The organism is Stenotrophomonas sp. HMSC10F06 (assembly GCF_001807865.1).
GTDB lineage: Bacteria > Pseudomonadota > Gammaproteobacteria > Xanthomonadales > Xanthomonadaceae > Stenotrophomonas > Stenotrophomonas bentonitica_A.
In genome coordinates this window covers 1-55539 of record NZ_KV791299.1, presented here as the reverse complement: position 1 = coordinate 55539, position 55539 = coordinate 1, and the positions used below count along the sequence as shown (strand labels likewise).

52 protein-coding genes, 1 other RNA gene, 1 pseudogene and 1 riboswitch (1 of these 55 only partly in view) are annotated in these 55539 nt (G+C 67.1%); of the genes and pseudogenes, 29 read left to right on the top strand and 25 right to left on the bottom strand.

Features of this window, described 5'->3' with window-relative positions:
* The 5 genes from HMPREF3113_RS14525 to ilvC all read right to left on the bottom strand — a co-directional run.
* Positions 1 to 766, bottom strand: partial view of a 2-isopropylmalate synthase gene (locus HMPREF3113_RS14525; RefSeq protein ID WP_037553334.1) — the 5' end (the start) only. 782 nt of this gene lie to the left of the window's left edge; the window shows 766 of its 1548 coding nt (coding positions 1–766); its start codon is at positions 764 to 766; the stop codon falls past the left edge of the window.
* Between the two features lie 2 nt (positions 767 to 768).
* The gene (locus tag HMPREF3113_RS14520; protein WP_026069874.1) at positions 769 to 1866 is read right to left on the bottom strand and encodes a threonine dehydratase; all 1098 of its coding nucleotides are present in this window, start codon (positions 1864 to 1866) and stop codon (positions 769 to 771) included.
* Between the two features lie 114 nt (positions 1867 to 1980).
* Complete coding sequence (locus tag HMPREF3113_RS14515; RefSeq protein WP_070473596.1) at positions 1981 to 2241, bottom strand: ACT domain-containing protein; 261 nt, start codon at positions 2239 to 2241, stop codon at positions 1981 to 1983.
* A complete protein-coding gene (gene ilvG / locus HMPREF3113_RS14510) occupies positions 2225 to 3958 on the bottom strand; it encodes an acetolactate synthase 2 catalytic subunit (RefSeq protein WP_070473594.1) in 1734 nt (577 codons plus the stop codon). Before ilvG ends, HMPREF3113_RS14515 begins: the two co-directional genes overlap by 17 nt.
* Before the next feature lie 40 nt (positions 3959 to 3998).
* A complete protein-coding gene (ilvC, locus tag HMPREF3113_RS14505) occupies positions 3999 to 4973 on the bottom strand; it encodes a ketol-acid reductoisomerase (protein ID WP_070473592.1) in 975 nt (324 codons plus the stop codon).
* Positions 4974 to 5631: 658 nt separating this feature from the next.
* Here ilvC and ggt point away from each other — a divergent pair.
* Positions 5632 to 7350 carry a gamma-glutamyltransferase gene (gene ggt / locus HMPREF3113_RS14500; RefSeq protein ID WP_070473591.1) on the top strand — a complete coding sequence of 573 codons (1719 nt, stop codon included), beginning with the start codon at positions 5632 to 5634 and terminating at the stop codon, positions 7348 to 7350.
* Between the two features lie 252 nt (positions 7351 to 7602).
* Here the strand turns inward: ggt and HMPREF3113_RS14495 are convergent, their stop codons facing one another.
* The gene (locus HMPREF3113_RS14495) at positions 7603 to 9171 is read right to left on the bottom strand and encodes a BCCT family transporter (protein ID WP_019183813.1); all 1569 of its coding nucleotides are present in this window, start codon (positions 9169 to 9171) and stop codon (positions 7603 to 7605) included.
* Positions 9172 to 9458: 287 nt separating this feature from the next.
* Positions 9459 to 9560: riboswitch (TPP riboswitch) on the top strand.
* Between the two features lie 113 nt (positions 9561 to 9673).
* On the opposite strand from HMPREF3113_RS14495, the gene thiC reads away from it, so the two are divergent.
* The 6 genes from thiC (at position 9674) to HMPREF3113_RS14465 (ending at position 19219) form a co-directional block, all read left to right on the top strand.
* On the top strand, positions 9674 to 11551 hold the full coding sequence (thiC, locus tag HMPREF3113_RS14490) for a phosphomethylpyrimidine synthase ThiC (protein ID WP_070473587.1): 1878 nt from the start codon (positions 9674 to 9676) through the stop codon (positions 11549 to 11551).
* Positions 11552 to 11648: 97 nt separating this feature from the next.
* Positions 11649 to 12326: an ion channel gene (locus tag HMPREF3113_RS14485; protein WP_019183815.1), complete on the top strand. Its 678-nt coding sequence runs from the start codon at positions 11649 to 11651 to the stop codon at positions 12324 to 12326.
* Positions 12327 to 12577: 251 nt separating this feature from the next.
* Positions 12578 to 14917, top strand: a complete 2340-nt coding sequence (locus HMPREF3113_RS14480; RefSeq protein ID WP_070473686.1) for a winged helix-turn-helix domain-containing protein — start codon at positions 12578 to 12580, stop codon at positions 14915 to 14917.
* A gap of 113 nt (positions 14918 to 15030) precedes the next feature.
* Positions 15031 to 15912: a helix-turn-helix transcriptional regulator gene (locus HMPREF3113_RS14475; protein WP_019183817.1), complete on the top strand. Its 882-nt coding sequence runs from the start codon at positions 15031 to 15033 to the stop codon at positions 15910 to 15912.
* Positions 15913 to 15981: 69 nt separating this feature from the next.
* Complete coding sequence (locus tag HMPREF3113_RS14470; protein WP_026069877.1) at positions 15982 to 18840, top strand: TonB-dependent receptor plug domain-containing protein; 2859 nt, start codon at positions 15982 to 15984, stop codon at positions 18838 to 18840.
* A gap of 172 nt (positions 18841 to 19012) precedes the next feature.
* Complete coding sequence (locus HMPREF3113_RS14465) at positions 19013 to 19219, top strand: hypothetical protein (protein ID WP_070473585.1); 207 nt, start codon at positions 19013 to 19015, stop codon at positions 19217 to 19219.
* 56 nt (positions 19220 to 19275) lie between these two features.
* Here HMPREF3113_RS14465 and HMPREF3113_RS14460 read toward each other — a convergent pair whose 3' ends face one another.
* Together HMPREF3113_RS14460 and ppa are read right to left on the bottom strand one after the other, a co-directional pair.
* A complete protein-coding gene (locus HMPREF3113_RS14460; protein ID WP_019183820.1) occupies positions 19276 to 20394 on the bottom strand; it encodes an HDOD domain-containing protein in 1119 nt (372 codons plus the stop codon).
* A 153-nt stretch (positions 20395 to 20547) separates the two neighbouring features.
* Positions 20548 to 21084 (bottom strand): inorganic diphosphatase, encoded by a 537-nt coding sequence (gene ppa / locus HMPREF3113_RS14455; RefSeq protein ID WP_019183821.1) that lies wholly within the window; start codon positions 21082 to 21084, stop codon positions 20548 to 20550.
* A 226-nt stretch (positions 21085 to 21310) separates the two neighbouring features.
* On the opposite strand from ppa, the gene HMPREF3113_RS14450 reads away from it, so the two are divergent.
* The 5 genes from HMPREF3113_RS14450 to HMPREF3113_RS14430 all read left to right on the top strand — a co-directional run bounded on the left by HMPREF3113_RS14450 (position 21311) and on the right by HMPREF3113_RS14430 (position 27109).
* Positions 21311 to 21844, top strand: coding sequence for a hypothetical protein (locus tag HMPREF3113_RS14450; protein WP_237740305.1), 534 nt, complete (start codon positions 21311 to 21313; stop codon positions 21842 to 21844).
* Positions 21841 to 22317, top strand: a complete 477-nt coding sequence (locus HMPREF3113_RS14445; RefSeq protein WP_070473583.1) for a hypothetical protein — start codon at positions 21841 to 21843, stop codon at positions 22315 to 22317. The genes HMPREF3113_RS14450 and HMPREF3113_RS14445 overlap by 4 nt, the downstream gene beginning before the upstream one ends.
* Before the next feature lie 104 nt (positions 22318 to 22421).
* Positions 22422 to 22922 carry an RNA polymerase sigma factor gene (locus tag HMPREF3113_RS14440; RefSeq protein ID WP_070473580.1) on the top strand — a complete coding sequence of 167 codons (501 nt, stop codon included), beginning with the start codon at positions 22422 to 22424 and terminating at the stop codon, positions 22920 to 22922.
* 134 nt (positions 22923 to 23056) lie between these two features.
* Complete coding sequence (locus tag HMPREF3113_RS14435; protein WP_070473578.1) at positions 23057 to 24001, top strand: FecR family protein; 945 nt, start codon at positions 23057 to 23059, stop codon at positions 23999 to 24001.
* 192 nt (positions 24002 to 24193) lie between these two features.
* Positions 24194 to 27109: a TonB-dependent receptor gene (locus HMPREF3113_RS14430; protein ID WP_070473576.1), complete on the top strand. Its 2916-nt coding sequence runs from the start codon at positions 24194 to 24196 to the stop codon at positions 27107 to 27109.
* 93 nt (positions 27110 to 27202) lie between these two features.
* Here the strand turns inward: HMPREF3113_RS14430 and HMPREF3113_RS14425 are convergent, their stop codons facing one another.
* A complete protein-coding gene (locus HMPREF3113_RS14425; protein WP_019183827.1) occupies positions 27203 to 27460 on the bottom strand; it encodes a DUF2789 domain-containing protein in 258 nt (85 codons plus the stop codon).
* A gap of 165 nt (positions 27461 to 27625) precedes the next feature.
* On the opposite strand from HMPREF3113_RS14425, the gene HMPREF3113_RS14420 reads away from it, so the two are divergent.
* From HMPREF3113_RS14420 to HMPREF3113_RS14400, 5 genes are all read left to right on the top strand, one after another.
* A complete protein-coding gene (locus HMPREF3113_RS14420; protein ID WP_070473574.1) occupies positions 27626 to 28213 on the top strand; it encodes a biliverdin-producing heme oxygenase in 588 nt (195 codons plus the stop codon).
* Positions 28214 to 28262: 49 nt separating this feature from the next.
* Complete coding sequence (locus HMPREF3113_RS14415) at positions 28263 to 28655, top strand: YbaN family protein (protein WP_046274323.1); 393 nt, start codon at positions 28263 to 28265, stop codon at positions 28653 to 28655.
* A gap of 114 nt (positions 28656 to 28769) precedes the next feature.
* Entirely contained in the window at positions 28770 to 29501 is a 732-nt protein-coding gene (gene exbB, locus HMPREF3113_RS14410) for a tonB-system energizer ExbB (RefSeq protein WP_083298821.1), read from the top strand.
* Positions 29502 to 29510: 9 nt separating this feature from the next.
* Complete coding sequence (gene exbD / locus HMPREF3113_RS14405) at positions 29511 to 29936, top strand: TonB system transport protein ExbD (protein WP_070473572.1); 426 nt, start codon at positions 29511 to 29513, stop codon at positions 29934 to 29936.
* A complete protein-coding gene (locus HMPREF3113_RS14400) occupies positions 29933 to 30661 on the top strand; it encodes an energy transducer TonB (protein WP_070473570.1) in 729 nt (242 codons plus the stop codon). The genes exbD and HMPREF3113_RS14400 overlap by 4 nt, the downstream gene beginning before the upstream one ends.
* Before the next feature lie 62 nt (positions 30662 to 30723).
* On the opposite strand, the gene HMPREF3113_RS14395 is transcribed toward HMPREF3113_RS14400, so the two are convergent.
* Positions 30724 to 32751, bottom strand: coding sequence for a sodium-translocating pyrophosphatase (locus HMPREF3113_RS14395; protein ID WP_070473568.1), 2028 nt, complete (start codon positions 32749 to 32751; stop codon positions 30724 to 30726).
* A gap of 362 nt (positions 32752 to 33113) precedes the next feature.
* Between HMPREF3113_RS14395 and HMPREF3113_RS14390 the strand changes: the two genes are divergently transcribed.
* The gene (locus tag HMPREF3113_RS14390) at positions 33114 to 33617 is read left to right on the top strand and encodes a hypothetical protein (RefSeq protein ID WP_070473566.1); all 504 of its coding nucleotides are present in this window, start codon (positions 33114 to 33116) and stop codon (positions 33615 to 33617) included.
* A 188-nt stretch (positions 33618 to 33805) separates the two neighbouring features.
* Here HMPREF3113_RS14390 and HMPREF3113_RS14385 read toward each other — a convergent pair whose 3' ends face one another.
* Positions 33806 to 35062, bottom strand: a complete 1257-nt coding sequence (locus HMPREF3113_RS14385) for a 6-phosphofructokinase (RefSeq protein ID WP_019183835.1) — start codon at positions 35060 to 35062, stop codon at positions 33806 to 33808.
* A 141-nt stretch (positions 35063 to 35203) separates the two neighbouring features.
* Between HMPREF3113_RS14385 and HMPREF3113_RS14380 the strand changes: the two genes are divergently transcribed.
* The 3 genes from HMPREF3113_RS14380 (at position 35204) to HMPREF3113_RS14370 (ending at position 38056) form a co-directional block, all read left to right on the top strand.
* Positions 35204 to 35767, top strand: coding sequence for an adenylate kinase (locus HMPREF3113_RS14380; protein WP_019183836.1), 564 nt, complete (start codon positions 35204 to 35206; stop codon positions 35765 to 35767).
* Between the two features lie 333 nt (positions 35768 to 36100).
* A complete protein-coding gene (gene mpl, locus HMPREF3113_RS14375; RefSeq protein ID WP_070473564.1) occupies positions 36101 to 37465 on the top strand; it encodes a UDP-N-acetylmuramate:L-alanyl-gamma-D-glutamyl-meso-diaminopimelate ligase in 1365 nt (454 codons plus the stop codon).
* 12 nt (positions 37466 to 37477) lie between these two features.
* Positions 37478 to 38056 carry an LON peptidase substrate-binding domain-containing protein gene (locus HMPREF3113_RS14370; protein WP_070473562.1) on the top strand — a complete coding sequence of 193 codons (579 nt, stop codon included), beginning with the start codon at positions 37478 to 37480 and terminating at the stop codon, positions 38054 to 38056.
* A gap of 55 nt (positions 38057 to 38111) precedes the next feature.
* Here the strand turns inward: HMPREF3113_RS14370 and HMPREF3113_RS14365 are convergent, their stop codons facing one another.
* On the bottom strand, positions 38112 to 40115 hold the full coding sequence (locus HMPREF3113_RS14365) for a bifunctional DedA family/phosphatase PAP2 family protein (RefSeq protein ID WP_070473560.1): 2004 nt from the start codon (positions 40113 to 40115) through the stop codon (positions 38112 to 38114).
* A 102-nt stretch (positions 40116 to 40217) separates the two neighbouring features.
* Between HMPREF3113_RS14365 and HMPREF3113_RS14360 the strand changes: the two genes are divergently transcribed.
* A complete protein-coding gene (locus tag HMPREF3113_RS14360; RefSeq protein WP_019183840.1) occupies positions 40218 to 40880 on the top strand; it encodes a phosphotransferase in 663 nt (220 codons plus the stop codon).
* 20 nt (positions 40881 to 40900) lie between these two features.
* Here the strand turns inward: HMPREF3113_RS14360 and HMPREF3113_RS14355 are convergent, their stop codons facing one another.
* Positions 40901 to 41572, bottom strand: coding sequence for a hypothetical protein (locus HMPREF3113_RS14355; RefSeq protein ID WP_070473558.1), 672 nt, complete (start codon positions 41570 to 41572; stop codon positions 40901 to 40903).
* 116 nt (positions 41573 to 41688) lie between these two features.
* Between HMPREF3113_RS14355 and HMPREF3113_RS14350 the strand changes: the two genes are divergently transcribed.
* Positions 41689 to 42507: an SDR family oxidoreductase gene (locus HMPREF3113_RS14350; RefSeq protein WP_070425847.1), complete on the top strand. Its 819-nt coding sequence runs from the start codon at positions 41689 to 41691 to the stop codon at positions 42505 to 42507.
* A 90-nt stretch (positions 42508 to 42597) separates the two neighbouring features.
* Positions 42598 to 43563 (top strand): YiiG family protein, encoded by a 966-nt coding sequence (locus tag HMPREF3113_RS14345; RefSeq protein ID WP_019183843.1) that lies wholly within the window; start codon positions 42598 to 42600, stop codon positions 43561 to 43563.
* Between the two features lie 40 nt (positions 43564 to 43603).
* Here HMPREF3113_RS14345 and HMPREF3113_RS14340 read toward each other — a convergent pair.
* Positions 43604 to 44475: pseudogene (locus tag HMPREF3113_RS14340) on the bottom strand (ion transporter).
* 65 nt (positions 44476 to 44540) lie between these two features.
* Here HMPREF3113_RS14340 and HMPREF3113_RS14335 point away from each other — a divergent pair.
* A complete protein-coding gene (locus HMPREF3113_RS14335) occupies positions 44541 to 45770 on the top strand; it encodes an acetylornithine transaminase (protein WP_070473555.1) in 1230 nt (409 codons plus the stop codon).
* 32 nt (positions 45771 to 45802) lie between these two features.
* On the opposite strand, the gene HMPREF3113_RS14330 is transcribed toward HMPREF3113_RS14335, so the two are convergent.
* A complete protein-coding gene (locus HMPREF3113_RS14330) occupies positions 45803 to 46414 on the bottom strand; it encodes an HAD-IA family hydrolase (protein ID WP_070425843.1) in 612 nt (203 codons plus the stop codon).
* Between the two features lie 113 nt (positions 46415 to 46527).
* Between HMPREF3113_RS14330 and azu the strand changes: the two genes are divergently transcribed.
* A complete protein-coding gene (azu, locus tag HMPREF3113_RS14325) occupies positions 46528 to 46986 on the top strand; it encodes an azurin (protein ID WP_070473554.1) in 459 nt (152 codons plus the stop codon).
* A gap of 107 nt (positions 46987 to 47093) precedes the next feature.
* Here azu and hemL read toward each other — a convergent pair whose 3' ends face one another.
* Both hemL and thiE read right to left on the bottom strand, forming a co-directional pair.
* Positions 47094 to 48383, bottom strand: a complete 1290-nt coding sequence (gene hemL / locus HMPREF3113_RS14320) for a glutamate-1-semialdehyde 2,1-aminomutase (RefSeq protein WP_070473552.1) — start codon at positions 48381 to 48383, stop codon at positions 47094 to 47096.
* Between the two features lie 15 nt (positions 48384 to 48398).
* Positions 48399 to 49031, bottom strand: coding sequence for a thiamine phosphate synthase (thiE, locus tag HMPREF3113_RS14315; protein ID WP_070473550.1), 633 nt, complete (start codon positions 49029 to 49031; stop codon positions 48399 to 48401).
* 72 nt (positions 49032 to 49103) lie between these two features.
* Here thiE and HMPREF3113_RS14310 point away from each other — a divergent pair, with 72 nt between their 5' ends.
* On the top strand, positions 49104 to 49295 hold the full coding sequence (locus HMPREF3113_RS14310) for a rubredoxin (RefSeq protein WP_037553342.1): 192 nt from the start codon (positions 49104 to 49106) through the stop codon (positions 49293 to 49295).
* A gap of 30 nt (positions 49296 to 49325) precedes the next feature.
* Here the strand turns inward: HMPREF3113_RS14310 and HMPREF3113_RS14305 are convergent, their stop codons facing one another.
* The 8 genes from HMPREF3113_RS14305 to HMPREF3113_RS14270 all read right to left on the bottom strand — a co-directional run bounded on the left by HMPREF3113_RS14305 (position 49326) and on the right by HMPREF3113_RS14270 (position 53410).
* Positions 49326 to 50171 carry a SirB1 family protein gene (locus tag HMPREF3113_RS14305; RefSeq protein WP_019183851.1) on the bottom strand — a complete coding sequence of 282 codons (846 nt, stop codon included), beginning with the start codon at positions 50169 to 50171 and terminating at the stop codon, positions 49326 to 49328.
* A gap of 62 nt (positions 50172 to 50233) precedes the next feature.
* Complete coding sequence (locus HMPREF3113_RS14300) at positions 50234 to 50686, bottom strand: DUF192 domain-containing protein (protein WP_019183852.1); 453 nt, start codon at positions 50684 to 50686, stop codon at positions 50234 to 50236.
* A 47-nt stretch (positions 50687 to 50733) separates the two neighbouring features.
* Positions 50734 to 51381, bottom strand: coding sequence for a ribose-5-phosphate isomerase RpiA (gene rpiA, locus HMPREF3113_RS14295; protein ID WP_070425838.1), 648 nt, complete (start codon positions 51379 to 51381; stop codon positions 50734 to 50736).
* Between the two features lie 27 nt (positions 51382 to 51408).
* Complete coding sequence (locus tag HMPREF3113_RS14290) at positions 51409 to 51885, bottom strand: EVE domain-containing protein (protein ID WP_070425837.1); 477 nt, start codon at positions 51883 to 51885, stop codon at positions 51409 to 51411.
* 13 nt (positions 51886 to 51898) lie between these two features.
* The gene (locus tag HMPREF3113_RS14285) at positions 51899 to 52498 is read right to left on the bottom strand and encodes a 5-formyltetrahydrofolate cyclo-ligase (RefSeq protein WP_070473548.1); all 600 of its coding nucleotides are present in this window, start codon (positions 52496 to 52498) and stop codon (positions 51899 to 51901) included.
* Positions 52499 to 52577: 79 nt separating this feature from the next.
* Positions 52578 to 52762, bottom strand: a non-coding RNA gene (gene ssrS, locus HMPREF3113_RS14280) — 6S RNA.
* A 130-nt stretch (positions 52763 to 52892) separates the two neighbouring features.
* Positions 52893 to 53192 (bottom strand): cell division protein ZapA, encoded by a 300-nt coding sequence (locus HMPREF3113_RS14275; protein ID WP_019183856.1) that lies wholly within the window; start codon positions 53190 to 53192, stop codon positions 52893 to 52895.
* Positions 53189 to 53410, bottom strand: coding sequence for a TIGR02449 family protein (locus HMPREF3113_RS14270; RefSeq protein ID WP_019183857.1), 222 nt, complete (start codon positions 53408 to 53410; stop codon positions 53189 to 53191). The genes HMPREF3113_RS14275 and HMPREF3113_RS14270 overlap by 4 nt, the downstream gene beginning before the upstream one ends.
* 165 nt (positions 53411 to 53575) lie before the next feature.
* Here HMPREF3113_RS14270 and HMPREF3113_RS14265 point away from each other — a divergent pair, with 165 nt between their 5' ends.
* The gene (locus HMPREF3113_RS14265) at positions 53576 to 54124 is read left to right on the top strand and encodes a UPF0149 family protein (RefSeq protein WP_019183858.1); all 549 of its coding nucleotides are present in this window, start codon (positions 53576 to 53578) and stop codon (positions 54122 to 54124) included.
* A gap of 7 nt (positions 54125 to 54131) precedes the next feature.
* On the top strand, positions 54132 to 55457 hold the full coding sequence (locus HMPREF3113_RS14260; RefSeq protein ID WP_070473681.1) for an aminopeptidase P N-terminal domain-containing protein: 1326 nt from the start codon (positions 54132 to 54134) through the stop codon (positions 55455 to 55457).
* Positions 55458 to 55539 lie beyond the last annotated feature (82 nt).

Below are 55539 nucleotides of genomic sequence, written 5' to 3'. Positions count from 1 at the left end.
AGGCGTTGCGTACCTTCAGCACCATCGCGATCTCTTCCAGCGAGCAGTTGCCCGCGCGCTCACCGATGCCGTTGATGGTGCACTCGACCTGGCGTGCACCACCTTCGATGGCGGCCAGTGAATTGGCCACGGCCAGGCCCAGATCGTTGTGGCAGTGCGCGCTGAAGATGATCCGGTCGCTGTCGGGCACGCCGGCGATCACCCGCTGGAACATGCCGCGGATCTCTTCGGGCGTGGTGAACCCCACGGTGTCGGGCAGGTTGATGGTGGTGGCGCCGGCGGCCACGGCCACGCGGGCAACCTCGATCAGGAAATCTTCCTCGGTGCGCGTGGCATCTTCAGCGGAGAACTCCACATCGCCCACGTAGCTGCGGGCCAGGCTGACGTGCTTGTGCACCGACTCCAGCACCTGCTCGCGGCTCATGCGCAGCTTGTGCTCGCGATGCAGCGGGCTGGTCGACAGGAATACATGCAGGCGCGGGTTCGCGGCGGCTTCCAGCGCCTTGGCCGAGGTTTCGATATCGGCGGCCAGGCAGCGCGACAGCACGGCCAGGGTCGGGCGACGGACCTCACGGGCGATCATCGCCATCGCTTCGCGGTCGGACTGGGAACTGGCCGGGAAGCCGGTTTCCATGACATCCACGCCCAGCTCGTCCAGCGCGCGGGCCATCACCAGCTTCTGCTGCGGGCTCATGCTGCAGCCGGGCGATTGCTCGCCGTCGCGCAGGGTGGTGTCGAAAATTCTGATTCGGGGGGAGTTGGGCATGGTCACCAGGAGGTCTCCTCGACGGCAATGTCGGATGGGATGGCAGAGGTAGGAATCGAAACGGAAATCGGGGGTGTCGCGAGCACGGTTGGTAGGGGCGGGCGTGTTCGCTCGCTGGCGCGGCGGCGCGGTTTGCGCGGGGGGCGGGGGCGGATGTCGGCCAGCAGCTGGGCCAGGACCAGCGCATCGATGTTGCCGCCGGAGACCACCGCGCACTTGCGCTTGCCGGCCACGCGGCGGCCGGCGGCCAGCGCCAGCGCGCCGGCGCCTTCGGCGATGACGTGTTCTTCCAGCGCCAACCGCACCAGGGTTTCGCGCAGCTCGGCTTCACGCACGATGACGACATCGTCCAGCAACGCGCTGCACAGCCTGCGGGTCAGGAAACCGGGGATCTTCACCTTGACGCCGTCGGCCAGGGTGGCGACCGGGGCGATCTCACGCACGTCGCCGCGGATCGCACGGGCCATCGAATCGACGCCCTCGACCTGCGCGCCGACGATGCGTACACCCTGCGATTTCAGCGCCAGCGCGACGCCCGAAGCCAGGCCACCGCCGCCGATCGGCACGATCACCACGTCGGGCGCATGCGGGGCCAGTTCGATGCCCAGGGTGCCCTGGCCGGCGATCACATCGGGATCGTCGAAGGCGGACAGGAAACGGTAGCCGTGCTGGTCGGCCAGGGCGCGGGCGAAGGCATAGGCCTCGTCGTAGCTCTCGCCGTGCTGGCGGACCGTGGCGCCCCAGTGGGCTACGCCGGCAATCTTGGTGGCGGGCGCACCGTGGGGCATCACGGTGATCGCGGGGATGTTCAGACGGTAGGCGGCCCAGGCCACGCCCTGGGCGTGGTTGCCGGCGGAGGCGCAGATGACCGGGCGGTCATCGCCGCGCTCACGCCCGGCCAGCAGTGCGTTCAGGGCGCCGCGCACCTTGTACGACCCGGTGCGCTGCAGGTTCTCCAGCTTCAGCCACACGCCGAAACGTTCGGCGTAATGCAGCGGCGTGGGCGGCAGGAAGCGGCGCAGCCGCGCCTGCGCGGCCAGCACATCGGCGACGCTTACGTCGCCTACGTCCGGTTCCTGCGGGGTACGGCTAGCCGGCATCACGCACCCGGCGATGGTGATCGTTCCGGAGCGACGCGCGCTGCCACGGCGCACGGTGCGACGTACGACCGAGAAGACACCTCCGTACCGGCACCGATGCAACGGTGCGGGCGTTCATGCGGATACTCCAGTACCGGGCTCCAGTGCGCTGATGCGCACCGACACACAGTCGTAGATCTTCTCGATCTGGCGGCGCAGGGTTTCCGGCGGGCGGGTGGAATCGACCACCAGCTGCAGGTGCCAGCGACCATCGTCGGCGGCATTGGGCGCACCGGCGATCGCGCGCGGTGCGAAGCCGCGGCGTTCGGCCATGCCGATCACGCGCAGCAGCGCGCCTTCGGCCGGGGTCAGCACCAGGTCAAGCCGGTATTGCATTGGGGAACTCCTGGGACTGATGAGCGGGGTTGCTTTCCAGCATCGTGCTGTTGGCATTGTTGGGCGGCACCAGCGGCCACACGTTGGCACGCGCATCGATGGCCACATGCAGCAGAGCCGGGCCAGGCTGGGCCAGCATCGCGGCCAGGCCACCTTCGACATCGTCACGTGCTTCGATGCGCGTGGCCGGAATGCCGAACACCTGCGCCAGCGCCGCGAAGTCCGGGTTGTCGGACAGATCGATCTCGCTGTAGCGCTCGGCGAAGAACAGCTCCTGCCACTGGCGGACCATGCCCAGCGAGCTGTTGTCCAGCAGCACGATCTTCACCGGCAGGCGGCAGCGGGCGATGGTGACCAGCTCCTGCACGTTCATCATGAAACTGCCATCACCGGAGACCAGCACCACAGTGCGATCGGGGCAGGCGAACTGCGCCCCCATCGCTGCGGGCAGGCCGAAGCCCATGGTGCCCAGCGCGCCGCTGGTCAGGTGGTTGCGCGGGTGGGTGAAGCGGCAATGCTGGGCGACCCACATCTGATGCTGGCCGACATCGCAGGCGATGATCGCATCGCTCGGCGCGAGCTCGCTCAGGCGCTTCAGCAGTGCCGGGGCGTAGATGTGCTTGCCCGGTGCGTCGTAGCGCGGGGCGAAGCGTTCACGGTGGCCCTGACAGCGCTTGGCCCAGGCCTCCTGCGTGGCTGGCGCGGTGGCCGCGGCGGTCAGGGCGCGCAGCGCCGTACCGACGTTGCCCGGCACCGCGATGTCGGCGGTGCGCAGCTTGGAGATTTCGTACGCATCGGCATCGATATGCACGACACGCGCGAATGGGGCGAACTCGTTCAACTTGCCGGTGGCCCGGTCATCGAAACGTGCGCCGACCACGATCAGCAGATCGCTTTCCTGCACGGCCATGTTGGCTGCGCGGGTGCCGTGCATGCCCAGCATGCCCAGGTAGTGCGGGTGCTGCGGCGGCAGTGCGCCCAGCCCGCGCAGGGTCAGCACGGTTGGAATACGGGTCGCCTCGACGAAGGCACGGAAGTCCTCCACCGCATCGCCCAGCGCCACGCCACCCCCGGCATAGATCACCGGCTTCTCGGCCCCGGCGATGGCGGCGATGGTCTGCGCGATGGCGTCGTCATTCGGCGCCGGCGGTGCGACCACCGTGGACGGCACGTGGTCGGGCAGGTGCGACGCATCGGCCACCTGCACGTCCTTGGGCAGATCGATCAGCACCGGCCCCGGGCGACCCTCGCGGGCGATACGGAACGCATCGGCGACCACCTGCGGCAGGTCATCGACCGAGCGCACCAGCCAGCTGTGCTTGACGATCGGCAGGGTCAGCCCGAACACGTCCAGTTCCTGGAACGCGTCGGTGCCCAGCAGCGGGGTGGCGACCTGACCGGTGATGCAGACCATCGGCACCGAATCCAGCATCGCATCGGCGATGCCGGTGACCAGGTTGGACGCGCCCGGGCCGGAGGTGGCGACGCAGACGCCGACCCGGCCGCTGGCACGGGCGAAGCCGTTGGCGGCCAGGGCCGCGCCCTGCTCATGGCGGACCAGGATGTGCTTCAGCCCGGAATCCACCAGGGCGTCATAGAACGGCATGATGGTGCCGCCCGGATAGCCGAACAGCGTATGCACGCCCTCGGCTTCCAGGGCCTGCGTCAACCAGCGTGCGCCGTTGCGGGGCGCGGTGCTGTGTGCGGAGGTATTCATGCGGTGACCTTTACGAAAGCGGGTGGGGGAGCCGCGCGTTTTACGCGGCTTGACTTTGCAACCAGACCATCTTGGCGCGCAGTTCTTTGCCTACCTTCTCGATCGGGTGCTCCAGGTCGGCCTGCTTGAACTTGTTGTAGTTCGGCAGGCCCGCTTCGTACTCGGCCACCCAGTTCTTGGTGAAGGTGCCGTTCTGGATATCGGTCAACACGTCCTTCATGCGCGCCTTGGTGCCAGCATCGATCACACGCGGGCCGCTGACGTAGTCGCCGTACTGCGCGGTTTCGGAGATGAATTCCAGCATGCGGGTGATGCCACCTTCGTAGAACAGGTCCACGATCAGCTTCAGTTCGTGCAGTACTTCGTAGTAGGCGATTTCCGGCTGGTAGCCGGCTTCGACCAGGGTTTCGAAACCGGCCTGCACCAGTGCCGAAGCGCCACCGCACAGCACGGCCTGCTCGCCGAACAGATCGGTTTCGGTTTCTTCCTTGAAGGTGGTCTGGATCAGGTTGGCGCGCGCGCCGCCCAGGCCACCGGCGTAGGCCAGGGCGAACTCGGCGGCCTTGCCGCTCTTGTCCTGGTAGACCGCCCAGATGCACGGCACGCCGCGGCCGATCTCATACTCGCGACGGACCAGTGCACCCGGGCCCTTCGGCGCGACCAGCACCACGTCCAGATCCTCGCGCGGTTTGATCATGTCGAAATGCACGTTCAGACCGTGCGCGAACAGCAGCACCGCGCCCTGTTTCATGTTCGGCGCGAGCACGTCTTCGTAGAGCTTCTTCTGCACCATGTCCGGGGTCAGCACGGCGACCAGATCGGCATCCTTCACCGCCTCGGCCGGGGCTTTGACGGTGAAGCCGTCGGCCTGGGCCTTGACCTCGGTGGGACCGCCCGGGCGCAGCCCGACGACGACATCGAAACCGGATTCACGCAGATTCAGCGCGTGTGCGCGGCCCTGGCTGCCGTAGCCGACAACAGCGATCTTGATCTGGGGCAGGTCGTTGGTGCTCATGGGGGAGGTCCTTTGGAGGCAAGAAAAAAGAGGGCCGACGGTCAGCGACGCGTCGGCCCATCAGGGGAAGGGGTGGCACCGGCCTGGCCGCGACCACACGCGAACGCACCCGCCGTGGGGGCGGTGGGCATTGGCTGGCTCGAGGTGGGCTGGCGGGTCATGGTGGAAGGCAACTCGGAGGGGAGGATGGAAAACAAAGGGTTCTGAAACGAAAAAACCCGCACCTGGTCGGGTGCGGGTTTTGATGGATACCTGGCAGTCTTGCTTACACGCCGGTCCGTCCCGCACCTGTTGGTTGGGTAATAAGTACGAGTACGAGAAGCGAACGGATGGAGGCCGCGCCGTGGTCGGCGTGCTCGATGGATTCGCGGGTGGCTGTGCGCTGCAACATGAGATCGAGAAAACCACACGGGTTTTGGCGGTGTCAACCCTGGCAGGACAATTTCCATCGGTTTCGTCTGCATCCACCGCAATGCCCCGCCAGACAAGGATGGTTGCGGCTGAAAGCGTTCCGGTGAACCGGAATTCAGTATTTTGGCGCTGCCGATTGCGCGGATCCGGGGCCGATTTCCACCCCGGTACATGACCATTGTGGGATGTCATCACAGGCCATCTGCCGCCACCATCGATGTCGCTACCACCCTTCAGGAATTCCCCCGTGTCCCCACGCCTCGCCTGCGGCCTGCTCGCCGCCGCCCTGCTGTCCACGCTGCCCGCCGCGGCGATCGCCGCAGACCGGATCACCGGCCATACCTTTGCCACCCGCTCGGAGGTGATCGCCCCGCACGCGATGGCCGCCACCTCCCAGCCCCTGGCCACGCAGATCGCCCTGGACGTGATGAAGGCCGGTGGCTCGGCCGTGGATGCCGCGATCGCCGCCAACGCTGCCCTCGGCCTGATGGAGCCGACCGGCAATGGCGTGGGTGGCGACCTGTTCGCGATCGTCTGGGACCCCAAAACCGAGAAGCTGTATGGCTACAACGGCTCGGGGCGCTCGCCCAAGTCGCTGACCCTGGCCGAGTTCCAGCGGCGCGGCCTGAAGGAAATCCCCGCCACCGGCCCGCTGCCGGTCTCGGTGCCCGGCGCGGTGGACGGCTGGTTCGCCCTGCATGACCGTTTCGGCCGCAAGCCGATGGCCGACAACCTGGCCCCGGCGATCCACTACGCCCGCGAAGGCCACCCGGTCGCCGAGGTCATCGCCTACTACTGGGACCGCTCGGTGCCGCGACTGTCCAAGTACCCTGGCTTCACCGAGCAGTTCACGATCAACGGCCATGCCCCGCGCAAGGGCGAGATGTGGAAGAACCCGAACCTGGCTCACACCCTGGAGCAGATCGCCCAGGGCGGCCGCGATGCCTTCTACAAAGGCGAGATCGCCCGCACCATCGGCACCTACTTCAAGGCCAATGGCGGCTACCTGAGCTATGAGGACATGGCCAGCCATCACGGCGAGTGGGTGGAGCCGGTCAGCAGCAACTACCGCGGCTATGACGTGTGGGAGCTGCCGCCCAACAGCCAGGGCATTGCCGCGCTGCAGATCCTCAACGTGCTGGAAGGCTACGATTTCTCCAAGATCGCCTTCGGCTCGCCCGAGCATGTGCACCTGTTCGTGGAAGCCAAGAAGCTGGCCTTCGCCGACCGCGCGCGTTTCTACACCGATCCTGCCTTCCATCCGGCCCCGGTCGATAAGCTGATCTCCAAAGGCTACGCCGCCGAGCGCCGCACGCTGATCTCCATGGACAAGGCGCTGAGTGAAGTGCAGCCTGGCACGCCCAAGCAGCTGCAGGAAGGCGACACGATCTACCTGACCGTGGCCGATGCGGACGGCATGATGGTCTCGCTGATCCAGTCCAATTACCGCGGCATGGGCAGCGGCATGGCGCCTCCGGGCCTGGGCTTCATCCTGCAGGACCGCGGCGAGATGTTCGTGCTGCAAAAGGATCACCCGAATGGCTATGCGCCGGGCAAGCGTCCGTTCCAGACCATCATTCCCGGCTTCGTCACCAAGAACGGCAAGCCGTGGATGAGCTTCGGTGTGATGGGTGGCGCGATGCAGCCGCAGGGTCACGCGCAGATCGTGATGAACATGGTCGACTTCGGGATGAATCTGCAGGAGGCCGGCGATGCGCCGCGCATCCAGCATGAGGGCTCGACCGAGCCAACCGGGCAGGCGACGGCGATGAGCGATGGCGGCGAGGTGAATCTGGAAACGGGCTTCCCGTACGAGACGGTGCGGGCGCTGATGCGCAAGGGCCACCGTGTTGTGTTTGCGGATGGTCCGTATGGCGGGTATCAGGCGATCCTGCGTGATCCGGAAACCGGGGTGTATTACGGGGCGTCGGAAAGCCGCAAGGATGGGCAGGCGGCGGGTTACTGATTCTCTCGCACTCCGTAGTGCCGACCGTTGGTCGGCACTAGCGCAGAGCAGAGCGTAGAGCAGGACGCTTTGGGGCTGCGGGGGGGGGGCGGTGCGCATGGCAAAAGCGAACACGGCCGAAGCGGTAGAGCCACGCCATGCGTGGCTCCTCTCACTCAGCGATGACCCGATGCATCAGGTCATCGCTGCAACCCCCCCCGTCCCGCCCCGCCCACCGATAGTCCGGAAGGCGGGATGCTTCAAGCGTTCAGCTCAAGGCGCCCGAGCCGCCTCATCGCGTGTTTCTTCCTGCGCCGCGATTTCCCGCTCGATCCACTCATCCATCAACCGCCGCGCGCGCTGTGCACGGCGCCGCTGCAGCGCATGCTCCATGTCCAGCACCCGGTACAACGACCACATCACCGCCAACATCAACAACGCAAACGGCAGTGCCGCGATCGTGATCATCCCCTGCAGCGCATTAAGGCCACCGGCCAGCAGCAGCACGCCCGCGATCAACGCAATCGCCACGCCCCACACCATCCGGCGCGCCAGCGGCGGATCACCGGATTCCTCGGTCGACATCGTCGCTAGCACGAGCACCGCCGAATCGGCCGAGGTCACGAAGAAGATCATCAACAGCACCAGCGCGATCGCCGACAACACCATCGGCATCGGCAGGCTGTCGAACATCGTGAACAGCACCGTCTCGTAGCCGTTGCCCAGCGCCTGGGCCAGGTCCACGTGGCCGAAGATCTGCGACCACAGCGCGGTGCCGCCGAATACCGAGAACCACAGGAAGCCCAGCACGCTCGGTGCGATCACCACGCCTAGCACGAACTCGCGGATGCTGCGCCCACGCGAGACGCGGGCGATGAACGAGCCCACGAACGGCGCCCACGCGATCCACCAGGCCCAGTAGAAGATCGTCCAGTCCGCCACCCAGGTGCTGCCCGAGAACGGCGACATGCGCAGGCTCATGGTGACCAGCGAGTTGAGGTAGGACCCGATCGTGGTGGTGAACGTATCGAAGATGAAACCGGTGGGCCCCAGCACCATCACCAGCGCCAGCAGTACCGCTGCCAGACCCAGGTTGAAGTTGGAGAGCCACTTGATGCCACGGTTGACGCCGCTGGTGGTGGAGGCCATGTACAGCACGAACGCCACCGCGATGATGGTCAGCTGCACCGGCACCGAGGCCTGGATGCCGAACACGCGCTCGAGACCGGCGGCGATCTGGATCGTGCCGAAGCCCAGCGTCGTTGCCACACCGATCGCCGTGGCGACCACTGCAGCGACGTTGACGACAGTGCCCATCCAGCCCCGGTGATGCGCACCGATGATCGGCTGCAGCAGATCACTGATCAGCCCGCGGCCGTTGCGGTTGAACTGGAACCACGCCATCGCCAGGCCGATCAGGGCGTAGATCGCCCAGGGATGCAGGCCCCAGTGGAAGAACGCATAGCGCATCGATGCGCGCGCCGCCTCCATGCTTTGCGGGGCCAACCCTTCCGGTGGCTTCACGAAATGCGAGATCGGCTCGGCCGCGCCCCAGAACACCAAGCCGATACCCATGCCGGCCGCGAACAGCATCGACATCCAGCTCGCATTGGAGAAGTCGGGTTCGGCATCTTCGCCGCCGATGCGCAGTGAACCGAAGCGGCCGAAGGCCAGGTACATCAGGAACGACAGGGTGATGAACACCACCAGCAGGTACAGCCAGCCGGTACTGCGGATGATGGTAGACAGGCCGCTCTGGACGACCTCGTTGAAGGGGCCCGGCGCGAGGCCGGCGATCAGCACCAGCAGTGCGACCAGTGCGATGGAAATGCGGAACACCATGCAGGCGTGTCTCCGATCAGTAGGGGCGAGCCGAGGCTTGCAATCTCCAGCGGCACGGCGGCAACGACTGGGGCGGATCAAGCCGGTCGAGGCCGGTCAGTACGGACGTCAATGGCGTCGAACAATGCGCAATGCGCGCGTGATCGGGACGCTACCGCCGATCGCACCGCATACCGCGCTGCAGCATGGTAGTGCATCGGATGTCGGCACGCTGTTCACACCCAGGGCCAAGCAGCTTGGTTGGTCTGCCCCAGCGCGCCGAGGGTCATCGCTTTGTGCTCTAATTCGCCCCGAAGCGGGGGTACCGCGGCCCAGTGGCCAAGGTTGAGACAGTCCCTTCGAACCTGATCCGGTTGATACCGGCGTAGGGAAGCTTCGCAATTGCTGATGCACTGCGCCGTAGGGCTGCCCCGCCCGAAGACCGCCCGTGTTGCGTCTGCCGTGCGCCGCCGCTTCGTCCGTTCCGCCCATTCCCGGGCGGGACCCGATCCAGGACGACGTCATGAACGCAGCGCTTTCCTCCCTGCAGCAGCAGGCCCAGCAATTGTCCGAATCGGTCACCCGCCCGATTCCCGGCTCACGCAAGATACATGTGCCCGGCTCGCGCAGCGACCTGCAGGTGCCCATGCGCGAGATCTTGCTGACCCGCACGCCGACCCTGTTTGGTGGGGAAGAGAACGCGCCGGTCACCGTGTATGACACGTCCGGCCCGTATACCGATCCGAATGCACGGATCGACCTCTCCGTGGGGCTGCCGCCGTTGCGTGCCGGCTGGGTGGCCGAGCGGGGCGATACCGATGTGCTCGACGGCCTGAGCTCGGCGTTTGGCCGCTCCCGCGAAACCGATGCGCGCCTGGATGCGGTGCGCTTCCCGTCGCGGCTGCAGCCACGGCGCGCGCGGGCCGGTGCCAACGTCACCCAGATGCACTACGCACGCCGCGGCATCATCACCCCGGAAATGGAATTCGTCGCCATCCGCGAAAACCAGCGTCTCGAGGCCATCGTCGATGCCGCGCTGCTCAGGCAGCATCCCGGCGAAGCCTTCGGCGCGTCCATCCCGGCGCGCATCACACCGGAATTTGTCCGCGATGAAATCGCCCGCGGCCGTGCGGTGCTGCCCAACAACATCAACCACCCGGAAAGCGAACCGATGATCATCGGCCGCAACTTCCTCACCAAGATCAACGCCAACATCGGCAACAGCGCGGTTTCCTCGGGCATCGCCGAGGAAGTGGAAAAGCTGGTCTGGGCGATCCGCTGGGGCGGTGACACCGTGATGGACCTGTCCACCGGCAAGCACATCCACGAGACCCGCGAATGGATCCTGCGCAACTCGCCGGTGGCCATTGGCACCGTGCCGATCTACCAGGCACTGGAAAAGGTCGATGGCCGCGCGGAGGAACTCACCTGGGACATCTTCCGCGACACGCTGATCGAGCAGGCCGAGCAGGGCGTGGATTACTTCACCATCCATGCCGGTGTGCTGCTGCGCTATGTGCCGTTGACCGCCGGGCGCGTGACCGGGATCGTCTCGCGGGGCGGCTCGATCATGGCCAAATGGTGCCTGGCACACCACAAGGAAAACTTCCTGTACACCCACTTCGAAGACATCTGCGAGATCATGAAGGCCTACGACGTGACCTTCTCGCTTGGCGACGGCCTGCGCCCGGGGTGCATCGCCGACGCCAACGACGCGGCGCAGTTCGGTGAGCTGGAAACACTGGGTGAGTTGACCAAGATCGCCTGGCAGCACGACGTGCAGACCATGATCGAAGGCCCCGGCCACGTGCCGATGCAGCTGATCAAGGAAAACATGGACAAGCAGCTGCGTGAGTGCGGTGAGGCGCCGTTCTACACACTCGGCCCGCTGACCACCGATATCGCCCCGGGCTACGACCACATCACCAGTGCGATCGGCGCGGCCATGATCGGCTGGTACGGCACGGCGATGCTCTGTTACGTCACGCCCAAAGAGCACCTGGGGCTGCCCAATCGCCAGGACGTGCGCGACGGCATCATGGCCTACCGCATCGCCGCGCACGCCTCGGACCTGGCCAAGGGCCACCCCGGCGCGCAGGTTCGTGACAACGCGCTGAGCAAGGCACGCTTCGAATTCCGCTGGGAAGACCAGTTCCATCTCGGGCTGGATCCGGAGAAAGCCAAGGAGTTCCACGACGAAACGCTGCCCAAGGACGCGCACAAGCTGGCCCACTTCTGCTCGATGTGTGGCCCGCACTTCTGCTCGATGAAAATCACCCAGGACGTGCGTGACTATGCAGCGGGGCAGGGCCTGGATGAGCGCACGGCGCTGGAGGCCGGCATGGCCGAAAAGTCCGCACAGTTCCGCGATCTGGGCGCAGAGGTGTATCGGCAGGAGTGACGCATCGGCCGGGGCGGGCACGCCGTCCCGGCCATCATCCGGCGCGCGCACGATTCCGGCTAAGCTCGGCGCGACCAGGCAGGGGTGGGGGACCACAATGGCGATAGCACGCAGCACCAAATGGCTGGCCATCGCGCGCCGGCATCCCTCGGCCTGGTTATTGGCCGTGCAGCTGCTGGGCGTGCTGCTTTACCCCGCGATGGACGAGGCCGGCGCCAGCCGCGCGCTGTTCGGCGCGTTCGGCATCGCCGTGCTCGGCCTGGCGCTGTGGGTGGTGCGGCGCAGTCCGCTTGGAATGTGGGTGGCGCTGGTGCTGGCGATTCCCTCGGTGGTGTTCTCCATTGCAGGCGCCCTGCTGGAGCGCCCGGCACTGGTCACCACCGCACAGCTGCTCGAATGCCTGCTGTATTTCTATACGGCCGGCAGCCTGATCGCCTACATGCTGCAGGACCACAAGGTGACCCGTGACGAACTGTTCGCTGCGGGCGCCACGTTCACGCTCTTGGCCTGGGCGTTCGCCTTCGCGTTCGCGGTCTGCCAGCAGTGGTACCCGGGCAGTTTCGTGGCAACCAGCGAGAGCGAATTGAGGACCTGGATGGAGCTGCTTTATCTCAGCTTCAGCTTGTTGTCCGGGGTGGGGTTGAGCGACGTCGTGCCGATCCATTCCCAAGCGCGCGCATTGGTAATGCTGGAGCAGTTTTCAGGCGTGATGTACGTCGCCCTGGTGGTCTCGCGGCTCGTCGGGCTGACCATGCTGGCGCGTGCACGAAACTGAATCCAGGATAAAAAATTCGCGCCAGAAGGCGCGAATGGTGATGCGATTTATGTGAATTCATCGGCGAGAGAGAGCCTGTCGTCACCCGCGCGCATAGGCGTGGTTAACCGGCATAGGCTAGTGTTCGCGCGCCTTGGTGTTTTTGCGGTTTGCGCCGATGGCGTGTGCGGAATCTGGCGGTTCGTCCGGTTGTATCGATTGTGACGATCGCGTGAGTTCCAGTGGTTTTTTTGCATTTCCACGTGTTCTGGATGATCAGCAACGACAGTGAGCGCCCCTCCGCCGATGTGATTCGAATCGGCGACTTCATCGTCACTTTCTCCTCGCGGGAAGTGATGAGCGAAGGCATGCGTCGCCCACGTCGGCTCACACCCAAGGCGCTGGGCGTGCTCAGGATGCTGCTGCGATCGCCGGGCGCGGTCGTGACCCGGGATGAACTGTTCGCGGAGGTCTGGCCGGATACCCTGCCGACCAACGACGTGCTGACCCAGGCGGTGACCCAGCTGCGCAAGGCGTTCGCCAGCGATGATGACGCGGCCGCGCCCTATATCGAAACCATCGCCAAGACCGGTTACCGGCTTCTGGTGGCCGTCAGCGTGGTCGAGGATGCCGCGCCTGCACTGCTGATCGAGCCTGACCTCCAGCAGCCGGCCGCAAGCGTGCTCACCGTGGCTGAAGTGCCTGCGGCATTGCCGCCGGTGCTGACCGAGCTGGACCCGATCAAACGCCGTCGGCGTCGCCTGCGTCGCTATGCGGTGGTGGCGGTCGGCATGGCGATGCTGGTGGCGCTGCTGGTGATGGCGGGAATGCTGATGCAGCGCGATCCGCCCGCCTCGGCGGTGGACGCGGCGGTGGAAGATGGCACGCGGGTGATCGGCAGCCCGCAGCGGCCTTACCGGCTGATCACCGCAACGGCAGGGTTCGAGACATATCCCACATTGTCCCCGGATGGATCGCAGATCGCCTATGAGGCCGATGTGCCCAGCCGCCCGGGCAGCGTCATCAAAGTGCAGACCTCCGGCAATACGCCTGCCCGCCCGTTGGTCGAGCCTCCCAAGGGAATGTCCGACCGGTTCCCGAGCTGGTCGCCCGACGGTCGTGAGATTGCGTTCGCCCGGTTCGGCCCTGCCGAGAGTTGCGAAGTGCTGATCGCCAGTGCGACCGGCGGCGCAGTGCGCCATGTCACCCGGTGCGACGGTACCGAACTGCTCAGCTTCGATTGGACGCCCGATGGGCGGGGTCTGGTGTTCGGCTCGCTGTCCGGCCGGTATGCGCAGCGCGGTATCCGCACCCTGGATATCGCCAGCGGACGATGGCAGTCGCTTGATTACGATCTCGGCCGTGACAACTTCGAATACGCGCCACGCTATTCGCCGGACGGTCGCTGGATCGTGTTCGTCCGCAATCCCCAGATCGGCGATCTGTGGCGGATGCCTGCCGAAGGGGGCACCCCGGAGCAGCTGACCGACGATTCGGCGGAGATCCGTGGCTGGGCCTGGCGCAGCGACAGCCGCCACCTCGTGTTCGGCCGCCGCGTCGACAGCGAATCGCGCCTGTATGAACTGGATACTGATACCCGCGTGCTGCGCGATGTCGGCCTGGACGATGCGCAGTCGCCGACCGTTTCGCGCACCGGCGACATGCTCGCCTTCGTGCACCGCCGCCCGCAGTTCGGCCTGTTCCGGGTTCCGGTGGCGGCCGGGGGACTGGGCGCACCGGAGCGCTTGTTCCCCTCCAGTGGACGCGATGCGCAGCCGATGGTGTCGCCGGATGGCCAGCAGATCGTGTTTTCGTCGGACCGTTCGGGCAGCTACGCGCTGTGGTGGGCCGACATGCAGCGGCCGGAGTCGCTGCGTCCGATCGAAGGGCTGCGGCCTGAGGCACGCCAGTCCTCCGACTGGTCGCACGACGGTAAACGCGTGCTGGTGCTGGGCCGCGATGAACATGCCAACCCCGGCATCTATGAGGTGTCTCCGCGCGATGAGCAGACCGTGCGCCTGCCCGTGCCGGTACGGCAGCCGCTGCAGGCGCTGTACGGCAGGGATGGGCAGCAGCTGCTGGTGGTGGAGCGCGACCGTGACGAACGCATGCGCTTGTCCCTGTTCGATCGCAGCGTGACGCCATGGCGCCTGCTCGGCAGCATCGAGGGGGTCTCGCAGGCACGCTATGACATCGCCGGCGAACGTGTGCTGTTCACCCGCCTCTCGGCCGGGGGGCTGTGGCAGGCCGATGCCGCCCTGACGCCGGGCAGCATCCGCCAGATCAGTGAAGACCGGCCCACGCGCTGGCGCTATCGCACCTGGACCGTATCGGCGCAGGGCAGCATCGACTATCTGTCCAACCGTGCCGATTGCGCGACCGTGTTCACGCGCATCGCAGAGCCGGTCGCCGACCAGGAGCACTGCCTGGACGCAGAGCGGCTGAGTGCCAGCAATGGATTCAGCGCGGGCCCGGGCGGCGAAGCGCTGTACCTGGCCCTGGCCGTGGCCGATGGCACGGACATTGGCGTGATGTCGCTTCCCGAGCGCGTCCCGTCGCTGTTCCCCGGCTTCGTCAAGTCCATGATTTTCAAGACGAAAGACCCTTCGTAAGTTCTTCGTAAGGTTCTCGCCTCGAATTCGGATCAATCTCGCCAGGACTTCCTGAGGCAGTGGCCTGATTTGGCAACACTGCAGGCCAGCAAAGGCAAACTCACGGTGTCGTCATGCGTCAGCTCTCCCTGGCCGATCGCGGTCAAGCGCTCTCTCTGGACAAGGTCGTCGACGACGGTCCCCTGCCAACCTGCCTGGGCGTGGCACGCCTGGGCAGCCTGCAGAGCCCTGGCACGACCTTCACGGTGTGGATCCAGCTGCGCGGCAGCGCATGGGTGGAATCCAAAGAGGGGCGCTTCCGGCTGCGCCAACGTGAGTGGATCGCCTTCGAGAAGGAATCCCGCCCGATGGTCCAGGCCGGTCGCGATGGCCTGTGCATCGGCCTGAGCCTGGCCCCGGACGCACTGCGCGCGCTGGGTGAGCTTACCGACTGCAGCCTCTACGCCGGCCGCGGCAGCATGAGCCGCAGCGATGCCCGTGTCGCGCTGCGCCTGTGGCGTGATGTGCTGGCCAGCGGCCACCCGACCCAGGCGCTGCGCCCGGTGCTGTTGCACCTTGCGGCCCTGCAGCAGGGCATGGCGACCGGCGTGCAGCGTTGCCCGGGCCGCTCCCGCAGCCGCAAGCGCCAGGTGTTTGGACGCATGCAGCGCGCGCGCCTGTACCTGGAGGGCAACAGCCACCGGGTGGTGCGTATCGGTGAGCTGGCCGAGCTGACCAACTTCTCCAGCTGGTACCTGTCCAAGACGTTCCAGAGCCTGTATGCGGAGAGTCCGCAATCGCTGTCCGCGCGCCTGCGCCTGGAGCGCGCCGCCGATCTGCTGCGCGATACGGACATGATGGTGGGCGAAGTGGCGGCCGCCAGCGGATTTGACAACTGCTGCAGCTTCGCACGGGCGTTTCGGGCCCGCTTCGGGTTGTCTGCGTCACGCTATCGTGAGGCCGGTGCGAATCTCTCGCCAGATTCGGCAAAGTCTTCGGTTGTCTCCCGCAAATAATTCACTGCAACGCAATCGTAACTTTCCGAGGCGTTTTTAACACGCTACTAACGTACCTCGGAGAGATAAATGAATTTTCGTACTCCCGCAGTGCGGCTGGGCCTTCTGCCCGCCGGCATTGCGCTTGCCCTGACGCCGGCCTTTGCTTCGGCTCAGGAAGCAAGCGGCACGACCGACCTGGACCGCATCCAGGTCACCGGTTCGCGTATCCGTCAGGCCAGCACTGAAACCGCGCAGCCGGTGATCGCGCTGCAGCGCGCCGACATCGAGAAGCAGGGCTTCACCAGCGTCGCCGACATCGTGCAGAACCTGTCGGCCACCGGCTCGCCGGCGATCAGCCGCGCCGATGCGCTGTCCTCGGGCGAAGAAGTCGGCGGCCAGTACGTCGACCTGCGCAACCTCGGTCCGGAGCGCACCCTGGTGCTGCTCGACGGCAAGCGCATGGGCGTCAGCTCCGGCGGCTACACCGACCTGGCCTCGATCCCGACCTCGGTCGTGGAGCGCATCGAAGTGCTGACCGACGGCGCCTCGGCGATCTACGGTTCCGACGCGATCGCCGGCGTGGTGAACATCATCACCCGCAAGAATTTCGACGGCCTGGAAGCCAGCGTCTACAAGGGCCAGTACGGCCAGGGCGACGGCGACAAGACCACCTACAACTTCGTCTACGGCCAGACCGGCGATCGCGGTTCGATCACCCTTGGCGCCGAGTACAGCGAAGAAGAGCCGGTTCTGGCCAAGAACCGTCGCTACAGCGCCTCTGCCAACGGCTATCGTCATCCGGTTCCGACCGACGACGACACCAACGGCTGGAGCGCGATCACCGAAAAGGGCGTGCTGGTTACGGATGATGGCAACTACGTCCTGAACCCGGGCGGCGCCTCGAACAACTTCGGCGACTACCACGAGCTGGGCAACGCCGATCTGTCCAACCCGTCGCAGCAGATGTACCTGTCGACCGGCATCAAGCGTCGTTCGGTCTTCTCCAACGGTCAGTTCGACTTCACCGACAACATCCGCGGTACCGCCAGCGTCCTGTACACCGAACGCGAAGCGCTGCAGCAGATCGCCGGCTACCCGTACCGTTCGGCTGCCTACGACACCCAGATGTCCGGCGACAGCGTCTTCAACCCGCTCGATACCGACGTTGATTTCATGCGTCGTACGTGGGAAGTGCCGCGTCAGACCAAGTCCGAGCTCAACACCTTCCGCTTCAGCGGTGGTCTGGAAGGCTCGTTCGAGTTCGCCGACAAGTACTTCGACTGGGATGTGGGCTACGTCTACAACCGCAACAAGGGCGTCAAGACCGGCACCGGCAACCTGTTCATTCCGAACGTGAAGAATGCCGTGGGCCCGTCGTACCTGGATGCCAACGGTATCGCCCAGTGCGGTACCGCCGCTGCGCCGATCGCCGGCTGCACCCCGTGGAACCCGCTGCTGCCGTACGGCTCCACCGCCGACGGTTCGCTGTCCAACCCGGACCTGCAGAAGTACCTGTTCCTGCCGACCCACGATACCTCGCTGACCACCAGCAAGGTCTACAGCGCCAACCTGAGCGGCGCCATCGTGACCCTGCCGGCCGGTGACCTGTCCTTCGCGACCGGTTACGAGCACCGCGAAGAAGACGCCGAGTACAACCCGGATGCACTGCTGCAGTCGGGCCTGAGCACCGACCTGGCCGGTGCGCCGACCGCCGGTGGCTACAAGCTGGACGAGTTCTACCTGGAACTGAACGTGCCGATCCTCGCCGATCTGCCGTTCGCCAAGGAACTGTCGGTCGACATGGCCGGCCGTTACTCGGACTACAACACCTTCGGCGACACGGTGAACTCCAAGTTCGGCCTGAAGTGGAAGCCGATCGACGACCTGCTGGTCCGTGGCACCTATGCCACCGGCTTCCGTGCGCCGACCGTGGCCAACCTGTACGGTGGCACCTCGCAGAGCTTCGACAAGTACACCGACCCGTGCGACACCTTCTTCGGTGCTGCCGTGCGCAACCCCGACGTCGCTGCCCGTTGCGGCGGCGCCGTGCCGGCCAACTTCCGTCAGGAAGCGTCGGGTGGCATCGATGCCACCGGCCCGGGCGCACAGTCGAACTACCCGTACCTGTCCGGTTCCAATGACGGCCTGCTGCCGGAAACCTCCAAGACCTGGACCGTCGGCCTGGTGTACAGCCCGAACTTCGTGCAGGGCCTGGACGTCAGCTTGGACTGGTGGAAGATCCGCATCGACAACGTCATCGCGGCGGAGTCGGTCACCTCGATCCTCAACCAGTGCTACGTGCTGAACAACGCCAACGCCTGTGACCGTGTCACCCGTGACACCGATTCGGGCCAGGTCGTCGACGTGACCCGTACGCTGATCAACGGCGGCTACCAGGAAACCGCAGGTTACGACCTGGGTATCCGTTACCGTCTGCCGGAACTGTCCTTCGGCAACATCGTCATCGACTGGAAGACCACCTATGTGGACTACCTCGAGTACAAGCGCGACAACGAAGCTGAAACCGCCGTCGAGCAGCACACCGGCTGGGGCACGGGCGACTGGGGCGGCAACTTCCGCGTCCGTTCCAACCTGAACATCGATTGGAGCCTGGGCAACTTCGGCGTCAACTGGGGCATGCGTTACTACTCCGGTCTGAAGGAAGAGTGCGCCTACGATCGCGAAGGCGGTCCGGAGTGCAACAACCCGAGCTACTCCTCGGCCTACACGCTGGCGATCCCGGTGCGCAACACCGGCTCGAACACGTTCCATGACCTGCAGGTGCGTTACAACACCCCGTGGGATGCCACCATCTCGGCTGGCGCGAACAACGTGTTCAACCACGAAGGCCCGGTGATGTACAGCCAGCCGAACTCGAGCTTCTCCTACTACGGCGGCTTCGACATCGGTCGGTTCTACTACCTGAAGTACACCCAGCGCTTCTGATCCATCGAAGCAATGGCGTAAAAAAAGGAGGGCGGGCCGCAAGGTCCGCCCTCTTTGCGTTGTGGGGTAGGGAAAGTCTGAGTTTCAGCGAACGGTGATCCGCCTCACAATTCGAGCGGAAATGCAGTTGATACCGTCAATCGGTCCAATCGTGGACGATTGAGAGATCGATATGAAAACGACGCTCGCTCAGAAGATTTCCGCTGTACTGCTTGCCTCCCTGGCGACCGCGGCCAGTGCGTCGCCCGGCCTGATCATCTGCGGGGGAGGGCGCTACTGCGAAGACGTCCGCATCGAATGCCTCGCCGACGGTGGCTCGGCCGCCATGTGCGAGCGCCTGTGGCGCTTGTGCGTGCTGGACGCCTGTCCGCAGCGCTGAAACGACGATGGCGCGCCACGGGGCGCGCCATCCTTCAAGCATGCTCCGCCCCACACTCAGGCGTCGCTGGCCACCAGCCCCATCAGTGCGTTGGCGTGATCGCGCCACTGCGGGAGCTTGTTGAGCACGCCGGCCCGCTGCAGATACTCCTCGTCGACCGGGTCACCGTTGATCAGCGCCAGGGCCACGTGGACCGCACCGGTCACCCAGAAGCTGCGGGTGGTGGAGCGATGCGGCTGCAGGTGGAACGCCACGGCTTCGATGATCGGCATCGGCAGGCCCCACAGCCCCAGCAGGTAGGCGCCCGCCTCGGCATGGCCGGGGCGATTGTCGGCCGCGTCTTCGGGCGTGCGCTCGTTGCGCACGCCCGGCAGCAGCAGGCCGATGTCGGCCAGCAGGGCCGCGGTGGCGCCCAGTTCGGCGCTGGAATCAGGCAGCAGTTTGGCGGCCAGGCGCGAGGCCAGCAGTGCGCGCTGCTGCAGCGAGTTGCGCTCGGCACCGGACAGCGGTTGGGCCGAGAACACTTCGCTGGCCAGCACCAGGTCGCGCAGGGTCGACAGTCCCAGTCGGGTCACGGCGGTGCGCAGGTCGGAAATGATCCGGCCGCTGTTGAAGAACGCCGAGTTGGACAACTGCAGCACCTTCGCCGCGATGGCCGGGTCGGCCGCGACCAGCTTGGCCACGTCGGCGGTATTGGTGTCGTCGTCGTGTTCCAGCGCCTGGGTGAGGGACAGATACAGGTGCGGTGGCGAGGGCAGCTTCTCGATCCGGCCGATGGCACTGCGCAGGCGTGCGCTGTCGAGCAGTTCGCGCAGCTCTTCCAGGCTGGTCAGCGCTTCGAGCAGCACTTCCGGGGCCAGCGGCATCGGCAGGAAGCGGTGGGCGACACCGATCAGGCGCGCCGGCGGCGGGCGGTTGCCGTGCTCGGCATCCACCAGTGCGATTCGGATGGTCTCAGGGCGCAGCGTGCGGATCTGGCCGAGCAGCGTGGTGGCGTTGAGATCGGGCAACTGCGGGCACACGATCACCGCATCCACCGGCGAGCCGGCAACGATGCCCATGGCGCTCTGGCCATCGGCAGCGGTCAGCGGTTGCCACTCTTCCCCAAGATCGGCAATGAATTCCAACAGCTCAGCCGACAGGCTGGCTTCGTCCCCAACAAGCAGAATGCGCACGACACGGTCCCCTGGCTGACCACGGTGAAACGCACCGTGGACGGTGTGAAGAGACGCAATGTACCCAATCCGGCACGAATAGTGATGTGCCGCATTGGAAAAACGTGATGCACATCGCTCCGGCAGGCGGTGCCGGAGCGATGCCGGTCAATCTCAGGCGATGTTGCCGAGGTAGCGCTGGTGCGCTTCGACCAGGATCTTCTTGGCTTCGGCGGCGCCGCCCCAGCCATCGAGCTTGACCCACTTGCCCTTTTCCAGGTCCTTGTAATGCTCGAAGAAGTGGCCGATGCGCTCCAGCCAGTGGCTGGACACCTGCTCGATGTCTTCCACGTGGGCATAGCCACTGAAGACCTTGGAGATCGGCACGGCCAGGATCTTTTCGTCGCTGCCGGCCTCATCGCTCATCTTGAGCACGCCGACCGGACGGCAACGCACCACCGAGCCCGGGACCAGCGGCAGCGGCAGCACCACCAGCACGTCGGCCGGATCGCCGTCGCCACACAGGGTGCTCGGCACGTAGCCGTAGTTGCACGGGTAGCGCATCGGGGTGGAGAGGATGCGGTCGACGAAGATCGCGCCGGTTTCCTTGTCCACTTCGTACTTCACCGGCTCGGAATCCTTCGGGATCTCGATGATGACGTTGATTTCTTCCGGCGGGTTCTTGCCCGGCGAAACGAGTTCCAGACCCATGGGTGTGCTCCAGCTGAGAGGGGGTAGGGCGCAAAGTCCGCCATTTTATGCCTTTGCCGGCCAACGTGCAGCGGCCTGGCCGCCGGGGCGCCGAATCGGTCCGCCAGGCAGGGAAGAATCGCCACACAGCGGCGCCTTCCATCCCGACGCGGCGCTGGGTTGAGGCCTGATGGCCGGGCCCGGCGCCGCTGGCGATCATGGCGTGGAACCCACTCCGAGCCTGGCGATGCCCAAGATGACCCCGATGGCCGGCCTTTCGATGGCGGCGGCACTCTGCCTGGTGGCCCCGGCCGCCGCGGCCCATGCCTCGTCCAGACCGTACGTGGACCTGGTCGACTTTCCCTACAAGGAGGCGAACTGGGACCGTTTCTACGCCCTCGAGGGCCACTTGATGCGGGAGTTTCATGACCTGTGCGGCGTCACCTATTGCCAGGGTGTCTATGCCAACCATGTCCTGCTGCAGTTCCGCTGTTCGGTGCACGCGGCCACGGGCACCGTGACGGAATGCGCGCTGGTCATTGCGGCCGGCAACCTGGAGGTGGACGCCGCCACCGGCAAGGTCATGCCAGACAACCGTACCTGGGCGTGCGCCGTGCCACTGGCCCCGCATACGCCTGTGGAGGCCCTGCATGCCGCCCTGGGACGTCGTGACGCGTTGATCCTGCCGCTGCCGGGTACCGGACGGTCGGTCCATGACGCGCTTCTCGGCTGCCTCGGCGAAGGCGGTTCGCTTGCCGCGTCCCACAGGAGACACCCATGAACCGCTTCCTCGCGAGCGTCGCGCTTGTACTTGCAGCCGCCAGCTTCCCGGCAGGGGGCACCACTGCGCAGACCTTCATCGATGCGCGCAGCTATCCGACGCCGGCCGCCGGGTGGGAGCGCTTCCTCGCGCTGGAAACGCGACTGGTCCGCGGCTTCGATGAGGTCTGCGGCGATACCTTCTGCGAAGGGGAGTATCACAACCTGCAGTCACTGCGTTTCCGCTGTTCGGTCAACGCCGCCGATGGCGGCGTGGAGGAGTGCGTATGGACGTTTACCGGCAGCACCGCGCGGGTGGATGGATCGACCGGGAGGATCATCGTCGATGCGCGCAGCTGGGCCTGCCCCGTCCCGCTGGCCGCCAGGACGCCCCTGCCGATACTGCTTCAGGCCTTGGAACAGGACGATCCACTGCACGTGCGGCTGCCCGGCACCACGACCAATCTCTACAAAGGGTTGACCGGATGCCTGTGACCGGCATGAGGCTTGGCCAAACGTGACTCATTCTCATTTGCGGAGTAACATGCCGCGCCTTACGGGTTGCCGTCTCCCTGCGGTCCCGCTTTGTGCACTGGCCCATGTCCTCCAACGCCACCACTCTCACCGAGCTGTTGATACGCGAACGCCCGGCGCTGCTGCGCCTGGTGCAGCGCATTCTGGGCAGTGATGGCGGCGCGGAGGATGTGATCCAGTCAATCTGGTTCAAGGCCCGGGGTGTCGACGGCGGCCAGCCGATCAGCAACCCCCGGGCGTACCTGTATCGGCTGGCGGCGAATCTGGCCACCGACCACGGCCGTGAGCGCACGCGACGCACGCGCCTGTTGGCCGAGCATTACCTGTGGGGGCCGGACGAGGTGCTCTCCACCGAAGAGCAGGCGATGGCGCAGGACGACCTGCAGCGCGTGCTGGCGGCGGCCGAACATCTTCCCGAGCCGACCCGCACGATCTTCCGCCTCAACCGCCTGCAGGGCATGACCCAGGTCGAGGTCGCCAAGCGCCAGGGCGTGTCGGTGACGACCGTCGAAAACCACGTGCGCAGCGCCTTGCAGCGCCTGGCCTGGGCGCGCAGCGGGCGCTGAGCGGCACGCATCCGGGCTTGGGGAAGCCCGTTTCCCATCCGTCTTGATCATAATGCCGACCCTTCCGGCCTCTTCTTCGTCCGCGCGCGCCTGCGCACCCACTGCCAGCCATGAGCCCGCACGAACAGCCTCCGATGTCCCGACCCTTGCCACCGTCCGACCCTGCTGCCGTCCAGGCCCGCGCCTGGATTGCCTGGCTCGCCTCCGGTGCGGTCGAGCCCGGGCAGATGCAGGCCTTCGAGCAGTGGCTGGCCGAGCCGGACAACCGGCGCACCTTCGAATACGAACGCCAGCTGTGGCGCAGTCTCGGGCCGCAACCGGCCCCGGCGGTGGTGGCCCGCCGGCCGCCGCGCCGCCTGCGCTGGCCCGCCGTTGGCGCGGCCACGGCCGCCTTGGTGGCGTTGGCCTGGGTGGCGCCGGAAGCCTGGTTGCGGCTACAGGCCGATCACCGCAGCGGCACGGCCATCCACTCCGTGGTGCTTCCCGATGGCAGCCGCGCCGTGCTTGATGCCGACAGCGCCATCGCCATCCGCTACGACGGGCAGGTGCGGCGCATCGCGCTGCTGCGCGGCCAAGCGTGGTTCCAGGTGACACCCGACGCGGCGCGCCCATTCCAGGTGGATGCGCAGGGCGGGGTGATCGAGGACATTTCCACGGCGTTCGCGGTCGCACGCGAAGGCGACCACGTGGACACCGTCGTGGCGCAGGGCCGGGTCCGGGTCGCGGCGGCCGATCGGGGTGGCTGGACCTATCTGGACGCGGGCCAGCGTGCGCGCTTCGCAGCGGGTGGGCGGGTCACACGGCAGGAAGACGTCGCGCTGGACAGGATCGCGGCCTGGCGTGAGGGCGAACTGCTGCTCGACGCAACCGGGGTGGAAGAGGCGGTGCGGCGCATCGCGCGCTATCGGTCCGGGCCCACCTTCGTGCGCGGGGATCTGGCCAGTCTGCCCGCGATCAATGCGGCCTTCCGCATCGACCGGCCGGAGCAGGCCCTGGACGCCCTGGCGGTCAGCGCCGGGTTGAGCGTGACCCGCCTGCCGATGGGCGTGGCGATCGTGGCACCGGCCACCCACCCGTAGCGCGGCGGGCCTGCTGCGGAGGCGGCGTGGCGTGCGTCCAGTCGGGGGGCGGCGCATTGGTCTTGGGGCAGCGACCTGTTCGTTCGTCTTACCCGGCATAACGTACCCGCCGCCGCCACGTACGTCCGCTGCATCCGCACCTGCGTGCGGATGACCCGCCTCCGCGGCACTGATCTTTCGACAGGTTTTTTCATGCGTACTTCCACCCGCGCGGGGCATCGCCTGCGCCCGTCACGTCTCTGCATCGCCCTGCTCAGCGCCGGCCTGGCCGCCGCGCCGGCACTGCCGGCCCTGGCCCAGTCCAGCCCGGCCTCCGCTGCGGCCACGCTGCGTTTCGACATTCCCGCCCAGCCGCTGGCCGACGCGCTGCGCACCTACATGCGGCAATCCGGTGTCCAGGTCGCCTATCCGGCAGCACTGGCCGAAGGGCTGACCTCCACGGCGGTGGCCGGGCAGATGGATGCACCGTCGGCCTTGCTGCGCCTGCTGCAGGGCAGTGGGTTGAACATGCGCCAGGTCGGGCCGGAAGCAGTAACGCTGGAGCGCGCACGGGTGGCCGGCAACGACGACGGCCTGATCGTCACCGATGCGCTCAGCGTGGCAGGTGATCGCATCGAGGGCGGCAGCGACGCCGAGCGCGCGCTGGACGTGTACCGCACCGCCGGTTCCAGCGCCTACATCGACCGCACCACCATCGAGCGCTTTCGCGGCACCTCCACCTCGGACATCGTCAAGGGCGTGGCCGGTGTGACCGCCGGCGATCCGCGTACCGCCAACGCGCTGGACGTGAACATCCGCGGCATCCAGGGCCAGAGCCGCATTCCGGTGATCATCGACGGCGGGCAGTCGACCATGGATACCTACCGGGGTTACGCAGGCCAGTCGCAGCGCACCTATCTGGATCCGGACCTGATCTCCAACATCACCATCACCAAGGGGCCGAGCCTGGGCGTCAACGCCTCCGGCGGCATCGGTGGCGTGGTCGAGATGGAAACCCTGAAGATCGAGGACGTGCTGCGTGAGGGCCGCGACGCCGGGCTGCGCGTGCGCACCGGCATGGCCAATGCCAGCGCCAACAACGTGCCCGCCTACGACGCCGCACCGCGCACCGACCGCAGCGCCCTGGGCAGCCAGTTCTTCAACATCGCCACCGCCAAGCATTGGGATCGTTTCGACCTGGTCGCCGCCTACGCATGGCGCGAGAACGGCAACTATTTCTCCGGCAAGCACGGCTACGACGACTTTCCACAGACCCGGCGCACGCTGGCGCCGTTGAATCCGCCGGATACCGAGGTGTTCAACACCTCCTCGCGCTCGGAGTCCTTCCTGCTCAAGGGCACTTGGCGCATCGACGATGACCAGACGCTGGAAGCGGGTTACCGCCGTTATGAAGGCACCGCCGGCGAGATCATGGCCTCGCAGATCATCCGCGTGGACCGCGACCGCGTGCCGCAGTGGGACCCGGGCCATGTCGACATGGATGCCTACAACCTGCGCTACCGCTTCAACCCGGACAACGAGCGGATCGATCTGAAGGCCAACCTCTGGTACACCGATGCCGACAGCCTGATGTACAACGGTCTGACCGGCATCACCCCGTGGTACTTCGATCGCCGTACCGAGTGGTACGACGGCCCCTCGTTCAACACCGACCCGGGCTACAAGGATGCCTACCGCAATGAGCTGACCCAGACCCGGCTTGGTTTCGATGTGGGCAACACCACGCATCTGGACGGTCGCGCCGGATTGTTCACGCTGGACTACGGCCTGTCCTTCAGCGACGAGGACGTCGGCCCGGGCCCGCACTCGCCGGTCATGCACGACGACCTGGTCAACAACCGCTTCCTGCGCAACGCCGAGCGCAAGGAATACAGCGCGGTGGCCTCGGTCAAATGGCAGCCGGACGAGCATTGGGAAGTGGTGGTCGGTGGCCGCTACAACCGCGTCAACGTGCACGACCGCAATCGCCTGGCCACGCCGGAAACGTACGGGGTGATCGGTCAGTACCGCTACACCCAGCTGCTCGATGGCAACCCCAATCTACCGGCATGGCGCGCCAAGCGCATCGCCATGCTCAACTGGTATCCGGATGCCAACGGCCAGTTCACCGAGGCCTCGCTGCTGGCATCACCGTATGAGAAGGGCACGGTGGCTGACATCACCGGCTGGAACTTCTACGACGCTGATGATGCCGAAGATCTGAGCGTGCCGGTCAGCTGGACCTGGTCGCAGCCGATCCGTCGGCGCGACAGCGCCTTCATGCCCAGCGCCAGCGTCGCCTACCGTTTCGACGAAGACACGATGGTGTACGTGAAGTACGCCGAGGGCGTGAAGCTGCCGAGCCTGTTCGAGACCACGCTGGGCCTGTTCACCGCGGCCAAGCCGACCGGTGAGCTCAAGCCGGAGCGGGCAGGGACCTGGGAGATCGGCGCGAGCACGGTGCGCCACAGCCTGTTCACCGAGGGCGACCAGGCCGGCTTCAAGCTGGCCTACTTCAACACGCGCATCGATGATCTGATCACCCGCGACTACCGCACCCTGTCGGCCGGGCTGATCCGCAACGTGGACCGCTTCAAGGTCTCCGGCGTGGAGTTCCAGTCCAGCTATGACAGCGGCATGGTGTTCGCCGATCTGTCCGCGCACTACTACATTCAGGCCAAGACCTGCGCGCCGGACATCGCCGCCGAGCGTCGTGCCTACGGCATCCAGCGGAAGATCGAGGAACTGAAGAACACGCCGGACTGCGTGGATGGTGGCTTTGAAGGGTCCTACAGCAACACCCAGAACCCGCCGCGCTACAACGTCAACCTGACCCTGGGCTCGCGCCTGTTCGACCAGCGCCTGAGCTTCGGCACCCGGGTGATCCACAACGCCGGCCCGATCAGCACGCTGGACAAGGAATGGAACGTGGGCCTGTCGGCGATCCAGCAGCTGTACCGCCCGGCGACCATCGTGGATCTGTTCGCCAGCTGGCAGGCCAGCGAGCAGTTCGCGGTCGACCTCAACGTGGACAACCTGACCGACCGCTACTATCTCGATCCGCTGGCGCTGGGCGTGATGCCCGCACCGGGCCGGACGGTGCGGCTGGCGCTGACCTACCGCTACTGATGCCCGGACACGACAGGGGCCGGCATGGCCGGCCCCTGTCGTGCATCCAGCCTGCCCATCCTTGGCCGGCCGGCATCAGATGCCCGTGATCGCTCAGCCGGCGTTGGCCTGCGCGGTCGCATCGGCGTGCAGGGCTTCGCTGAGCTCATCGACCACGATCGCCCACTCCGCATCCGAGCGCAGCTGCTCGGTCAGGAACTGGCGCTGCCCATCGTTCCAGTACGGCGCTTCGATCAGGCGGATATCGTTGGAGAGCTGGTGGTCGCGGATGAAGGCGGCGATCGCCTCCTCGCTGGCTTCCAGCCCGAGCTGCAGGAACAGATTGGTCATGCGCGGTTCGGTGGTGATCATCGTGTCATTCCAGTGGCAGGGCGTGGCCCGTATTATCGGGGCAAGGCCGTGACGGTGGCATGTGACGGACGCAACGCTCCCCACGCGACAATGGGCTTGGGGTTGCAGCCGTGACAGACGTCTTCAACAGAGAACCGCGCCCCACTTCCCCATCCAAGCAGTGCCATGATCGTCATCGATACTCCCCAAGCCACCCGCAGCCAACGCCTCAAGGCCGCCACCCGTGACAGCCACGGCGCGCTGGACAAGCGCATCATGGCCGGCGACATCTTCGCCAGCCGCGACCTGTTCGCGAAATTCGTGCGCGTGCAGTTCCGCTTTCACCGCGACATCGACGCGCTGTATGGCAACCCCGCGCTGGACGCGCTGCTGCCCGACCTGGACGAGCGCCGCCGGCTGCCGCTGATCGCCCGCGACCTGGCCGATCTGGAACAGGCCCTGCCACTGCCGGCATCCGCCGGCCTGGATGGCGACCTGCAGCTGCCGGCCGCGCTCGGCTGGCTGTATGTGGCCGAAGGCTCCAACCTGGGGGGCACCGTGTTGTACAAGATGGCCGCCAGGCTCGGCCTGGACAGTGACTTCGGCGCGCGCCACCTGGCCGCACATCCCGATGGCGCGGCCCGCCATTGGCGCGCGTTCACCGCCGCGCTCGACGGCGTCGCGCTCACCCGGGCGCAGGAACAACAGGTGATCGATGCCGCCGATGCCGCTTTCCGCAGCGTGCACGGTCATGTCGAGGAAGAATTCGCATGAGCACCGCTCGGCACAGCTCCGCCGTGCCGGACCGCCACGGCCACCCGTGATGCGCTGGCTCTGGTTCGGCCTGGGCTGGATCATGGTGGCGCTGGGCGTCATCGGCGCCCTGCTGCCGGTGATGCCGACCACCATCTTCCTGATCCTGGCCGTCGGCTGCTTCGCGCGCAGCTCGCCGAAGTTCGAGCGTCGGCTGCTCGAGCATCCTCGTTACGGCCCACCGCTGCGCCTGTGGCGCGAGCAGGGCGCGATCAGCCGCAAGGGCAAGGCCTTTGCCGGCGCCGGCATGGCGTTCGGCTTCGTCATGTTCTGCTGGGGCGCGCATCCGTCCTGGCCGCTGCTGCTCGGCGTCGGCCTGTTCTTCGCCGCCAGCGCGGCCTATGTGCTGTCACGGCCCGCGCCGCGGCCATCGGCCACGCCGGATCGCCCGTCGGAGCGCTGAAGGTGCTGTCCGCCCCGCACTGATTCCGACCGCTTCGCCCCCCGATACTCCTCCGCCCTTTGCCTGCCTCCGGCCCTGTCACGCGCCGCGATGCCCTGACCGACGACTCCGCCCATGACCCTGCCCATCGCTCTTCCTGCCACCGTGGCGGCGCTGCCGCATGACCTGACTCCCTGGGGCATGTACCAGGCCGCCGATGGCGTGGTGCAGGCCGTGATGATCGGGCTGGCGCTCGCCTCGATCGCCACCTGGACCGTGCTGGTCGCCAAGACCTGGGAGCTGGCGCGGCAGCGCACGACGTTGCGCGCGGCCCGTGCGCTGCTGCTGCAGGCCGCGCACCTGCCGGCGCCGCAGACGCAGCCGTTGCTGGACGAGGGCGTCGCGCATGCGTTGATCGATGCCGCCCGTACCGAGCTGCGCCTCTCGCACGACGCGCATGATCCGGTCGGGATCAAGGACCGCGTCGCGTCGCGCCTGGAACGCATCGAACTGGCGCATGCGCGCCAGCTGCGCACCGGCGTAGGCCTGCTCGCCAGCATCGGCGCGATCGCGCCGTTCGTCGGCCTGTTCGGCACGGTCTGGGGAATCATGAACAGTTTCATCGGAATCGCCCATGCCAACACCACCAATCTTGCCGTCGTCGCGCCGGGTATCGCCGAGGCGCTGCTTGCCACCGCACTGGGCCTGGTAGCGGCGATTCCCGCCGTGGTGATCTACAACCACTTCACCCGCGTGCTGGCCGGTATCCGCGGCCTGCTGGGGGATCTGTCCGCGGGCGTGCAGCAACTGGTCTCGCGCGATCTGGACCGGCCTGGCAAGGCGCCGGCCGTGCACGACGCGCGCTGAGGACCGGCCATGCCCATCAAGACCGCCCGCCACGACGACGACGCGCTGGAAGAAAGCCACGAGATCAATGTCACGCCCTTCATCGACGTCATGCTGGTGCTGCTGATCATCTTCATGGTCGCCGCGCCGCTGGCCACCGTGGACACGCCGGTGGACCTGCCGGCCAGCACTGCGCAGCCGCAGCCACGTGATGGCGAACCGGTGTTCCTCTCGGTGCAGGCCGATCTGTCACTGAGCATCAACGACGTGCCGGTGGGCCGTGATGGCCTGAAAGCCACGCTGGAGCGGCTGACAGCCGGTGACCACGAGCAGCGCATCTACCTGCGCGCCGACCAGGCGGTGCCCTATGGCGATCTGATGCAGACCATGAATGCCCTGCGCACGGCGGGGTATCGCAGAATCGCGCTGGTCGGGCTGGAGCAGCGCCGCGAATGAGCCGCGACCCCGCCGCGACGCTGCGCTGGGTGGGCAGCCTGGCCCTCGTGTTGGCCGTGCATGGCGCGCTGATCGGCGGCGCGCTGTGGTGGCAGCAGCGTGCGCCGGTGCTGGCCAGCGACACGCCCGTGGAAGCGGTGATGGTGGAACTGGCGCCGGTGCCTGAGGCGCCATCCGCGCCACCGAAGGAGATGCCGCCCGGGCCGCTGCAGCACGAACAGCATCGGCCCGAGCCCACGCCGGTGCCGAAGATCGATCTGCCGCCGGCCGACACCCCGGACGCGCAGGACGTGCTGCGTCGCCAGACGCCGCGAGAAGAGGAGCCGACCGACCCGCACAACGTCGATCAGACGCTGGCACCGCCGGATGTCTCCGCACGCCCGTCCGAACGCTACGCTGCCACGCAGACCGTGGCCGGCCGCCAGGGCAACGCGGCGGTCACCTGGCAGGGGCTGCTGCTCGGCCATCTGGAACAGTACCGCCGCTATCCGCGCCAGGCCGAGCGCCTTCGCCAGCAGGGCGTGGCCTATGTGCGCTTCTCAGTGGACCGCCAGGGCAACGCCTCCAACATCCGGCTGGGCCAGAGCAGCGGTCATCCGCTGCTGGATGAGGAAACCCTGGCCACGGTGCGCCGCGGCAGCCCGCTGCCACCGCCGCCCGCCGAGGTGGCCGGTGATCCGGTGGAGGTGATGGTACCGGTGACGTTCTTCATCCGGCGGCGTTGAGGCGCGGCAGGAGAACACCCCTTGGGCGCGCTGGCCAACGAGGCCCGCGCGCCCGTCCTGCCTCAGAGCAGCGGCACCAGCAGCAACGCCACGATGTTGATGATCTTGATCAGCGGGTTGATCGCCGGGCCGGCCGTGTCCTTGTACGGATCACCGACGGTATCGCCGGTCACCGCGGCCTTGTGCGCCTCGCTGCCCTTGCCGCCGAAGTGGCCATCTTCGATGTACTTCTTGGCGTTGTCCCAGGCGCCGCCGCCGGTGGTCATCGAGATCGCCACGAACAGACCGGTGACGATGGTGCCGATCAGCAGGCCACCGAGCGCACGCGGCCCGAGCAGCAGGCCGACCACCACCGGCACGGCGACGGGCAACAGCGAGGGGATGATCATTTCGCGGATCGCCGAGCGGGTCAGCATGTCCACCGCGCGGTCGTACTGCGGTTTGCCGGTGCCTTCCATGATCCCGGGAATCTCGCGGAACTGGCGGCGCACTTCCTCCACCACCGCACCTGCCGCGCGACCCACCGCTTCCATCGCCATCGCACCGAACAGGTAGGGGATCAGGCCGCCGATCAGCAGGCCGATGATCACTTCATGGTTGGACAGATCGAAGGCGAAGGTCTCGCCGGGATTGGCGGCCTGCAGGTTGTGGGTGTAATCGGCGAACAGCACCAGCGCGGCCAGGGCCGCTGAGCCGATGGCGTAGCCCTTGGTCACCGCCTTGGTGGTGTTGCCGACCGCATCCAGCGGGTCGGTGATGTCGCGGATTTCCGGCGGCAGTTCGGCCATCTCGGCGATACCGCCGGCGTTGTCGGTGATCGGGCCGTAGGCATCGAGTGCGACGATCATCCCGGCCATCGAGAGCATCGCCGTGGCGGCGATGGCGATGCCGTACAGGCCGCCGAAATAGTGTGCCAGCCAGATAGCCACGCACACCGCGATCACCGGCAGGGCGGTGGACTTCATCGAGACACCGAGGCCGGCGATGATGTTGGTGCCATGCCCGGTGGTGGAGGCCTGCGCCACGTGCTGCACCGGTTTGTACTGGGTGCCGGTGTAGTACTCGGTGATCCACACGATCAACCCGGTCAGCCCCAGCCCGATCAACGCGCAGAAATACAGGTTCAGCGCGCCATGCGCGTTGTCCGGCATCAACTGCGTGGTGATCGGGTAGAACGCGATCGCCGCCAGCACCCCGGATACGATCACGCCCTTGTACAGCGCGCCCATGATCGAGCCGCCCGGTTTTACTTTGACGAACAGCGCGCCCACGATCGAGGCGATGATCGAGACACCGCCCAGCACCAGCGGATACAGCACCGCATTGGCACCGGCCTCGTCGATCATCAGGTTGCCGAGCAGCATCGTGGCGATCACGGTGACGGCGTAGGTTTCGAACAGGTCCGCCGCCATGCCGGCGCAGTCGCCGACGTTGTCACCCACGTTGTCGGCGATCACCGCCGGGTTGCGCGGGTCGTCCTCGGGAATGCCTGCTTCGACCTTGCCGACCAGGTCCGCGCCGACGTCGGCGCCCTTGGTGAAGATGCCGCCGCCCAGCCGCGCGAAGATCGAGATCAGCGACGAACCGAACGCCAGCCCGACCAGCGCGTGCAGCGTCTGCGCGACATCCAGCCCGAGCTTCAACAGCAGCGCGTAGTACCCGGCCACGCCCAGCAGGCCCAGCCCGACCACCAGCATGCCGGTGATCGCACCGCCGCGGAAGGCCACGTCCATGGCCGCGCTCAGGCCGTTGCGGGCCGCCTCGGCGGTGCGCACGTTGGCGCGGACCGAGACGTTCATGCCGATGTAGCCGGCCGCGCCGGAGAGCACGGCGCCGATCGCGAAGCCGATCGCGGTGTACCAGCTGAGGAAGATGCCGACCAGCACGAACAGCACGGCACCGGCGATGGCGATGGTCAGGTATTGGCGGTTGAGGTAGGCGCGCGCGCCTTCCTGGATGGCGGCGGCGATTTCCTGCATGCGCGCATTGCCAGCCGGCTGCCGGAGGATCCAGCGTGCCGACACGATGCCGTAGAGAATCGCGAGGATGGCGCAGAACAGCGCCAGAGAAAGCCCATAACGTTCCAGCATGTCCCCTCCCGGGTGATGGAATGACATCCAGTGAACGGATGAACTTCTCCACACGGGGGCACAACGGGCTGCAACCATGAACCAACCCGTTCAGACCGTGCCCGGTCGTCAAGCGTGTGGCGGTGTTCAGCAATCCCTGGTGGCCCGAGTATGCGGGCAAATCCTCGATGCAAGCCAGCAAGGATTACAAACCGCATGCGTGAGGCCGAACTGTCAGTGACATGGGTAGCGCCGACCCGTGGCATGGGTAGTGCCGGCCGCTGGCCGGCAACCACGCAGATCCGGACGACGGGCCGCCTTTGCCACGCCGTTCAGCCACCCACTGGCAGCCTCGGCCCATTCCCAGCCGTTGGAGTCCTGCCATGTCCCCCCGTCATCTGCTCTGGCTGGCCCTGCTGCCCGCCGTGTCCGCCTTCGCTGCGGAAACCCCCGAACTGCAGCGCGCCGCAGGCACGCCGCAGGCGGTGGGCGCTGCGCATACACTCCGCCAGATCCCCGAAGCCTGTGCACGGCTGGAAGGCGTGTTCACGGGCGAGGCCGCGCAGCCGTACAAGTTTGCCGTGGTCCGCACCAGCGAGCAGTGCCAGCCGCGGGCCCGCTTTGTGGACTACGACAAGGCGCAGCCCAGCGAGGCCAAGGGCTGGAAACTCAATGATGTGATCCGTGTGCCGAATGCGGGCTGCCCGGCCCAGCAGGCGGTGGTGCGCGTGTGGCGCATGCCGGTCACCACCACGCCCGAACGCGATGGCCAGGGCCAGTCGCGCATCTACCTGGAAGACGCCAAGAAGCAGGCCGCCGCCGGCAAGATCGCGCAGGTGCCGATGTTCGCCGCGCAGATGAAGGTCGAGGGCAAGGCCTGCAACTGACCTGACCACGCACCGGTCGTGCCGGCCGCTGGCCGGCTTCCGGGACGCTGCCGGGGACACGGCGCTGCCGGCCAGCGGCCGGCACTACCTCAGGGCCTGGGAGCACCGCGCTGCCGGCGAGCGGCCGGCACTACCTGAGCGCCTGGGAGCACGACGCTGCCGGCCAGCGGCCGGCACCGACGGGTTGCTCATGCTTCGAAGGCAGGCAGCTTCTTCTTCACTGCCACGTTCTTCAGCGTCACGTACTTCGGCAGCCCATCAGGCCCGTAGGGCAACGGGGCTTCCCCCTTGATCAGCGGGGCGAGATAGGCGCGGGCCTTGTCGGTGATGCCGAAGCCATCGCGGCGGATGAAGCCGGCCGGCATCTTCTTCTCGTGGTTGGCCACCTTGTGCAGCGGGGCGGCCTCGATTTTCCAGCGATAGGGCTTATCGCTGGTGCGCACGATCACCGGCATCACCGCGTTCTGGCCCTTCAACGCGAACTGCACCGCCGCCTTGCCCACCGCCTGCGCCTGTTCCCAGTCGGTTTTGGAGGCCAGATGGCGCGCCGAGCGCTGCAGGTAGTCGGGCAGGGTCCAGTGGACCTTGTAGCCCAGTCCATCCTTGACCCGGGCCGCCAGCTGCGAGGCCACGCCGCCGAGCTGGGTATGCCCGAACGAATCGGTGCCACCGCCCGCATCGGCGACGAAACGGCCATCGGCCGTCTGGATGCCCTCGGAGGCCACCACCACGCAGTAGCCCACGCGCTCGACCACCTGTTTCACTTTGGCCAGAAACGCGGCCTCGTCGTAGGCGCGCTCGGGCAGCAGGATGATGTGCGGGGCGTCATCGGCGCCCTGGCCGGCCAGCCCCGCGGCCGCCGCGAGCCAGCCGGCATGGCGGCCCATCGCTTCGTACACGAACACCTTGGTCGAGGTCTCGGCCATCGCGGCCACGTCCAGCGCCGCTTCGCGCACCGAGACGGCCGTGTACTTGGCGGCCGAGCCGAAGCCCGGGCAGGTATCGGTCACGGCCAGATCGTTGTCGATGGTCTTGGGCACGCCGATGCAGGTCAGGTCGTAGTCGAAGGCCTTGGCCAGCTGGGAGACCTTCCAGGCGGTATCGGCCGAATCGTTGCCGCCGTTGTAGAGGAACCAGCGCACATCGTGCGCGCGCAGCACCTGGAGCAGCCGCTCGTACCTGCCGCGGTCGGCCTCCAGTGATTTGAGCTTGTAGCGGCACGAGCCGAACGCGCCGCCGGGGGTATGGGCGAGGGCGGCGATCGCGGCAGCGGTTTCCTTCGAGGTGTCGATCAGGTCCTCGCGGAGCGCGCCGAGAATACCGTTGCGTGCGGCCAAGACCTTGATTCCTTTGGCCCTTGCCGTGCTGATGACCGCCGAGGCCGTGGCATTGATGACGGCGGTGACGCCGCCTGACTGGGCGTAGAGCAGGGTACCGTTGGGCATGGTGCGACCTTGGTCTGGGGGAAGGACATTGCAGAGACATTACCGGTATGGGGTAAAGTGCGCGTATTGCGGTGCAGCGTGATTGTGGACAATCCCGGGGCGCGCGCCCTTCCATTTTCTTACCACGTTGGAGTCAGGTTGATGCGATTGGTTCTGTTGGGACCGCCCGGTTCGGGCAAGGGGACGCAGGCGACGCGCCTGAAGGAACATCTTTCGATTGCGCACATTTCCACCGGCGACCTGCTGCGTGCCGAAGTGGCTGCGGGGACCGAGCTGGGCAAGCAGGCCAAGGCCGTGATGGATGCCGGCAACCTGGTGTCCGATGACATCCTGCTGGGCATGCTCGAGTCGCGCCTGGGCCAGGACGATGTGGCCAAGGGCTTCATCCTGGATGGTTACCCGCGCAACGTGGCCCAGGCCAATGCGCTGGACAGCCTGCTGGCCAAGATCGGCCAGCCGCTGGATGCGGTCGTGCAGCTGGACGTGCCGACCGAACTGCTGGTCGAGCGCATCGCCGGCCGCGCCGCCGAGCAGGGCCGTGCCGATGACAACCCCGAATCGGTGCGTCAGCGCCTGCAGGTCTACAACGACCAGACCGCGCCCGTGGTGGATTTCTATGCCGGCCGTGGCACGCTCGCACGCGTTGATGGCGTGGGTGAACTGAACGACGTGGAAGCGCGCATCCGCGCCGCGATCCAGGCCTGATCCGGTCGGTGCCGCTACGGCGGCACCGCACGGGCAGTGCGCTGCCCAGTGCCTGAAACACACACGCCCGGCCCCCGAAGGGACCAGGCGTGTGGTTTGAAGGTGCCAGCGAGCGGGCTTGCTCAGAGCCCCGCAGCATGAGCCCCCCTGGGGATGGCCTCTTGGGGAGTAGGACCAATGGGGTGCTGCGGCTGGCCCATGGAATTGTGTCCGTCTTCACAGTACGGCGCTATCGGGATTTCCCTGACACCGTGATGGACTTCTCTGATACTCGACTAGGAGTTATCTGACGGCGATGTCCATCGACGGTGATGATCGGCGACAATCGCAGGCATGAGCACGATCCACATTCTTGGTATTGCAGGCACTTTCATGGGCGGCGTGGCCGCGCTGGCACGCGAAAAGGGCCATACGGTCCGCGGCAGCGACCAGGCGATCTACCCGCCGATGTCCACCCAGCTCGAACGCCTGGGCATCGCCCTGGATCCGGGCTACCGCGCCGACAGCGTGGCACCGGACTGCGACGAGGTGGTGATCGGCAATGCGCTCTCGCGCGGCAACCCTGCCGTGGAAGCGGTGCTGGATGCAGGCCAGCGCTATATCTCCGGGGCCCAGTGGCTGTCCGAGCAGGTGCTGCCGGGCCGCGACACCCTGGCGGTGGCCGGCACGCACGGCAAGACCACCACCACCACCATCCTGACCTGGCTGCTGCACAGCGCCGGGCGTGAGCCGGGCTTTCTGATCGGCGGCGTGGCGGAGGATTTCGGCGTCTCCGCGCGCATCGGCAGCGGCCGCGAGTTCGTGGTCGAGGCCGACGAGTACGACACTGCGTTCTTCGACAAGCGCAGCAAGTTCGTGCACTACCGGCCGCTGGTGGCGATCCTCAACAACCTCGAATACGACCACGCCGACATCTTCCCGGACGTGGCCGCGATCCAGCGCCAGTTCCATCACCTGATCCGCACCGTGCCCGCGCGCGGGCGCCTGATCGTCAACGGCGAAGATGCCTATCTCGCCGAGGTGCTGGCGATGGGGTGCTGGACGCCGGTGGAGCGCTTCGGTTTCGATCCTGCGCTGGAATGGCACGCCGAGCTGGTGGAGGCCGACGGCAGCGTGTTCGTGGTGCACCATCGCGGCGCGCGCGTCGGTGAAGTGCGCTGGTCGCTGCTCGGCCGGCACAACGTGCTCAACGGGCTCGCTGCGCTGGCCGCCGCGCATGCGGTAGGTGTCGAACTGGCCACGGTGATGCCGGCGCTGGCCGCGTTCCGCAGCGTCAAGCGCCGCCTGGAAGTGATCGGCCAGGCACGCGATGTCACCGTCTACGATGACTTCGCGCATCACCCCACCGCGATCCGCACCACCCTTGAGGGCCTGCGTGCGAGGGTTGGTGAAGCCCGCATCGTGGTGGCGATGGAACCGCGCAGCAATTCCATGCGGCTGGGCGCGCATGCGCAGGCGCTGGCCCCGTCGCTGGACGGTGCCGATGCCGTGGTGTTCCTGCACCGCCCCGAGCTGGCCTGGGATGCGGCCGGCGTGATCGCGGCCGTGCGAGGCGACGCGTATGCCGTGCCGGATACCGATGCGCTGCTGGCCCGCCTGGACGCGATCGCCATGCCCGGCGACCACGTGGTGTTCATGTCCAATGGTGGCTTCGACGGCGCGCCGCGGCGCTTCCTGGCACAGCTGCAGCCGTCCTGAGCGGGCCTGGCCATGACCGACACCGCGTCACTGCCCCTGTTCCCGCTGCACACCGTGCTGCTGCCCGGCGCCGCGCTGGGCCTGCGCGTGTTCGAGCGGCGCTACCTGGACATGCTGCGCGAATGCAGCCGCGCCGGTACCGCGTTCGGTGTCTGCATGATCCTGCACGGTGAGGAAACCGGCGCCCCCGCGGTGCCGGCCGCCTACGGCGTGGAGGCGCGGATCGAGGATTTCGACGTGGGCGCCGATGGCGTGCTGGTGCTGCGCCTGCGTGGCCAGCGTCGCTTCCATGTCGATCGCACGCGCGTGCGCGACAACGGGCTGATCATTGCCGAGGTGACCTGGTGTGCGGCCGACAGCGACGATGAGCTGCAGCCCGAACATGCGCTGATGGCGACCGTGCTTGAGCACATCATCGAACAGGCCGGTGCCGCGTTTGCTCCGGTCAGCCCGGCGCAGATGGAGCAGGCCAGCTGGGTCGGCTGGCGCCTGGCTGAGCTGCTGCCCCTGGAGGATGCGCAGCGCCTGCAGCTGCTGCAGCACGATGACCCGCACCAGCGCCTGCAGGCGTTGCTGGACTGGATGCCGTAACGCGGGGCGAGCGAGGCCCCGCTGCACGAACGGCCGGGATGATCCCGGCGCTGCCTCATTCGGCCGCGGGCATGCGCACGCGCAGCACCGGCATCTGCGTATCCGGATGGGTGTCGACCTGCTGTGGCAGGCCATCCAGTGCCTGGCGTACTGCATTGAGCGAGGGGTCGATGCCACGCATCGGGCGCCACATCCCGATCAGATTGAAGTGCTGCTGGTAGTGCAGGGTCTGCGCACTGCCGAGCCACAACGGCTCATCCACCGGCGCTGACAGACGCGCCGGTGCCGGCCACAGGCGCAACGCGAACATCTCGTTGGGGGCATTGCCGGCGCGCAGCATCAGCAGCGATTCGACCTGCGTGTCCAGGGTGGCTGGCAGGACCGGCACCTTGTCCTTGTCCGAGGACTTGTCGAGCATCAACAGCGCCTGCTCCCAGCCGGCCTGTGGCTGTACGCGCCAGCCCTGGCTTTCCAGGCGGCGCTGCAGCGGTGCCAGCGGGCCGGCCACCTGCACATCCAGCGGCCAGCGCTGGTCGTCATCGAATTCATTGCGGCGCGAGGGCAGGTGCTGCCACTCGGTTGTCCACCAGGCCTGTGCATCCAGCGGCGCCGGGCTCGGCTGCGCCGGTTCGAAGCGCGCCAGTTTCACCGGGATGTTGCGCGGGGCGTACCAGAGCGCGGCCACGGCGAAGGTACCGTAGAACAGCCACGCCACCGGCTTGACCCAGAACGAGCGGTTGAAGCGGCGGCGGTACGCGATGCCGAGCACCAGCAGCCAGAACAGGCCGAACAGCATGCCGCCGATCACATCGCTCAGCCAATGGGCGCCGAGGTAGATGCGGGCGAAGCCGATCAGGCTGACGATGATGCCCGACAGCAGGTAGGGCCACACGCGGGTGCGGCCGGGCAGTTCGCGCGCGATCAGCACGGCGAAGAAGCCGAAGGTGATCGTGGCCATCGTTACCGAGACCGACGGGAAGCCGAAGCCGCTGCTCGCATCCGGCGGCCGGACCACGTCCACGGTTGCGCCGAGCAGCTTGCACAGGGCCAGGCCGAAGGCCAGCGCGGCCAGCCAGTGACCGGCCGCCATCCAGCGCCGGCGCCAGACCAGGTAGCCCATGCCGGCGGCCGTGGCCGGCAACAGGACCTGCCAGGCGCCCAGCGAGGCCAGCGCGGCCATCGGGTAATCGGCCAGCGGATTGCGCAGGGCCAGCATGGCGTGGTGCACGGCCAGATCGACCCGCAGCGGTTCGCCATGGGCGACCACCGCCATCAACAGGGCGAACCAGCCCCAGCCAAGCAGCAGCAGCATCACCGCCAGCATCGCCAGGGGCACCGATTCACGCCGCTGGGGATCGAACACCGCCACCGAGTAACGGCCCAGCGTTGGATGGCGCTGCGACCAGTTCAACAGCATGGCCAGCCAGCTGTCCATGCGCGAGGCCGACCAGCGGTAGCCGTACAGCACGATCGCCCAGACCAGGCCCATGATCACGCCGAGCAGGCCCAGCACCATCACCAGCCGGCCGGCAACGGCGGCGACCGCGTCATACGCCTCGCCGAGCACCCAGCCGGGGGCCAGGAACAGCACCGCCCAGGACAGGCTGGCGATGCCACTGGCCTGGAAGTAGCGCGAGAGCGGCATCTTCATCATGCCGGCGATGGCCGGCACGAACGGGCGGATCGCGCCGACATAGCGCGCCACCAGGATGCTCTTGAACGCGTTGCGGCGGAACATCGTCTCGCCGCGGTCGAGCAGCTGCGGATACTTGCTGAAGGGCCAGAAGCCGCGCAGGCGATCCCCCCAGCGCCGGCCTACCCAGTAGCTGATGCCGTCGCCGGCAAACGCGCCCAGCGCTGCGCAGGCCACCGCGTACGGCCCGGAGATCTGGCCCAGGCCGATGAACACACCCACGGCGAACAGCAGCGGCAACGCGGGCACGATCGCGCCCAGCACGATGACCGCATCGCAGAAGGCAATGAGGAAAATGACCGCACCGGCAAGCACGGGGTGAGCTGAGATCCACGCAAGCGTGGCATCGATCCATGACGAGTCCATCGGAGGATTATAGGGGGGGCAAAGTGACTGACTGCCGGCCAGCGGCGGGCAATGTGCGGCATCTGCAGTGAATGAGCGCGATCAGCCGCCTAGAATGGCGCCATGACACGCCCTGCCGATCCCGCCCCGACCGCCCTCAAAGCCGACAGCTTCGGCCGCATCCTGCTGATGGAGCAGGACGGCCAGCGCTTCGTGCGCCGTGATCTGGAGGCCACCCCGTGGTGGCTGCGCCTGCCGGCATGGTGGCTGGCCCGGCGCGAGGCGCGCGCGCTGGCGCATCTGGATGGGATGCCCGCCACGCCGCGGTTGCTGGGCTGGAACGGGCGCTGGCTGGACCGCAGCTTCATGGCCGGCGATGCGATGTACCAGCGTCCGCCGCATGGCGACCTTGCCTATTTCCGTGCGGCGCGCCGTCTGCTGCAGCAGGTCCATCGCCACGGCATCGCGCACAACGACCTGGCCAAGGAAGCCAACTGGCTGGTGCGCGAAGACGGCTCGCCGGCCCTGATCGATTTCCAGCTGGCGGTGATCGGCAATCCGCGCTCACGCTGGATGCGCCTGCTGGCCCGCGAGGACCTGCGCCACCTGCTCAAGCACAAGCGCATGTACTGCCGGCCGTCGCTGACGCCGGTGGAGAAGCGGCTGCTCAAGCGCACCTCGTGGGTGCGTGACCTCTGGTTCCGCACCGGCAAGCCGGTCTACCGCTTCGTCACCCGCAGGATCCTGCACTGGGAAGACAACGAAGGGCAGGGCCCCAAGCCGTAGCAGGGGCCGATGCCTGGCGCTCAGCGCAGGTCGAGGATCTGCTTGCCGGTGAAGCGGCGTTGCGCGTCGAACTCGTAGGCGACCCGCAGCATGCCCTCGTCCGCGCAGGCATGGCAGGTGCGCAGCGGCGTGCTGTAGATCAGGCGCAGCCCGCCGTTGGGCAGCGCTTCACTGCCGCTGGCCTCGGCGGGGGCGAACGGTGAGGCGTCCGGGTGCGCATCAAGGAAGGGTTTGACCGTTGCATCGGCGCGCGACATCTCCGGCAGGACATCCGCATCCACATCCACGGTATGCCCGGCACTGTCGACCAGCAGCGTGCCTTCATTGGTATTGGCACGGAACGGGTACTCGATGGTGGCAATGCCCACGCCGTCCTGGTCACGCCATGCGCTGACGTAGCCGGGATTCCCCTGCGCGCCCAGCTGATGGGCCGCGGCGATCGCCTGCGGGCTGGCCTTGGCCGCCTGCATCGCCTTGGACAGGCAATCATCGGCAACCGGCGCCTGGCCGCGGCAGGCGTCCACCTCGCCGTCCCAGATCGCCGCTTCGCTGAAGGGGGAGGCGCCGCCGGCCGTACCGGGAACGGTGGCGGCCGCCTGCACAGGGGCGGTGGACGGGTCGCCGGCGGGCTGGCAGGCAGCCATGGCCAGTACCAGCGCCAGCGCGGTCAGGGGAAGGCGGATCGCCGTCATGTCGCTCATTCCATGCAGAACGTGAATGCCCAGTATCGACGCGGCGCATGAATCCGGTGTGTGCGCCGGGGCGGCATAATGCCGGTTCACTGCAATCGCATCGAAGGAATCCGCGCATGGCCAGTCTGCAAGGCAAGACCCTGTTCATCACCGGCGCCTCGCGCGGCATCGGCCTGGCCATCGCACTGCGTGCTGCACGGGACGGGGCCAATATCGCCATCGCGGCCAAGTCCTCGGTGCCCAATCCCAAGCTGCCCGGCACCATCCACAGCGCAGCGGAGGCGGTCACCGCCGCCGGCGGCCAGGGGCTGGCGCTGAAGTGCGACATCCGCGAAGAAGACCAGGTGCGTGCGGCCGTCGCCGCCACCGTGGATACCTTCGGTGGCATCGATATCCTGGTCAACAACGCGAGCGCGATCTGGCTGCGCGGCACGCTGGACACGCCGATGAAACGTTTCGACCTGATGCAGCAGGTCAACGCGCGCGGCAGCTTCCTGTGCGCGCAGGCCTGCCTGCCGCACCTGCTGCAGGCACCCAATCCACACATTCTCACCCTCGCGCCGCCGCCAAGCCTGGACCCGAAGTGGTGGGCGCCGCATACCGGCTACACGCTGGCAAAGATGGGCATGAGCTTCGTCACGCTTGGCCTGGCCGCGGAGTTCGGGCCACAGGGCGTGGCGGTCAATGCGTTGTGGCCGCGTACCGTGATCGCCACTGACGCAATCAACATGATTCCCGGCGTGGACATCGGCGGCTGCCGCACGCCGGCCATTCTTGCCGATGCCGCACACGCGGTGCTGACCCGCGAGGCGGCCGGCTTCAGTGGGCAGTTCCTGCTGGATGACGAGGTGCTGGCGCAGGCCGGCATCACTGATCTGAGTGGCTATGCCGTCGATCCGTCGCGTCCGTTGATGCCCGATCTGTTCCTGGATTGACGCGCGCGCGGTGCGCGCCGCGTGCGCGATGACAAACGCTGCACAGGCCGGGCTGCTATGGTGCGGGCCCCAAATCGTATGGACACATGCATGTCATTCCGCACACGGACCGCACCGCTCGCCGCCGCCATCGCCTTGATCAGCCTGCTCGGCGCCTGCAGCAAGGGCCCGGGCAGCGTTGCCGATACCCAGGGCGTGGAAAAGGTGAACGCCTACATCGCCTGCTTCAACGCCGTTGAACAGCCGATCCACGAAGGCTTCCAGCAGTACATCGGCTGGATGCAGGATCCGGAGGCTGGCCCGACCGGCAATGAGAAGCAGGTGCGTGGGCCGGGCACGGTGTTGTCGCATCGCGTGGAGGCGTGCAACGCCCCGATGGTCGCCGCGCTGGCGATGACGCCGGCCGAGCCCGAGCTGGATCCGGCGGCGAGCGCTTACCAGAAGACGTTCGTCGACCTGTACGCCCTTATCGAGCAGGCCGACCGTTACTACAGCCGCGAGGACTACCTGCGCGATGACCATGCCGGGATGCGCAGCCAGCATGCCCCGCTGATGAAGGCCTACACGGCGTTCTTCGACGCAGGCACCGCGCTGGACGCCGCGCTGGAAAAGCGCGAAGACGAACGCCGTGCGGAACAGCTCAAGGAGATTGAAGCTTCCGAAGGCCGCTCGATGGCGTACTACCAGATCAAGATTCTCGGTGATGGCAAGCAGCTCACGCAGCTGCTCAACAGCGAGACGCCCGATCTGGCGGTGGCACGCACCCAGCTCGCGGCGTTCCAGGCGCTGCTGCAGCAGGCGCAGGATGACAAGATCGGCAAGGGCGATGCGATGTGGGGGCACGTGGAGCGCGCCGCCGATGCGCTGGCCCGCGATGCCGGCCGCCGTATCGAGCGCGTCGAGTCGAAGAAGCCGTATACCCGCAGCGAGCAGATGCTGATGGAGAGCGGTGGGCGGATCAGCAACCCGCAGGGCTCGGCCGAAGCGTTGCTGGCCAGCTACAACGACCTGGTCGACATGAGCAACCGCCTGGCGCGGACCAGCGGCGCGCGTTGAGTGATCGCGCGGCGGGCTGCCTGGCGGCCCGCCGCAAGCATCAGACGTTGAAGACCGGTGGCAGTTTTTCGCCGCAATGGCGGCAATGCACGGCGTCCGGTTCGTGGCCTTCCAGCCCGCAATGCGGGCAGCCGCGCGCATCACGGCGCGCGGCATGCTCGGCATCGCGCATGGTGTTGGCCAGTTCGGCGGTGTAGATGCCGGTCGGCACGGCGATGATGCTGTAGCCGATCAGGATCAGCACCGAGGTGACGAAGCGGCCGAGCACGGTCTGCGGCACGATGTCGCCGAAGCCCACCGTGGCCATGGTCACCACCGCCCAGTACATGCTGCTGGGGATGCTGGTGAAGCCGTGGTTGGGGCCTTCGATCACGTACATCATCGTCCCGGCGATGATGGTGATGGTGATCACCGTGAACAGGAACAGCAGCACCTTGCGGCGGCTGCGCCACAGCGATTCCATCAGCACGCCGCTTTCTTCGATGTAGCGGGTCAGCTTGAGGATCCGGAACACCCGCAGGATGCGCAGCGCGCGCACCACCAGCAGGCTCTGCGCGCCGGGGATGAACAGCGACAGGTAGGTGGGCAGGATCGAGGCCAGATCGATGATGCCCCAGATGCTAATGCGTAGCGCAGTGGGCGTTTGACCACCACCAGCCGCAGCAGGTACTCGGCGGTGAATACGATCGTGAAGCCCCATTCCAGCACGTACAGCCAGTCGGCGTAGGCTGCATGGAAGCGCTGCACGCTGTCGAACATGACCACCACCACGCTGGCGATGATCGCGTAGACCAGCAGCAGGTCGAAATTGCGCGAGGGCCGGGTGTCGTGGCGGTAGATGATGTCGAACCACTGGCGGCGCCAGCCGGTCTCGGTGGCGGGGTTGAGCTGGGGGGCGGTGAACGGTCGCATGGGCCGCATTGTGCCCCACCGGCCCAAAGCGCGAGAATGGGATCTTTCCTGAGGCCCTGACTGCCATGACCGCCGCTGCCACCGATCCGCTGTTGTCCCTGTCGCATTACTACCTGCCGGTCTACAAACCGCGCCAGGTGGTGCTCGAGCGCGGCCAGGGCGCGCGCGTCTGGGACAACCAGGGCCGCGAGTTCATCGATCTGGCCGCCGGCATTGCCGTGTGCGGCCTGGGCCACAACGATCCGGACCTGAAGGCGGCGCTGATCGAGCAGGCCGGCAAGCTATGGCACACCAGCAATGTGTTCTACAGCGAGCCGCCGCTGCGCCTGGCCGAGGAGCTGGTCACCGCCTCGCGCTTCGCCGAGCGCGTGTTCCTGTGCAACTCCGGCGCCGAAGCCAATGAGGTGGCGATCAAGCTGGTCCGCAAGTGGGCCTCTTCGCTGGGCCGCCCGGCGCACCAGCGCGTGATCGTGACCTTCCGCGGCAGCTTCCACGGCCGCACGCTGGCCGCGGTCACCGCCACCGCCCAGCCGAAGTACCAGGAAGGCTACGAGCCGCTGCCCGGTGGCTTCCGCTATGTCGACTTCAACGACGAGGTCCAGCTGGAAACCGCGATGGCCGCCGGTGATGTGGCCGCGGTGATGCTGGAGCCGATCCAGGGCGAGGGCGGCGTGATGCCGGCCAAGCCGGGCTTCCTGCAGCGCGTGCGCGAGCTGTGCGACCAGCACAACGCGCTGGTGGTGCTCGATGAGATCCAGGCGGGCATGGGCCGTACCGGCACGTTGTTCGCGCATTGGCAGGACAACATCAAGCCGGACATCGTCACCCTGGCCAAAGCGCTGGGCGGCGGCTTCCCGATCGGCGCGATGCTGGCCGGCCCGAAGGTGGCCGAGGTGATGCAGTTCGGTGCCCACGGCACCACCTTCGGCGGCAACCCGCTGGCCGCGGCTGTCGCCCGCGTGGCGCTGCGCAAGCTGTCCTCGCCGGAGATCGCACACAACGTCAGCCGTCAGTCGCAGGCGCTGCGCGATGGGCTGGGCAGGATCAACGACGAGTTCAAGGTGTTCAGCCAGGTCCGCGGTCGCGGCCTGATGCTGGGCGCGGTGCTGGACAAGGATTTTGCCGGCCAGGCCGGTCCCATCCTCGACCACGCCGCCGAGCACGGCCTGCTGACCCTGCAGGCCGGCCCGGACGTGCTGCGTTTCGTGCCGTCGCTGAACATCACCGATGAAGAAATCGCCGAAGGCCTCAAGCGCCTGCGCGCGGCGGTGCAATCCTTCATCGCCTCGCGATAACCAACAGCGGTAGAGCCGACCGTTGGTCGGCTCTACGCCAGGGCGTACCGCTTCAACACCTTGCCGATGCTGCGACTGTCGGTGGCGGTTTCCGCCCGCAATCCTGCCTGACGCGCACCGCGCACGTTGGTGAACAGGTCATCGACGAACAACGTGCGCCCGGCGCGTGCGCCCAACAGCGCCATCGCCTGCACGAACACGGCCGGGTCCGGCTTGCGAGCGCCCAGCGCGCCGCTGCACAGGATGCGCCCGCGCAGCGCTGCGGCAAGGGTGGGCAGGATGCGCGGGATGGTGTCCACCATCAGCGCGCCATTGTTGGTCAGGATCGCGATCGGCATGCGGCGTGCAACCTGTTCGATGCGTTCGATGACCCCGGCCTGTGGCATGGACGCGGCGATGCGGGCGTCCTGCCACTGCGTGATGCTCACCGTGCTGCCCAACGCCGCGCCCAACTGTTGCAGGTACAGCGTGCTGTCCAGGCCGGCGTCATGCTGCTGCTCCAGGCCGCTGTCGAACAGGGCGGCGTGCACCTGTGCGACGCTGCAGCCGGTGCTGGCGGCCAGGTGACGCACGCGCAAATGCCGCGCATGGCGCACCAGCACGCCATCGAAATCCAGCAGCAGCCCCTCCACGGCATCGGTCATCGCGCACTCTTGTCCGGGTCCAACGCTGACCGTACCGCAGTCGGGGCGCATGCTGCGACATCGCGTCGCAGGCCGGGCGTGGGCACGGACTCTAGAATCGCGTGGACTGTTCGATGGAGATCGCCGTGAAACTGCTTGCCCCCGTGTTGCTTGCCGGCCTGATGCTGGCCCCGGCCGCCCATGCGCGCGTCTGCGCGATCGCCATCGACAGCACCGACCAGATGAGCTTCAGCCAGAAGGAGATCAAGGTTGCGGCGGACTGCACCCAGGTGAAGCTGACCCTGCGCCACACCGGCAAGCTTGCCGCGACCGCGATGGGCCACAACTGGGTGCTGACCCGCACCGCGGATTACCAGCCGGTGGCGATGGCCGGCATGCGCACGACCTTGTCCGACAGCTACCTGCCCAAGGGCGATGCGCGTGTGCTGGCGCATACCCCGGTGATCGGGGGCGGGCAGACCACCAGCGTCACCTTCTCGACCGCGAAGCTGGCCAAGGGCGGCGACTACACGTTCTTCTGCTCGTTCCCGGGGCACTTCGCGATGATGAAAGGCCGATTTCTGTTCGGCTGAGCGCCGAAGCCGGCCGGTGGACGGCGTGACGACCAACGGTCGTCACCTACCCGGGGTGATCGGCACGCACGCTGTGACGACCAACGGTCGTCACCTACCGCCTCCGATCAGCCTTTGACGACCTTGAAGGCTTCGCGCGCGGCCTCGATGGTCGCATCGATGATGCTGTCGTCGTGGGCGCTGGACAGGAAGCCGGCCTCGTATGCCGAAGGGGCCAGGAACACACCGCGCTCCAGCATCGCGTGGAAGAAGGTGTTGAACGCGGTGATGTCGCACGCCGTCGCCTGGGCGTAGGTTTCCACCTTCTGGTCGGTGAAGAACAGGCCGAACATGGCGCCGACCTGGGTGGTCGTCACCGCCACGCCGGCCTCGGCCGCCGCGGCTTCCAGCCCGGCGCAGAGGCGCGCAGCGGCGGCACTCAGGCGATCATGGAAGCCCGGTTCCTGCACCAGTTCCAGCATCGCCAGGCCCGCGGCCATCGCCACCGGATTGCCGCTGAGCGTGCCGGCCTGGTAGATCGGGCCAGCCGGGGAAATCTGCGACATCAGCTCGCGGCGGCCGCCATAGGCACCCACCGGCATGCCGCCGCCGATGATCTTGCCGAAGGTGGTCAGGTCCGGGGTGACGCCGTAGTGCGCCTGCGCGCCGCCGAGGGCCACGCGGAAGCCGGTCATCACTTCATCGAAGATCAGCACCGTGCCGTACTGCGTGCACAGCGCGCGCAGGTGCTGCAGGTAGCCCTCGCGCGGCGGGATGCAGTTGGCGTTGCCGACCACCGGCTCGATGATCAGGCCGGCGATGTGCTCGCCCTGTTCGGCGAACAGCGTGGTGGCGGCCTCGAAATCGTTGTAGGGCAGGGTCAGGGTGAGTTCGCTCAGGCCGGCCGGGACGCCCGGTGAGGTCGGCACGCCCAGGGTCAGCATGCCGCTGCCGGCCTTGACCAGGAACGAATCGCCGTGGCCGTGATAGCAGCCTTCGAACTTGACGATGCGGCTGCGGCCGGTGGCGCCGCGCGCCAGCCGGATCGCCGACAGTGTGGCCTCGGTACCGGAGTTGACCATGCGCACCATCTCGCAGGACGGCACCAGCCGGGTCAGCGTTTCGGCCATGGTCACTTCCGCTTCGCACGGCGCACCGAAGGACAGGCCGTTGCCGATCGCCTGCTTGACCGCCTGGCGCACCGCGGTGTGGTTGTGGCCGACGATCATCGGGCCCCAGGAGCCGACGTAATCGATGTAGCGGTTGCCATCCACGTCGTACAGGTACGCGCCATCGGCACGCTGCACGAAGAACGGCTCGCCGCCGACCGACTTGAACGCGCGCACGGGCGAGTTGACGCCGCCCGGCAGCAGTTTCTGGGCGCGGGTGAACAGGGCGTGGGACTGGTCGTGGTTCATGGGGTGTCCTGGGTCTTACGGAAACTGGGCGAGGAAGGCGCGCTGGGTGGCAACCGGATCGGGGGCGGCGAAAATGCCGCTGACCACGGCCACCAAGTCGGCGCCGGCCGCGATGATGGGACCTACATTGTCCGGGCTAAGCCCGCCGATCGCCACCCGCGGCACGCCCAGTGCGGCGCTTTGCCGCAGCAGGTCCGGCGTGGCACGGCTGGCGGTGACCTTGGTGGTGGTGGGGAAGAACGCGCCGAAGGCCACATAACTGGCCCCTTCGGCCACGGCACGCGCGGCATTGGCCAGCTGGTCGTAGCAGGACGCGCCGATGATGGCGTCGGGGCCCAGCAGGGCGCGCGCCGCGCCGATGTCGCCGTCGGTGCCGCCCAGGTGTACGCCAGCGGCGCCCACGGCATGGGCCAGTGCCGGGTCGTCATTGATGATCAGTGGCGCGCCGTGCGGCGCGCACAGCGCCTGCAGCGCGGTCGCCTGCTCCAGGCGCAGGGCGGCATCGGCGGTCTTGTTGCGGTACTGCAGCCAGGTGGCGCCGGCCGCCAACAGCGGCGCGGTGCGCGCCAGCAATCGTGCGGTATCGGGTTCGTCGGGGGTGATGAGGTAGACGCCGCGGGGCGGCGTGGGGGCTGAAGCGTGATTCATCAATGGCTACCGGTAGCGCAACGGGAGTGGGACAATGAGCGCTGTCAGCTCTTGTCCTGCCGTGATTATCCGATGACCGACGCTACCGCCACCACCTTCCGCACCTGGATGTGCGTTGTCTGCGGCTTCCTGTACCGGGAAGAAGACGGGTTGCCGGAAGAGGGCATCGCCCCGGGCACGCGCTGGGAAGACATTCCCGATACCTGGACGTGCCCGGACTGTGGCGTGACCAAGGACGATTTCGAGATGGTCGAAGTCGACTGAGGCCGGGCCGGCGCCGCGTCATGGCGCCTTTCAATGCAGGCGCGGCACCGCGCCACCCAGGCTGACCAGCTTCTCGCGCACGTACTGGGCGTCGCTGGCCTTGGCATTGCGCTTGAGGTACAGCCCCAGGTCGTTGCGCGCGCCCGCCTCGTAGTCCAGCTGCAGGTAGGCCATGCCGCGGTCGCGCAGCGCATCGTCCTGTTCGGGCGCCAGTTTCAGCAGGCGATCGGCACTGCGTGCGGCACGGTCCCATTCACCCCGTTCCACATAGACCCCATGCAGGTTGCGCAGCATCCGCATCAGGATCGCGCGCGCCGGGGCCGGGTCCAGAATCTGTGCCAGCACATCGTCGTCGGGCACTTCACCGCCCAGGTGCGAGCGGGCGCGTTCGCGCAGTTCTTCCACGCCGAGCGGGCGGCCGCCGTTGAACGGGTCCATCACCAGTACGCCGTCGTTGAGCGGCAGGCGCACCAGGAAATGGCCGGGGAAGGACACCCCGTCCAGCGGGATGCCGAGCCGGCGCGAGACTTCCATCTGCACCAGCGCCAGTGAAATCGGGTTGCCCAGGCGGCGCTCGAAGACCTGGTTCAGATAGCTGTTGCGCGGGTCGTAGTATTCGCCATGGTCGCCGCTGTAGCCCAGTTCGTCGAACAGATGGCGGTTGACCGCGGCGATCTTCAGCGGCCACATGTCGATCGTGGCGATCTCGGTGCGCAGGTGGTCGGCGTGGCTCTGCAGGACCGCGTCGTAGACGGCAGGGTCCAGGTCCGGGTATTCGTCCCGGGCGATCAGCAGCGCGGTCGGCAACAAAGGCAGCGCCTCGTCATCCAGCTCGGCCAGCGATTCCCACGTCGGCAATGTGATCTGCCCCTGCATGGGACAAGACTGGCGACAAACGCGCCGCGATTCAAGGGCGCGGCGCGTTTATCGGGTCCCTTTTATTTACCGTCGGCGATGCCGGGGCCGAACTTCAGTTCGGTACCGTCCTTGAGCGCCATCTTTTCGGCCTGACCGGCATTGAGTTCCAGCACGTAACGGGCCGGCTCGCTGCTGGGGTAGGGCGGGCAACGGTCACCGGCCGAGCACGGCGGCACGTCACGCTGCTGGCTGACCAGGCGGCGCTGTGCATCGAAGTACAGGATGTCCAGGGCGATCTTGGTGTTCTTCATCCAGTACGCCTGCAGCTCTTCGCGTTCATGGATGAACAGCATGCCGTGGTCCTCCGGCATCTGGTCGCGGAACATCAGCCCGCGGGCGCGGGTGTCGTCATTGGTGGCCAGTTCAACGTGGTAGCGGTTGCCGTCCAGCTCCACCCAGTGACGGGCGTTGGTGCTGGCACAGCCGGCCAGGGTGAGCAGCAGAAGCAGGGGCAGCAGGCGCGACAGGGACATGGGATTGCCTCGTTGGGGGCAGCCGGCGCGGGCGCCGGCCACGGGGGTCAGATCACGACCGGCGGCTCGCCGCCGATGATCACCACATCGGCCGGGCGGCGCGCGAACAGGCCGACGCTGACCACGCCGGGCAGCTGGTTGAGCTCGCGCTCCAGCTTGACCGGATCGGTGATCTCCAGGTGGTGGATGTCCAGGATCACGTTGCCGTTGTCGGTGACCACGCCCTCACGCCAGGCCGGCTGGCCGCCGGTCATGTCCATGATGCGGCGGGCGACCAGGCTGCGTGCCATCGGGATCACTTCCACCGGCAGCGGGAACCTGCCCAGCACCTTGACCTGCTTGCTCGGGTCGATGATGCACACGAAGCGCTCGCTGGCCTCGGCGATGATCTTCTCACGCGTCAGCGCGGCGCCGCCGCCCTTGATCAGGTTCTTGTTGCCATCGCATTCGTCGGCACCATCCACATACAGCGAGAGGTTGCCGGTGTGGTTGAGCTCGAGCACCTCGATGCCGTGCTGCTTCAGGCGCGCGGTGCTCTGGTCCGAGCTGGAGACAGCGCCCTTGATGCGGTGCTGGATCCTGGCCAGGGCGTCGATGAAGTAGGCAACGGTGGAGCCGGTGCCGACGCCGACGATCATGCCGTCTTCGACGTATTCGATGGCTTTTTCAGCGGCGAGGCGTTTGGCTTCGGACATGGCGGGCAACTCTTGGAGGAAAGGGAATCAGTGCTTTTCCAGCGACAGCAGCAGCTTCCACTGCGCGGCGGTCACCGGGAGGATGGAGAGGCGGTTGCCGCGCGCGGTCAGCGGGAAACCTTCGCCCAGCGCATCGGCGTGCAGCTTGATCTCGTCCAGCGAAATGGTGTCGCGCAGCTTGCGCTCGAACGCCACGTCCACCAGCATCCAGCGCGGTTCTTCGCGGGTCGCCTTGGGGTCGTAGTAATCGGACCTGGGGTCGAACTGGGTGTCGTCCGGGTAGGCCTCGCTGGCTACCGTGGCCAGCCCGACAATGCCCGGCACCTTGGTGTTGGAGTGGTAGAACATCACCCCGTCGCCGACCTTCATGCCATCGCGCATGAAATTGCGCGCCTGGTAGTTGCGGACGCCGTTCCAGGGCTCGCGGCCCACGCGCTGCAGATCATCGATGGAAAAGGCGTCCGGTTCGGACTTCATCAGCCAGTAGCGCTTGCGTGCGGTCATGCGGAGTCTTTGATTACGGTAGGTGCCGACCGTTGGTCGGTACGCAGACAAGGGTGGAGACGTCGGTGCAGATCGCATCCACCGCGACGTCCCACGGTTGCACCGGCAGGTCATCGACCTGCTGGACCGAGAAGCCGACCCCGACCAGCCACGGTGGCGCCGGGCGCTGGTGGCGGAATGCGAAGCTGCGATCATACCAGCCGCCTCCCATCCCCAGCCGGCGGCCCTGCGCGTCGAAACCGACCAGCGGCGCGACGACCAGCGCCATCTGTTCCGGCGCGAGCGTGTCGTCCAGCGACAGGTCGGGTTCGGGAATGCCGAAGCGGTTGGCGGTCAGCGCCTGCCCCGGGCGCCATGGCGCGAAGCGCAGCGTCTGCTCGTGCAGCACCGGCAGGCAGTAGGTCAGGCCGGCGGGCAACTGCATCTGCCAGCGGTGCAGTGCGATCTCGCCATCCATCGCCCAGTACCCGGCAACATGCCCCTGGGCAGGCGCAAACGGCAGGGCGAGCAGGGCATCGGCCAATTGTTCGGCGGCGGCCAGGCGCACGGCGGCGGGGAGATCGCGGCGGCGTTGGCGCAGCTGCAGGCGCAGTGCGGAGCGCGGGTCGGTCATGCCTGGGTCCGGAGCGTGCGGAGGAAGCGGATAAAACAAGAGCGACGTCCCAGGGGAACGCCGCTCTTGCTGGAATATTGCATTCTCCGCCGTGACGATGCATGCGAAACGACCTTGAACCCGGGGTTCAAGTGGGTACGCTGGGGTTCCATCGGGCTTCCCGCTACAAGGCGGACTTGCACTCCCGGCGCCGTCGCGCACCCGTGGTCGTAATTAAGGGACAAGGCGAATGTTTGCACACGCCGTCGTTCACAGCAGAGAACGCGACGAGGATTATAGCCTTCTTGGGCAATTCGACCAGTCCGTTCGTCGGTCGAATTGCACATCAATTCAGATCGATGAAGGCCACGCGATGTACGTGTGCAATCGAATGGCGTGGAACCACGCCCGTGGATCACCCGGCGCTGTCGAACGCCCGGTCCAGGCGGCGGTTGAGATCGCTCAGCGTCTGCTGCAGCGCGATCGCCTGGCGGGCGTGCTCATCGCGCAGCTGCTGCAGCTCATGGGCCAGGTTCAGCGCGGCCAGCACCGCGACGCGGTCCACCGCGGCCATCCGGTTGCTGCCCCGGATCTCGCGCATCTTGGCGTCCAGCAGCCGGGCGGCGGCGGTCAGGCTCTCCCGTTCCTCCGCGCCCACGCCGACCGTGTATTCACGGTCCAGGATGCGGACACTGACCGGTTCGGTCTGGCTCATGTGTGCTGCTCCAGGGATTTGAGGCGGGTGATCATCGCTTCGACCCGGGAGCGGGCCTGCTCGTTCTTGGCCAGCAGCTGGGAGCGCTCGGCCACCAGTTGTTCCTGCTGATGGCGCAGGCTGCGGTTCTCGTCGGCCAGGCGCTGGTTGCGCTCAAGCAACGCCTCCACGCGGGCAGCGAAGGCCTGCAACTGGGCGATGGCGTCGGCGGGTTCCATGACCGGCACGATAGGCAAGGGCGGACGGGGCGGTCAAGCGAATAATGACGGGGCCTGGGGGCGGTCGCCCCCGGGGTGCCGGGGCCGGCCGCGGGGACGGCCATCGCAACCCGGCGGACACGGGTGGATTGGTACACTGTGGCGCTCACAAACCGTAGCCCCAAGATGACCGAACTCCCGAGTGTCGACGACGTAAACCAGGCCAGCCAGGCCCTGGGCCTGGGCGCCAGCGCCGCTGAACTGCACGGTGGCCTGTGCGGCTGGCTGTCTGCCGGCGGTGCGCCGGTGCGTGAATGGCCTGCCCGCGTGCTGGCCGATGACAACCTGCCGACCCCGGCCGAGGGCGATGCGTTGGCACGCCTGCTCGATGCCAGCGTGGCGCAGCTGGAAGACCGCGATTTCGCGTTCGAACTGCTGCTCAGCGATGCCAGCGACACCGCCACCCAGGCCGATGCCCTGTTCACCTGGGCGCGTGCGTTCCTGGGCGGTTTCGGGCTGGGCTCGGGGCAGAACCGCCCGGCCTTGTCCGAAGAGGGTGACGAGGCGCTGACCGATCTGGCCAAACTGGCGCAGGCCTCCAGTGAAGACTTCGAAAGCGGCAACGACGATGACGAAGACGCGCTGGCCGAGATCGAGGAGTTCATCCGCGTGGCGGTGCTGCTCCTGCACGGCGACTGCGTCATGGCGGCGCGCCATCGGCAGCGCCTGAACTGAGATGGATATCCGGCAGCTGACCGGCATCTCCGCCGCCGAATACACGCGTCGCCGCCAGCAGTTGATGGAGATGGCCGGCGACGACGCGATCCTGGTGCTGCCGGCCGCCGCCGAGCGGGTGCGCAGCCTGGATACGCATTACCCGTTCCGGCAGGACTCCGATTTCTGGTACCTGAGCGGCTTCCCGGAGCCGGAGGCCGTGCTGGTGCTGATCCCGGGCCGTCGCCATGGCGAGGTGATCCTGTTCTGCCGCGAGCGCGACGCCGACCGTGAAGCCTGGGATGGCGCGCGCGCCGGCCAGGAAGGGGCGGTCTCGCAGTACGGCATGGACGATGCGTACCCGATCGACGATCTGGACGACATCCTGCCCGGCCTGCTGGAAGGGCGCTCGCGGGTGTACTACCACTTCGGCCGCGATGCCGAGTTCGATCTCAAGCTGATCGGCTGGGTCAACCGCGTGCGTTCGCAGGTGCGGCATGGCGCGCAGCCGCCGCATGAATTCCTGGAACTGGGCCACCTGCTGCACGAACAGCGGCTGTTCAAATCCACGGCGGAAATCGCCGTGATGCAGCGCGCTGCCGATATCAGCGTGCAGGCGCATCGCGCCGCGATGCACGCGGCGCGGCCGGGCATCCACGAGTACGAGCTGCAGGCCGACCTGGAGCGGGTGTTCCGTGCCAATGACGCGTGTGCGGCGTACAGCAGCATCGTCGGGACCGGTGCCAACGGCTGCATCCTGCATTACCGCGACAACAACGCGCGCTCGCAGGACGGCGAGCTGGTCCTGATCGATGCCGGTGCCGAGTACCGCGGGTACGCCAGCGACATCACCCGTACCTTCCCGGTCAACGGCCGCTTCAGTGCCGAGCAGCGCGCGCTGCATGACCTGGTCGGCGCCGCGCAGGCCGCGGCACTGGCGCAGGCGCGCCCGGGCAATGCCTATGAGGCCGGTCATCTGGCTGCGGTGGAAACCCTGACCGAGGGGCTGCTGCGGCTGGGCCTGCTCAAGGGCACGCTGGAAGAAAACATCGCCGAAGCGCATTACCAGCGTTTCTATCGGCACAAGACCGGGCACTGGCTCGGCCTGGATGTGCACGACGTCGGCGATTACCGGTTGGCGGGCGATTCGCGGATGTTGGAGCCGGGCATGGTGTTCACCATCGAGCCGGGGCTGTATGTCTCACCGGACGACCGCAGCGTGGAAGCGCGCTGGCGCGGTATCGGCATTCGTACCGAAGATGATGTGCTGATCACCGAGGACGGCCATCAGGTGCTCACCGCTGCGTTGGCGCGCAGTGCCGATGAGATTGAAGACGAGATGGCCAAGCGCTGATCCGCTTCAGGGTGCAGCCACCGCATGGGTGGCTGCGCGGTGCAGCCACCCGGTAGTGCCGGCCGCTGGCCGGCTCCTCATG

Bases quoted from the DNA above. Each gene is read 5' to 3' on its own strand.
- HMPREF3113_RS14425 (WP_019183827.1), bottom strand. From the start codon at position 27,460: ATGATCACCACCGAACCGCGCATGACCAATCTGTTCCTGCAGCTCGGG.
- exbB (WP_083298821.1), top strand. From the start codon at position 28,770: ATGACCCTGCCCATCGCTCTTCCTGCCACCGTGGCGGCGCTGCCGCAT.
- HMPREF3113_RS14370 (WP_070473562.1), top strand. From the start codon at position 37,478: ATGACCGACACCGCGTCACTGCCCCTGTTCCCGCTGCACACCGTGCTG.
- HMPREF3113_RS14305 (WP_019183851.1), bottom strand. From the start codon at position 50,171: ATGCAGGGGCAGATCACATTGCCGACGTGGGAATCGCTGGCCGAGCTG.
- HMPREF3113_RS14495 (WP_019183813.1), bottom strand. From the start codon at position 9,171: ATGGTGTTCCGCATTTCCATCGCACTGGTCGCACTGCTGGTGCTGATC.
- rpiA (WP_070425838.1), bottom strand. From the start codon at position 51,381: ATGTCCGAAGCCAAACGCCTCGCCGCTGAAAAAGCCATCGAATACGTC.
- HMPREF3113_RS14270 (WP_019183857.1), bottom strand. From the start codon at position 53,410: ATGGAACCCGCCGACGCCATCGCCCAGTTGCAGGCCTTCGCTGCCCGC.
- HMPREF3113_RS14275 (WP_019183856.1), bottom strand. From the start codon at position 53,192: ATGAGCCAGACCGAACCGGTCAGTGTCCGCATCCTGGACCGTGAATAC.
- HMPREF3113_RS14310 (WP_037553342.1), top strand. From the start codon at position 49,104: ATGACCGACGCTACCGCCACCACCTTCCGCACCTGGATGTGCGTTGTC.
- HMPREF3113_RS14355 (WP_070473558.1), bottom strand. From the start codon at position 41,572: ATGACGGCGATCCGCCTTCCCCTGACCGCGCTGGCGCTGGTACTGGCC.
- HMPREF3113_RS14480 (WP_070473686.1), top strand. From the start codon at position 12,578: ATGATCAGCAACGACAGTGAGCGCCCCTCCGCCGATGTGATTCGAATC.
- HMPREF3113_RS14385 (WP_019183835.1), bottom strand. From the start codon at position 35,062: ATGCCCAACGGTACCCTGCTCTACGCCCAGTCAGGCGGCGTCACCGCC.
- HMPREF3113_RS14360 (WP_019183840.1), top strand. From the start codon at position 40,218: ATGACACGCCCTGCCGATCCCGCCCCGACCGCCCTCAAAGCCGACAGC.
- ilvC (WP_070473592.1), bottom strand. From the start codon at position 4,973: ATGAGCACCAACGACCTGCCCCAGATCAAGATCGCTGTTGTCGGCTAC.
- azu (WP_070473554.1), top strand. From the start codon at position 46,528: ATGGAGATCGCCGTGAAACTGCTTGCCCCCGTGTTGCTTGCCGGCCTG.
- HMPREF3113_RS14520 (WP_026069874.1), bottom strand. From the start codon at position 1,866: ATGCCGGCTAGCCGTACCCCGCAGGAACCGGACGTAGGCGACGTAAGC.
- ppa (WP_019183821.1), bottom strand. From the start codon at position 21,084: ATGGGTCTGGAACTCGTTTCGCCGGGCAAGAACCCGCCGGAAGAAATC.
- HMPREF3113_RS14365 (WP_070473560.1), bottom strand. From the start codon at position 40,115: ATGGACTCGTCATGGATCGATGCCACGCTTGCGTGGATCTCAGCTCAC.
- HMPREF3113_RS14485 (WP_019183815.1), top strand. From the start codon at position 11,649: ATGGCGATAGCACGCAGCACCAAATGGCTGGCCATCGCGCGCCGGCAT.
- HMPREF3113_RS14420 (WP_070473574.1), top strand. From the start codon at position 27,626: ATGATCGTCATCGATACTCCCCAAGCCACCCGCAGCCAACGCCTCAAG.
- HMPREF3113_RS14445 (WP_070473583.1), top strand. From the start codon at position 21,841: ATGAACCGCTTCCTCGCGAGCGTCGCGCTTGTACTTGCAGCCGCCAGC.
- HMPREF3113_RS14395 (WP_070473568.1), bottom strand. From the start codon at position 32,751: ATGCTGGAACGTTATGGGCTTTCTCTGGCGCTGTTCTGCGCCATCCTC.
- hemL (WP_070473552.1), bottom strand. From the start codon at position 48,383: ATGAACCACGACCAGTCCCACGCCCTGTTCACCCGCGCCCAGAAACTG.
- HMPREF3113_RS14470 (WP_026069877.1), top strand. From the start codon at position 15,982: ATGAATTTTCGTACTCCCGCAGTGCGGCTGGGCCTTCTGCCCGCCGGC.
- HMPREF3113_RS14345 (WP_019183843.1), top strand. From the start codon at position 42,598: ATGTCATTCCGCACACGGACCGCACCGCTCGCCGCCGCCATCGCCTTG.
- HMPREF3113_RS14435 (WP_070473578.1), top strand. From the start codon at position 23,057: ATGTCCCGACCCTTGCCACCGTCCGACCCTGCTGCCGTCCAGGCCCGC.
- HMPREF3113_RS14390 (WP_070473566.1), top strand. From the start codon at position 33,114: ATGTCCCCCCGTCATCTGCTCTGGCTGGCCCTGCTGCCCGCCGTGTCC.
- HMPREF3113_RS14450 (WP_237740305.1), top strand. From the start codon at position 21,311: ATGCCCAAGATGACCCCGATGGCCGGCCTTTCGATGGCGGCGGCACTC.
- mpl (WP_070473564.1), top strand. From the start codon at position 36,101: ATGAGCACGATCCACATTCTTGGTATTGCAGGCACTTTCATGGGCGGC.
- HMPREF3113_RS14440 (WP_070473580.1), top strand. From the start codon at position 22,422: ATGTCCTCCAACGCCACCACTCTCACCGAGCTGTTGATACGCGAACGC.
- HMPREF3113_RS14350 (WP_070425847.1), top strand. From the start codon at position 41,689: ATGGCCAGTCTGCAAGGCAAGACCCTGTTCATCACCGGCGCCTCGCGC.
- HMPREF3113_RS14415 (WP_046274323.1), top strand. From the start codon at position 28,263: ATGCGCTGGCTCTGGTTCGGCCTGGGCTGGATCATGGTGGCGCTGGGC.
- HMPREF3113_RS14475 (WP_019183817.1), top strand. From the start codon at position 15,031: ATGCGTCAGCTCTCCCTGGCCGATCGCGGTCAAGCGCTCTCTCTGGAC.
- HMPREF3113_RS14400 (WP_070473570.1), top strand. From the start codon at position 29,933: ATGAGCCGCGACCCCGCCGCGACGCTGCGCTGGGTGGGCAGCCTGGCC.
- HMPREF3113_RS14330 (WP_070425843.1), bottom strand. From the start codon at position 46,414: ATGACCGATGCCGTGGAGGGGCTGCTGCTGGATTTCGATGGCGTGCTG.
- HMPREF3113_RS14335 (WP_070473555.1), top strand. From the start codon at position 44,541: ATGACCGCCGCTGCCACCGATCCGCTGTTGTCCCTGTCGCATTACTAC.
- HMPREF3113_RS14465 (WP_070473585.1), top strand. From the start codon at position 19,013: ATGAAAACGACGCTCGCTCAGAAGATTTCCGCTGTACTGCTTGCCTCC.
- HMPREF3113_RS14265 (WP_019183858.1), top strand. From the start codon at position 53,576: ATGACCGAACTCCCGAGTGTCGACGACGTAAACCAGGCCAGCCAGGCC.
- HMPREF3113_RS14515 (WP_070473596.1), bottom strand. From the start codon at position 2,241: ATGCAATACCGGCTTGACCTGGTGCTGACCCCGGCCGAAGGCGCGCTG.
- HMPREF3113_RS14300 (WP_019183852.1), bottom strand. From the start codon at position 50,686: ATGTCCCTGTCGCGCCTGCTGCCCCTGCTTCTGCTGCTCACCCTGGCC.
- thiC (WP_070473587.1), top strand. From the start codon at position 9,674: ATGAACGCAGCGCTTTCCTCCCTGCAGCAGCAGGCCCAGCAATTGTCC.
- ilvG (WP_070473594.1), bottom strand. From the start codon at position 3,958: ATGAATACCTCCGCACACAGCACCGCGCCCCGCAACGGCGCACGCTGG.
- HMPREF3113_RS14380 (WP_019183836.1), top strand. From the start codon at position 35,204: ATGCGATTGGTTCTGTTGGGACCGCCCGGTTCGGGCAAGGGGACGCAG.
- exbD (WP_070473572.1), top strand. From the start codon at position 29,511: ATGCCCATCAAGACCGCCCGCCACGACGACGACGCGCTGGAAGAAAGC.
- thiE (WP_070473550.1), bottom strand. From the start codon at position 49,031: ATGAATCACGCTTCAGCCCCCACGCCGCCCCGCGGCGTCTACCTCATC.
- HMPREF3113_RS14285 (WP_070473548.1), bottom strand. From the start codon at position 52,498: ATGACCGACCCGCGCTCCGCACTGCGCCTGCAGCTGCGCCAACGCCGC.
- HMPREF3113_RS14430 (WP_070473576.1), top strand. From the start codon at position 24,194: ATGCGTACTTCCACCCGCGCGGGGCATCGCCTGCGCCCGTCACGTCTC.
- HMPREF3113_RS14290 (WP_070425837.1), bottom strand. From the start codon at position 51,885: ATGACCGCACGCAAGCGCTACTGGCTGATGAAGTCCGAACCGGACGCC.